We start from the raw sequence: 55,793 nt of genomic DNA on the forward strand, positions 1-55,793 counted from the left end.
TGACGCGGCAGTCGCCAGGTCCCTGAAAAGCGGGTCTGCAGGAAAGGAAAGTGCGATGAGCGGCTAAGTACATCGAACGCGAACTGCTGGCGTTGATAGTGAAGCGGTTGGACCAGCTTGGGGGATGCCTGATTAATTCCAGGGGAATGTGGATTCCCGGCTAACGATGGAGGCCCCCAAGCGCGTCTTATATCAGGGTCCGGGTTGAATCAGCCCAACATGACCGTTTGTAGTAGTGCAGTCCTTCACCTTCTCACGCATCAGGCTGGCGGTGACGCAGCGACACAGTGAATCAACCGTACTTTGCTATTGCAAGGGACGGGGAAGCCCTTGTAGTCGAAATTCAGCGGGCGCCGAAGGCGTCCGCTGCAATGACCAGTTATGGCGGATTTCGCGAAATCCGCAGTGTTCAGTCTTCATGCCAAGAGATCCATTCTGGCCTTGCTCCCTCGTTCTCGAAGAAGTACGCCATGGCTTTGTAGCACTGCTCAACATCGATGCACCACGACAGCGGATATTCATCCCACTGACCATTGCCAAGCCGGAAGTCTGCTGTTCCTGCGCGTTCGACAAGCGATCTCGAAGAGAAGCCGCTGTCGCCTTCGTGCCGCAGGTACATGAGCCAAGCATCGCCACCATGACGCAGCATGCAAAGAGAAGGCCCATTGGACGTTGCCCACAGTTCGAAGATCGGCGACTCATCGACCCGGTCAAGCAATTGGCCCATCTCCTCAGTGGAGGTCGGCTGTAGCTTCTCGCCGTTGAACTCGAACGCGGTCATCTATGCGCCATAACGTTAAGTAGACGTCCTAAAAGACGTGTTTAAACACGTCACGACGACGCCTAATGCCGGCTACCGCGTGACGGATGGCGGTTTGTAGCATGTTCGCTGTTTTTAGGCATCCTAACCGCAGCGGGAAAAGCGTCACATTATTTGCTCGGGACTCAACGCCATTGGGCTGCCTAATATTGGTTTGAACCAACAGCGTAGCGCCCAGCTTGCCCGGATCGCGGTTGGGTTGCGGATCGTCTGGTCTGTTCAACGCTGCCTTAGCGCGCCGGGTCGGCTCAGTCGGTAATGGCTTTCCGGCAGGCCGTCCTCGTCCAGATGGTCGCCGCCATGGCGAAAGCCACATTTCTCCACCACCCGCTGCGAGGCGAGGTTGGCCGGGTCGAGCGTGGCGAGGATCTGTTCGAGCGCGCTATGCGCCCAGGCCCAGCTGACGATGGCCTGGCAGAGTTCGCTGGCATAGCCCTGGCCCCAGGCCGTGGGGGCCAGCGCGTAGATGATCTCGGCTTCGCTATCGCCCTGCGTGTGGCTGCTGCGAATCAGGCCGGCCCAGCCGATGATGCGCTGGCTGGCGCACTCGTGCACGGCATGGGTGCCAAAGCCCCATCGCGCGATATTGGCATTCGCCTTGTCTATCCATAGCGCGGTCTGCGCGCGGCTTAGCGTGCTGCCGTCGCCCACCCAGCGCATCACGGCCGGGTTGGCCGTCAGTGCGCAGAAGGCATCCAGATCACCCGCCCGCCAGCGGCGCAGGCTCAGGCGCGCGCTGTCCAGCCAGGGCGGAGTGTCGGCTTCGCTTGGCATCACGATTTAACCTTGGGCGCGGCGACCAGAGTCATGGGCAGGGTATCGCCATTGGCGCGCCGGATCTTCAGGTTCAGGCTCTGCCCGACCTCTTTTTCCAGCAGGTCCTGCAGCTCGCGCGCCTTGCTGCCCGCGATCGGGCGGCCTTCCAGTTCGATGATCTGGTCGCCAACCTGTAGGCCGGCCTTGGCGGCGGGGGAGGCCGGGGTGATCTTGGCGACCTTGACCGCGCGCAAGGTGGGGTTGAGGAAAAAGCCCTCGGCTTCGATGCTGGTGGACAGGCCGAAATAGCCGCGCTCGCCAGCCAGTGCGCTGCTGGCTAGCAGGCCGGCAGCCAGGGCGAGGGGCAGCATGCGTCGCTTCATGGGTAAGGCCTCTTGGAAGGTAAGAGGGCCGGCATGGCCGGCCCTGTCTAAGTCGGGCGTTTAGCTGCCCAGATGCTTGGCGAAGAAGCGTTCCATCGCCTCATAGGCTTCGAAACGGTTTTCCTGGTTGGCGAAACCGTGCCCTTCGTTATCCTTCACGATGTACTCGACATCCACGCCGCGCTGTTTCAGCGCCGCGACGATCTGGTCCGACTCGGCGATGTTCACACGCGGGTCCTTGGCGCCTTGCAGTACCAAGAGCGGGGCCTTGATCTTGTCGACATGGAAGACCGGCGAGGCGGCTTCCATCAGCGCCTTGTCCTTCTCCGGGTTGCCGACCATCTCGTACATCATGTCGAGGAAAGGCTTCCAGTACGGCGGGATGGTGTTCATGAAGGTGAACAGATTGCTGACACCCACATAATCAACGCCGCAGGCATACAGCTCGGGGCTGAAGGTCAGCCCGGCCAGGGTGGCATAGCCGCCATAGCTGCCGCCGTAGATGCACACGCGCTTGGGGTCGGCCACGCCGTCGTTGACCATCTTCAGCACGCCATCGCTGATATCGTCCTGCATGGTCTTGCCCCATTGCTTGAACGACGCCTGCCAGAAGGCCTTGCCATAGCCGGTTGAGCCGCGGAAGTTCATCTGCAGTACCGCATAGCCGCGGTTGGCCAGGAACTGCACCTCGGGGTTGAAGCCCCAGCTATCGCGCGCCCACGGCCCGCCATGCGGGTTGACGATCATGGGCAGATTCTTGGCTTCCTGGCCCACTGGCAGGGTCAGATAGCCGTTGATGGTCAGTCCGTCGCGGCTCTGGTAACGGATAGGCTGCATGCTGGCCAGCTGGTCTTCCTTCAGCCAGGGGGCCGAGTCGGCCAGCTTGACCAGCTTGTCCTGCTTCGGGTGGTAGTAGTAGTGGCTGCCGCGCGTGCGGTCGCCGCGGGTGGTGACGATCCAGGCATCTTCATTGGTATTGCTGGCCACGCGCAGCTCATAGCCGGGCAGCTTGGCTTCCAGCTTCTTGATCAGCGCCTCGGTCTGCGGGTCGAAGTAATGGCGCTCGAGCTTGGCGGTTTCGAAGGCGGCGGCGGTCAGCACCTTGCGCTTCTTTGAATAGCGCAGGGTTTCCACATCCACATCGTCGCGCTCGTACACCACCTTCACTTCCTTGCCGGTGTTGAGGTCGAGTTCCACGATGGCCTGCTTGTCGCGGCCCAGATTGGACGAGGCATACAGGCGCTGGTTATCGAAGGTGAACAGCAGCGGCTGCACGGCTTCCTTGAAGCTGGTGCTCAGCACGGTCTTGAACGGGCTCGCCTCGTCGGCGCGATACAAGAGGCTGGTATTCACCCCATCGGTGCTGGTGGCCACGCGGATGCGCCCGGCGTGGTCGGTCAGCCAGCCGGTGATATTGCCCGGGTTCTCGGCCACCATGGTCAGCTTGCCGGTCTTCACATTCAGGCGGTAGGCGTCAAACACCTCGGCCTTGCGCTTGTTCAGGCCCACCAGCACATCGGTCGGGTGGTCTTCGAGGTCGTCGATCAGCTCCACGCGCACCTTGTCGAAGGGGGTCAGATCGCGCGTGGTCTTGCCGCTGCGGTCCACCGCATACAGGTGGTAGTTCTCGTCGCCGCCATTGTCCTTCAGGAACAGGAGGTGGTCCTCGCCCTTCCAGAAATAATTGCGGATGTCTCTATCCTTGACCGCCGTGATCGCGCGCGCCGCGCCGCCCACCGGCATCACATGGATATTCATGCGGTTCTCGACCGGCTGGGTGAAGGCGATGTACTTGGCCTTGGGCGAGAGCTGGAAATTGGTCTTGTCCGGGTTCTTGAAGAAGTCGCGCAGCGGAATCTTCGGCGCGGTGACCGCTTGGGCCAGGGCAAGCGAGGGAGCAAGCAAGAGCAGGCCGGCACAGCCGGCGGCAAGTAGGCGTTTCATCGTCTCTCCAGAGTGGGCACCTTGTGGGTGTGCGGCTGAATATAGACGTACTGATGGGTATGTTCAATTCTGGCGCCGCATCAGGGCGCGCGCTGTGGCGCATTGGCTGCAAGCGAGCGGGCAATCTCGCTATGCAGCCAGCTCAGCAAGGCTTGCAGTGCCGGTTCCTGCTGGCGGCCGCGTGGGCAGCTGAACCAGTACTGGTAGTCGGTGGGCGTGCGCAGGGCGGGGAAGGGGGCGATCAGTCGCCCGCTGCTCAGATCGGTGGCCAGCAGCAGCGGGTCGGCCAGCGCCACGCCGAGGCCCTGGCTGGCCACATTGACTGCCATATCGATCACCTCGAAGCTCGGCCCGGCCTCCAGGGCCGGATGGCTGACGCCGGCCGCTTCCAGCCAGCGCCGCCAGTCCGCATGGTCATGGCTGAGGTGAATCAGCGCCTCGCGCGCCAGGTCGGCCGGTCGGCGCAGGCGTTGTGCCATGGCCGGTGCGCAGACCGGTGTCAGCTGTTCGCTGAACAGGCGCTCGCCAAAGCCTTCGCCTGGCCCCTGGTTGCCAGCCACGATGGCGGCATCGAAATCCTCGCGCTCGAAATGGATGCGGCTGAAGCTGGCCGTGCTCATGCGCACCTCGATGCCCGGGTGCTGGGCCTGGAAGTCGGCCAGGCGCGGCAGGAACCAGCGCATGGCAAAGGTCGGCGGCAGCTTGATCTTGATGTCCTGCGGCCTGGCGCTCAGGCCCTCCACCGCCTGCCGTATGCCGGCAAACGCCGCCTCGGCCGCTGGCAGCAGCTGGCGCCCAGCCGTAGTCAGGCCCACGCCGCGCGCCTGGCGCAGCAGCAGCGGCTGGCCGATAAACGCTTCCAGCTGCTGGATCTGCCGGCTGACCGCACTCTGGGTCACGCACAGCGCTTCGGCCGCACGGCTCATGCTGCCTTCGCGCGCCACCACGCTGAACACGTGTAAGGCATCGAGCGGCGGAAGGCGTTTCATCGGGCAGGTCCTGGTTGGTGTGAGCTATGCATTATATGCATGGCTGGCATGCGCAAAAGCCGTTGGTGCAGATAGCTGCATCGCCCTACATTCGGCCTGTTCTGTTTCGCCGACTTTCTGGAGCCATGCCATGTTCGCAATCTTCAACACCCTGCCTGGCAATGTGCGTGGCGTGCTGTGGATTGTGCTCGGCATGAGCTTGTTCACCTGGATCAATGCTTTGTTTAAGCAGCTGGGCGGTGAGATGCCGCTGGCCAGCGTGATGAGCTTGCGTGCCCTGCTGGTTCTGCTGCTCTTGGCGCCGTTCGCGCTGCGCAGCCGCGCGGCTGCCATTCGTACACGGCGGCCGGCCCTGCATCTGGCGCGCATGGGTTTCACCAGCCTCTCGGCCGGCTGTGCGATCTATGCGCTCGCCCACCTGAGCCTGGCCGAAGTCACCGTGTATGCGCTGACCGCCTCGATCTGGATGATCCCGCTCGCGCTGATCTTCCTGAACGAGCAGGTCAGGCCGATGCGCTGGCTGGGCGTGGCCATCGGCTTTGCCGGCGTCATCGTGGTGGCCCAGCCTGAAATCACCACCGTGAACCTGGCGCTGGCGGCCGCCTTGCTCGGCGCGCTGGCCGACGCCGCACTCGGCGTCTTGCTGAAAAGCGGTTCGAGCAGCGAGAGCACGCTGGCCATCATGTGGTGGACCTATCTCGGGCAGCTGATCGCCTTCACCCTGCTGGCCGGCTTTGCCCTGCCGATGCTCAGCCCGCTGCAGTGGGCGGCCATCGCCCTGCTGGCAGTCAGCAGCATCGCCTGCATGCACTGCTTTATCTACGGCTATCGCGCCGCCGAGGCCTCGCTGGCCGAAACCGGCTGCTTCAGCGGCCTGATCGTCGGCCCCTTGCTCGGCTGGGCCATGTTCGGCGAGCTGCTGGGCAGCCATTACTGGCTCGGCGCGGCCCTGCTGTGCGCCGGCATCCTGGTTGCGCTGTTCGAGCCGGACTGGCGCCGCTTACTGCGCCGCCGTCAGCCAGCCTGCAGCTAGCCCCCGTCTTACTCCTCGTCGCCTTGCGCGACGCCTTCATGCCGGCCCTCGTGGCCGGCTTTTTCTTGTGTCCAGCCGCGGCTTTCCCCGCCTGTGCGCGGCGCCAGCGCCGCCTACAATGACAGCCTGACCTGTTTGTGAAGGAGGCCAAGATGGCCGACCCGGTACTGGATTTCGCGCTGCGCTGCCCGAAGGCGGAGCTGCACTTGCATATCGAGGGTTCGCTTGAACCCGAGCTGGCCTTTGCAATGGCCGAGCGCAATGGCATTCGGCTGCCCTATGCCGATGTGGACGCCCTGCGCGCCGCCTACGACTTCGCTGATCTGCAGTCCTTTCTCGATCTGTACTACGCCTGTGCCGATGTGCTGCGCACCGCTGCCGATTTCCGAGACCTGATGCTCGCCTATCTGGCCCGCGCGCACGCCGATGGCATCGTGCATGCGGAAATCTTCTTCGACCCGCAGACCCATACCGCGCGCGGCATTCGCTTCCAGACCGTGCTGGAAGGCCTGGAGGCCGGTGCGGCCGAAGGCCTGGCGCGCTGGGGCATCAGCAGCCGGCTGATCGTCTGTTTCCTGCGTCATTTAAGCGAAGAGGATGGCTTCGCCACCCTGGCCGAGGTTGAGCCCTTTATCGCGCGCATCCATGGTTTTGGTCTTGATTCGAGCGAGCGCGGCCACCCGCCCAGCAAGTTCGAACGCCTGTTCGCGCGCTGTCGCGCGCTGGGCAAGCCGGTGGTCGCCCATGCGGGCGAGGAGGGGCCGCCTGCCTATATCTACGAGGCGCTCGACCTCTTGAAGGTGGCGCGTATCGACCACGGCGTGCGCGCCAGCGAAGATCCGGCCCTATTGCAGCGCCTGGCGCGCGAGCGCATGCCGCTCACGGTCTGCCCGCTGTCGAATGTGCGCCTGTGCGTGTTCGCGCGCATGGAGCAGCACACGCTGCCGCAGCTCTTGGCGGCCGGCCTCAATATCACCCTCAATAGCGACGACCCGGCCTATTTCGGCGGCTATCTGGGCGACAATATCCGCGCCGTGCAGGCGGCGTTTCATTGGGATGCCGCCACCTGGTACCAGCTGGCGCGCAATAGCCTGGAAGCCAGCTTCGCCAGCCCGGCCGAGCAGGCGGGCTGGATTGCCCGTCTGGATGCCGACTACGCGGCGCTGAACGCAGCCTGAGCCGAGCCTGGTGTCCGCTGCGTCAATCTGCCGCAGCGGGCACCGCAGCACCCCACCTAGAATCGGGCCGCTCCTTTTCCGTAAGGCCCGTCCATGTCTTCTTCCCTGCGTAGCCCGCAGCTGCCCCCGTTCTATACCCAGGTCTGGCGCTGGCATTTCTATGCCGGTCTCCTGGTTGCGCCCATCATGGTCGTGCTGGCCATTACCGGCCTCATCTACCTGTACAAGCCGCAGCTCGATGCGCTCATGTATCGCGAGCTGCTGTTCGTCGCCAGCCCTGCGCCGACCCAGCCTTTGACCACCCAACTGGCCAGCGTGCAGCGCAGCTGGCCGACGGCACGCGTGCTGCAGTACCAGTCGCCGGCCGAGGCCGGCCAGAGCAGCAGCTTTCTGCTGGCCGATGGCGAGGCGCGCTGGCGTGCTTTTGTCGACCCGGCTTCGGCAAGTGTGCTGGGCAGTCGTGATGAGATCTGGAATCTGCAGGCGGTGGCCAAGGACATCCATGGCACGCTGCTGATCGGTCAGACCGGCGATCTGCTGATCGAACTGGCCTGTTGCTGGGGGCTGATCCTGCTATTGAGCGGTCTGTATTTATGGTGGCCGCGTGGGCGTGCCTGGGCGGGCGTGCTCTATCCGCGCCTGTTTGCCGCCAAGCGCCTGTTCTGGCGTGATCTGCATGCGGTGACGGCGGTGTGGACCAGCCTGCTGCTGCTGTTCATGCTCTTGAGCGGCCTGCCCTGGACTGGCTTTTGGGGCGAGCGCTTTGCCGATATCTGGAGCCGATACCCGACCGGGCTATGGTCGAACACGCCCAGCTCCAGCCCACCGGTGCGCAGCCTGAATGGGGCGGGCCAGCAGCTGCCCTGGGCGGTGCAGCCCACGCCTTTGCCGCACTCGAGCCACCATGGCCATGCTGCTGCCGATAGCGCGCCGGCCGCGGATCAGTTGGACCTCGATGCGATTGCCGCCATTGCCCGCGCGCAGGACATGCCGGCCGGCTATAGCATCAGCCTGCCGCGCTCGGCCAGCGGCGTGTACACGCTATCGGTCAGCCCGAATGATCCGCGCGGCGAGCGCACCTTGCATATCGACCAATACAGCGGCCAGGTGCTGGCGGCCATCGGCTTTGCCGACTATGCGCTGGTGCCCAAGCTGGTCACCACCGGCATCGCGCTGCACGAGGGGCGTCTGTTCGGCTGGGCCAATCAGCTGCTGATGACGCTGGCTTGCCTGGCGGTGCTCTTGGTCTCGCTGAGCGGCGTGATCATGTGGTGGCAGCGCCGCCCGCGCGGTCGCGTGGGGGCGCCGCGCAGCAAGGGCGCGCCAGCCATATGGAAGGCGGGACTGCTGATCGTCCTGAGCATGGGTCTGCTTTTCCCGTTGGTGCTGGCCTCGCTGCTGCTCATCGTATTGCTCGACCAGCTCCTGCAGCGTCTGCCCGCGCTGCGCCGACGGCTCAGCTAGGCCGGGACGACGAGACTGGCTAGGGAGGCAGGGCTATATTGCCGCTTCATAATATTTAAGTGATAATCTAAAGCATTCTCATTTGTGATTTGACGTGTGCTAGCTACCAAGTCGCCACCGATGCCACAAGCCGTTCGCGCTGCAGCCCAGGCTAAGACCCATTCCCGCGCTATCTCTGCTGGGTCGGGCCAGATGCTGTGCAATCGATGCTCACTTAACCGTTTTGTGAAACCGCTAGGAATGCCCGCCATGCCCCGCTCCACGTCCGATGCCCGCCACCCGAAAACCGCGCTGCGCCCTGTTGCGGCGGCCATGCAGCTTGCTGCCACGGGTGCCTTGCTGGCGGCCACCGTCTGGGCGCCGACTGCGTACGCAGACAGCGTGAGCACAGCGGTGCCGACCAGCGCGTCCGATAGCCAGGCCGCACCCGAGCAGGCCCTGGAAAAGCTGGTCGTCACCGGCAAGCGCGAGCGACGCGTGTCGAAGGGGGCGACCAATCTGCCCTTGGAGATCAAGGACACGCCGCAGACCATCAGCACCATCGACAAGGACACGCTGCGCAATTTCGGCGCGAGCGGTAGCAACGATGCGCTGCGCTTCGGCACCGGCCTGGTGGTGGATGAATGGGAAACCAACCGCACCAGCTACCAGGCGCGTGGCTTCGATGTGATGCTCACCCAGGTGGATGGCCTGGGCATGACCAATGACTGGGGCCTGGTCGAGAGCCAGAAGGACACCTATCTGTACGAACGCATCGAGCTGATTCGCGGCGCGAATGGCCTGCTGACCGGGGTCGGTAATGCCTCGGGCACGATCAACTTCGTGCGCAAGCGCCCGACCAACCAGGATGGTGGGGAAGTCATCGCCAGCTACGGCTCCTATGCCGCTAAGCGCCTGGCGCTCGATTACAACAAGGTGCTGAGCAGCGATGGCGCCTGGGCTGGCCGCCTGGTGGTGGCGCATGAGGACAAGGATTCGCATCTGCGCGCGCTGCACAATCGACGCAGCACCGTATATGGCGTGGTCGATGGCCAGATCGGCGACGATGGCATGCTGACACTGGGTTTCACTGTTCAGGATGCCAAGCAACGCTCGCCAATGTGGGGTTCGCTGACCCTGCCTTATGCCAACGGCTCGCTGGCCGACTTCGATGTATCGGCTTCTACCGCGCAGGACTGGGCGCGCTGGAACAACCGCTCGGTTGATATGTTCGCCGAGTACACGCATACCCTGTCGCATGACTGGGAAGGCAAGCTGACTTTCAATCATCACGAGGGGGATAGCAGCACGAAGCTGTTCTATGCCTACACCGCGTCCGGCTATCTGAACGACGACAACACCGGCCTGATTGGCTGGCCCTATCGCAGCCAGGGAGACAGCCAGGCCGATGTGCTAGACGCCAACCTCAGCGGTACCATCCGAGCGTTTGGCCGCAAGCACGAAGTCATTGTTGGCTTGAGCCATGCCAAGCAGAAAAACCTGACCGAGGCCTACAGCATCACCAGCCCAGCTGGTCCCGCTTTGCCGGCTTTCCCTTACCCGGGCAATGTCTATCCGGAGCCCGTGTGGGGCAGCAGCTCGGTGAGCGCGGACGGCGACCAGCAGATCACCCGCTTGTATGGCGCAGCGCGCCTCGCGCTGACCGACCGCCTGAAAGGCATCGTCGGTGTGAATGCCATCAGCCTCAAGCGCGACGGCACCTCAATCTATGGCGGCGGTGTGGCGCTGGACAATGAGACCACCGAGGAAGTCAGCCCCTATATCGGCGCGACCTTCGACATCACGCCGGATCTGCTCGGTTATGCGTCCTACTCGGATATCCATCAGGCTCAGGACCAGCGCAATATCAACGGTGCCTTCCTTGACCCGATGAAGGGTGTGAATGCCGAAATCGGGCTGAAGGCCGAGTGGCTTCAGCGCAAGCTGCTGACCACATTTGCGATCTTCAGCGCCACCCAGAAGGGCCTGGCAACCGAGGCGGGTTTCGATCCTGTCGCGCAGCAGTCCTTCTATGAGCCGAAGGACGTGAAGTCGCGCGGCTTCGAGCTGGAAGCGACCGGGCGTGTGGGCAAGGACACCAACATCGCCGTGGGCTACACCCAGCTCAAACTGACCGGTCCGGATGGCAAGGACATCTATGAATGGGTGCCGCGTCGCACGCTGAGCGCGCGCATCGATACGCGCCTGGCGGCCCTGCCGGCGCTGCGCCTGGGGGCCGCTAGCCGCTGGCAGTCGGATGTGAGCAAGATCAAGGGCGCGCAGCAGGACGCCTATGTATTGGTCAATGTGTTCGCCGCCTATGAGCTGAACAAGGCCGCCACGCTCCGGCTGAATATCGACAATCTGTTCGATAAGAAGTATCTGCGCACCGTGCAGTTCGGCGCCATCTATGGCACGCCGCGTACTGCAGCGCTGGCGCTGGAATACAAGCTGTAAGCCGCGTGGCGTCTGGCAACAGATAGCGGGGCAGACCACGGTCTGCCCCGTTCACGCAGGAAAAAGCGGCTGCCACCCCGGTGCGCCGCTTTTCGACTTTCTCACGCTAGCGCCGAGCCGGCGTGTTCCCGAGGAGCGCATCATGTCCATCAGCGCAACACACCCGCTTGCCGTGCTGTCCCGTATCGCTGCCGCGCTGCTGGGTGGCTATGCGTTCACCTTCGGCTTTGCCGCCCTGGCCATTGCGGGCCTGAGCACGGCCGGCGTGGATTTCCATGAGGCCGAGCACGGCACATTGCTGCTGGCCTTCCTGGTCTTTCTGCTCGCGTTCTTGTGGTCATTCGCGGCACGCAGTCTCGCGCGCATCTGGCTGGTGCTGGCAGGCGGCGGCGCCACCATGACCTCGGCAGCCTGGCTGCTGCAAAGCCATCTGCTGAGCTGAAGCCGGTAATAGGAGTTCCACCATGTTCCAAACCTTCCGCCAGTCGATGAGCTGGCTGCACACCTGGTTCGGCCTGACGCTCGGCTATGTCCTGATGGTGTGCTTTTTCTTTGGCGCGCTGTCGGTGTTCGACCGCGAGATCGACCGCTGGGCGCTACCCGACACGCGCTTCCCGGCCCAGCCCGCGCCGTCCTTCGATAGCGTGCTCAAGCCGATTTACGCGCAACTCAAGCCGCATCCGGTCGATCTGGCCGCCACCCAGGCGCGCGTGGTCGGTGCCATCCCCGACCCGAACACCCTGCCGATGTCCTCGCTCTACTACTACACCACCCACCGCGACCCGGTGTTGGCCATCGGTGCGGAGTTCGACATCCCCAATAAGCCGCAGGATGCCTCGGACGAACACCAGCATGTACACGGCTGGGCCACGCTCGACCCGCGCACTGGCAGCTTCCTGCGCGAAGGCCAGCTCAAGCTCGGCAGCGAGTTCTTCTACCCGATGCACTACAGCCTGCACCTGAACTGGATGAATCTCGGTTACTGGGTGGTGGGGCTGGCCGCCCTGGTCATGCTGGCCGCGCTGGTCAGCGGCGTGGTCATCCACAAGAAGATCTTCCGCGAGTTCTTCACCTTCCGCCCCTGGAAGCGCACCCAGCGCAGCAGCCTCGATCTGCACAATCTGAGCGGTGTAGCCGGTTTGCCGTTTCACTTCTTCTTTGCCTTCACTGGCCTCGTCATCTTTGCCAGCATCTACCTGCCACTGGCGGAAACCCTGCTCAAGCCCTTGCACAAGCAGCACGAGGTAATGGAAGCCGCCCACACGGGCCTGGCGCACGAGCCGGCCGGCGTGGCCGCACCCTTGGCCTCGGTCGACGCCATGGTGGCGGAAGCCAAGCGCCGCTGGGCCGCGCGCGATATGCCCGGCGAGGTTGGCTATCTGTACATCAACCACCTGGGCGACAAGAACGGCTATGTGAGCATCTTCCGTGCTGGTAACGACCAGGTGGCCCTGGTCGGCCAGGGTGTGCATTTCGAAGCCAGCAGCGGCCGGGTGATCCGTGAAGACCCGCCGCCCTCTGCCGTGATGCGCGTCAATGAATTCCTTACCGGCCTGCATCTGCAGCACTTCCGCCATTGGCTGCTGCGCTGGCTGTATGTGGTCGGCGGCCTCCTGGGCTGTGTATGCATCGCCACCGGCTTTATCTTCTTCGTTGAAAAGCGCAAGGCGCAGCACGCCAAGCGCGGCAGCATGGGCAGCCGCGTGGTGGATGCGCTGGCCGTGGCCGCCGTGCCCGGCATGGTGATCGCCGCCGTGAGCATGCTGGTTGCCAACCGCCTGCTGCCTGGCGATATGGCCGGCAAGGGCGAGTGGGAGCAGAACGCATTCTGGGTTGCCTGGGCGCTCAGCTTCGTACACGCCGCGCTGCGTAATCGCGCCGTGGCGCAGGCCCATATCAGCCCGGCCTGGCGCGAGCAGTGTCTGGCGCTGGCGGCCTTGGCTATCGCGGCTGTGGGCTTGAATTGGTTCAGCACGGGCGACCACCTGTTCAAGACCGTGTTCACCCATACTTACTGGCCCGTGGCGGGCCTGGACCTCGCGCTGCTGGCAGCGGCTGCCATCGCTGGCTTTGCCGCACGCCAGCTGGCTGGCTACGCGCGCCGCGCCGCGCCCGCTACAGCCCATGCCCCCACGCTGAGCGATGCCGAGGTGCAACATGGCTGAGCCAAGCTGGGTCTGGACGCTTGCTGCCGTGTTGTCGACGGTGGCCGGTTTTGGCTGGCTGGCGCTGGCCATGGCGGTGCACTGGCAGCAGGTACACGGCAGCGGCGTGCCGCCGCGTCGGGCTTTGCGCGCACTGGGCGGCGTGGCGTTGCTGGCCTCAGCCCTCTGTTGTGCGATGGCCGATCGCGCCTCAATGGCGGTGCTGGTCTGGTTGATGCTACTCGCCGGCACGGCGCCGCTGATTGCCTTCACGCTGGCCTGGCGGCCGCAACTGCTGCGCCTGCTGTGGCCTTGGGGTGGCCGCCGTTCAAGCCCGGCTTGATGGCGCGCGCCATATTCAAGCGCGGCACACCGCACACAGCACAAGCCGCCATGGGCATCACACTGCCCACGGCGGCGGTCCAATCAGGGCTGCTGCCCGCTTACCACTTCATTTCGCCCTTCACCACCTTGGCGCTCAGGCTTAGCGACGATTCCTCGGCCAGCTTCGGGTAGCGCTGCTGCATGGCCGCGATCAGCGCGGCGCTGTCCTTGGCCTGGGCGGCCTCGGTTTCAAAGGCGCGCAGATAGTCGGCAGTGAAACGCGCAGCTTGCAGATTGCTGTACTGGCCGGGCAGGAAGTGGCCAGGCACCACGGTCTTGGGCTGCAGGCGCTCGATCTCGGCCAGGGTCGTCAGCCAGTCGGTACGCGCTTGGCGGCTCTGGGTATCGGCCATCCACACATGTTGGTTGTTGTAGAGCACCACGCCGCCAACCACGGCCTTGATGGACGGAATCCACACATAGCTGCGCTCGGGCTGGGCGCCTTGCAGGCCCATGATCTTCAGCGTCTGGCCATCCACCTTCAGCGTATCGCCTTGCAGACGCTCGGGCAGGAAGGTGCGGCTCGGCGCATCCTTGCCCAGCTTGGGGCCCCAGAAGCTGAGCTTGTGCGCGGCGGTTTGCTCGATATGGGCAATCGTGTGCGCAGTGGCGACCACCTTGGCATCCGGATAAGCCTGCTTGATGGTTTCCAGGCCGAAGTAGAAATCCGGGTCGCCGTGGCTGATATAGATGGTGGTCAGCTTCTTGCCGCTAGCGCGGATCTTCTGCACCACCTGTTCGGCCTGGCTGTTGCCGAACTGGGCATCGATCAGTACGGCCTCGTGCTGGCCGCTGACCAGCACCGAGCTGGCCGGGAACAGGGCATCGGTGCCCGGATTGTAGACATCTAGCTTGAGCGCATCGGCCGCCCAGGCGGCGCTGCTCAGGCCCAGGGCCAAGAGGGTGGATGATAAAAGGCGGGTCGCGAGGGTGGTGCGCATGGCGGGTTTCCTTGGCTGGCTAAGATGCGTGGCTGCATCGACCCGCACAGAATAGTTGCAATAAACCGTGCAAAAAATCCTAGAATCGGCATTGGTTTATTTCAGAAATCGGTCAGATCATGGACAGACTGGCGGCCATGCAGGTCTTCGTCAGCGTGGTAGATAGCGGCAGCCAGTCGGCTGCGGCTGAGCAGCTCGATCTATCGCGCCCGGCGGTATCGCGCTATCTGGCCGAGCTCGAGGCCTGGGCTGGTGCGCGCCTGCTGCATCGCACCACCCGCAAGCTGAGCCTGACCGATGCCGGCCAGGAAATGCTGCCGCGCTGCCGCCAATTGCTGGCGCTGAGCAGTGAGATGCAGGCTGCGGTGGCGGCGCCAGCCAGTGTGCCGCGCGGCCTCTTGCGCATTACCGCCAGCTCGTCCTTCGGCCATGCCCAGCTGGCGCTGGCTGTGGCCGACTATGTGGCGCGCTACCCGGAGGTGGCCATCGATCTGCTGCTGCTCGATCGCGCGGTCAATCTGGTCGATGAGCGCATTGATCTGGCCATCCGCATCACCAATGAGCTCGACCCGAATCTGATTGCGAGGCCGCTCAGCGTATGCCGCTCGGTGGTGTGCGCGGCGCCGGCTTACCTCGCGCGTCAGCCGGCACCGCGCCAGGTGGCCGAGCTCGCCCATCACAACTGCCTGACCCATTCCTATGTGGGCAAGAGCTTGTGGCAGTTCGAGCAGCATGGCGAGGCCACCGCGGTGGCGGTGCGCGGCAATCTGAGCGCCAATGACGCGACCGCCCTGATGCAGGCTACGCTGGCCGGGCTGGGTGTGGCCTTGCTGCCCAGCTATCTGGTGGCGCCGCGGCTGCAAAGCGGCGAGCTGGTCGCGCTGCTGCCCGACGCGCGGCCGCGCGATCTGCGCATCTATGCGATCTATACCTCGCGCAAACATATGCCGGCCGCCCTGCGCACGCTGCTGGACTTTCTGGCCGAGCGCTTTGGCGCGGAACCGGCTTGGGACCGCATCTAGCAAGCTGAAAACCAACGCGGCAGCCTGAGCTGCCGCGTGATGCGTTTATTTCTGCCAGGGCGCCGGCAGCCCCTGGGCGGCCCAGTGTGCTTCCAGGCGCTGCCAGACGGCTTCCTTTTCCGTCTCGTTCAGGCACACCCAGTTGGCCACTTCGAAGAAGGTCCGGCCGCAACCCATGCACACCTCGTCGCCAAGGGCGGTGGAGCACAGCGCAACGCAGGGGGAATCGGGACGGATCATGATGGCAGGGCCGGAAAACGGAGCGGCATTGTAAGCGCGCCTGCGCGCTATGCGCAGGCCGACTGTCTGTTCAGCCGGGAAAATCCAGCAGGGTCTGTAACAGCTGGCGCAGCAGCGGCTGCACCTCGGCCGCCAGCTGGGCCACATAGGGGTAGGGGCGGTCTTCCTGCATATAGGTGCGCTGCGATAGTTCAAGCTGGATCGCATCAATGCCCTGCGCCGGCTGGCCATACTGGCGCGTGATCTGCCCGCCCTTGAAGCGCCCGTTCAACACGCCGCTATAGCCGCCATGGCGCTGTACGACGTCCAACAGCGCTTCACCGAGGCCAGGGCGGCAGCTCGCGCCATTGGCGCTGCCCAGGTTGAAATCGGGCAGACGGCCGTCGAAAAAGCGCGGCACTTCGGAACGTATCGAATGCGCTTCCCATAACAGCGCACGGCCATGCTCAGCCTGGATGCGCGCCAGCTCCTGGCTTAGCGCATCGTGATAGGGCTGCCAATAGACCGGCACGCGCGCGGCGATCTCTTCGTCGCTCGGCGCATCGCCCGGCGCATACAGCGGCGCCTTGGCAAAGGTATCGACCGGGCACAGGCCGGTGGTGTCCTGGCCCGGGTAGAGATTGGCATTGTCGCGCGGCCGGTTCAGGTCGATCACATAGCGTGAGTAGACCGGCACGATCAGGGACGCGCCCAACTCGCGCGCGAAGCCGTACAGGGTCGCCAGATGCCAGTCGGTATCGTCGAGCTCGCGCGCCACCGGCAGCATGCGCGCGGCCAGATCGGGCGGCAGCGCGGTGCCCACATGGGGCATGGAAATCAGCAGCGGGCGGCTGCCCTGGTGCAGCGTATAGGTATGCATCTTGGTTCTCCCTAGGCCGCCAGCAGTTGCGCCAATGCGGCACGATAGTCGCGTGCGAACTCGGCGCTGCGCGCATGGCGGCCGTGCGTCATGCGGGTCTGACCAGCCACCACCACCTCGGCAATCGGCGTGCTGCCATGCTGGCAGAACACGAGGCCGGCCAGCAGCTGATGGACTGGCCGGCAGGCCAGATTCGGGTGTTCGGTATCGAGTACCAGCCAGTCGGCCTGCTGGCCGACCGCGAGGCCGGCAATCGCACGGCCACTGGCGCGCGCGCCGCCCGCCAGGGCTTCCTGCCACAAGCGTTCGGCCAGATCGGGTTGCTCGGCACTGGCCAGCGCATTGCGGCGTCGGTCGCGCAGGCGCTGGCTGTATTCAAAGCCGCGCAATTCATCGACCGCGCTGACGCTGATATGGCTGTCCGAGCCCACGCCCCAGGCGCCGCCCTGGGCCAGGTAGTCGACGCCGGCGAAGATGCCGTCGCCCAGATTGGCCTCGGTCGTGGCACAGATACCGGCCACCGCACCACTGCGCGCGAGGCCAGCCACTTCCGCCGCATCCATATGGGTGGCATGTACAAGGCACCAGCGCGCATCGACCGGTTGCTGATCGAGCAACCATTGCACCGGGCGCTGGCCGCTGTGCGCGAGGCTGTCGGCCACTTCCTTTTCCTGCTCGGCGATATGGATATGGATGGGCGCGCTGGCGTCGATCACTTCCAGCCCAAGCCGGGCGCGTTCGAGCTCGGCCGGCGTGACCGCACGCAGCGAGTGCGGCGCCAGGCCGTAGCGCAGGCCTGCGTGTTGCGGATGGCTATGGCGCAGGTGGACTTGCAGGTCCAGCATCCAGTCGGTGCTGCTGATAAAACGCGCCTGCTCGGCATTCGGTGCTTGGCCACCAAAACCACCCTGCTGATAGAGCACCGGCAGGAGCGTGAGGCCGATGCCGACATCCTGGGCGGCGGCGATCAGGCATTCGCTCAGTTCTGCCGGGTTCGCATAGGCTTGGCCGCCGGGCGCGTGGTGGATGTAATGGAACTCGCACACCGAGCCATAGCCGGCCGCCAGCATCTCGCTATACAGCTGGCGCGCTACCGCGTGCAGATGCTCGGGGCGCAGCTTTTGCGCAAAGCGGTACATCAGCTCGCGCCAGCTCCAGAAGCTGTCCTGCGGTCGCGCCAGGTACTCGGTCAGCCCGGCCATCGCGCGCTGAAAGGCATGCGAGTGCAGATTGGGCATGGCGGGAATCAGCGGCCCATTGGCCTTTGCGATGCCGGCGGGGCACGCTGCATCGGCTTGCACCGCGGTCAGCGTGCCGGCCGCATCCCACTCCAGTAAGACGTTCTTGGCCCAGCCGCTGGGCAAGAGCGCATCGTGGGCGAACAGGGCTTGGCTCATGCTGGCTTGCTTTCGGGCTGGATAAGGCCGCCACGCACAATCTGGTAGGCCGGGTTGCGCCCCAGCCAGTAGGCGAGTTCGGCGAGGGTAGTCACATCCCAGGCGACGAAGTCGGCGCGCCGGCCCACGGCCAATTGGCCATGCGTGGCTTGCAGACCCAAGGCGCGCGCGGCGTGCTGGGTTACGCCGAGCAGCGCTTCGCGCACGGTCAGGCGGAATAGCGTGCAGGCCATATTCAGCATCAAGAGCAGCGAGGTGGCCGGCGAGGTGCCGGGATTGCTGTCGGTGGCGATGGCCATCGGCACGCCATGCTGGCGCAGCAGCGCCATCGGCGGCAGCTGGGTCTCGCGGATGAAGTAATAGGCGCCGGGCAAGAGCACTGCCACCGTACCCGCTTCGCGCATCGCGATGACGCCCGCTTCATCGAGGAATTCCAGATGGTCGGCCGACAGCGCCTGGTAGCGCGCGGCCAGCGCCGTACCGCCCAGATTGGACAGCTGCTCGCTGTGCACTTTCACCGGCAGACCGAGCGCCTGGGCGGCGGCAAACACGCGTTCGGTCTGAGCCAGGCTAAAGCCGATCTTCTCGCAGAACACATCGACCGCATCCACGAGGCCCTCGGCGGCCAAGGCGGGCAGCATGTCGCTGCACACTAGCTCGATATAGTCATCGGCACGGCCTGCGTATTCGGGCGGCAGGGCATGGGCGCCGAGGAAGGTAGTGCGCACGGTGAGGTCGTACGCCTGCCCGAGCCGACGCGCCACGCGCAGCATCTTGGCTTCGCTGGCGAGGTCGAGCCCATAGCCTGATTTGATCTCGATGGCGCACACGCCCTCGGCCAGCAAGGGCTTGAGGCGACCGGCGGCCTGGGCGAACAGTTCGTCCTCGCTGGCGGCGCGTGTGGCACGCACGCTGGAGACAATGCCGCCGCCAGCGCGCGCGATGTCCTCATAGCTCGCACCTGCCAGGCGCAGCGCGAATTCATCGGCACGCTGGCCGCCATAAACCAGATGGGTATGGCAGTCGATCAGGCCGGGCGTGACCCAGCGCCCAGCCAGGTCGTGCCGGGGCAGGGCGGCGAAGCGCGCGGGCAGTTCGGCACGCGCACCCAGCCAGGCAATCTGGCCAGCTTCGACCGCGATGGCCGCATCGTCCAGGGTATCGTCCACATCGCCACCCGCGCACAGGCGCAGGTTCAGCCAGACGGCGTCGTGCTTCATCGTGTTGTCAGTCCAGTAATTGCAGGCGGGCCAGCAGCAGCACGCTATCGGGCGCCAAGCCCACCAGCTCGCCGCACAGGGTGTCGCCAGGGCCGATTTCCAGCGTGTCGAAGGTGTTCAAGGTATAGGTGTCGCAGGTATCACCACGCAGCTCGATGCTGCCGGCCGCGCAGAAGGCGAGCAGGAAGTCATCATTGGCGGCCAGGGTTTCGCGGCGGCTTTCACCCTGGGCCAGGTCCTGGCGCACCAGCCGGCCCTGCACGCGACCACGGCGCAGCATCAGGTTGAAGTCGCGCGTCGGGCCATCGAACAGTGCGCAGTACAGCGCGTCCTCGCCGGCAAAGCCAAACGGCTGGTAGCGCTGCAGATCATGGCGAGCGCCATCGTCCCAGCGCAGGCGCATGCCTTCGCCGTCCAGCAGCACGATGCTGCGCTGCACGCCGGCAAACACCGAGAACGCCCCGTCCTGCTCCACATCCGCCAGGCTGATGCGCCAGATGAAGTCATTGAGCCCGCTGCCAGCCGGGTAGCTGGCGATTTCGCGCGTGACCCCGCCGCCGTTTTTCCACGGCATGGGGCTCAGGCTTGGGTGCGGGATCAGGCGGACAGGACGGTGCATGGTCGGTTTACAGGTCAAGGGAAGGCAGGTTCAGACCTGCCTTGTATGCCGTTTGTTTCGCCAGCTCGTAACCGGCATCCGCATGGCGCATCACCCCGGTGGCCGGATCATTGAACAGCACGCGCTCTAGGCGCTTGGCGGCCGCATCGCTGCCATCGGCCACGATCACCACCCCCGCATGCTGGGAGAAGCCCATGCCCACGCCACCGCCATGGTGCAGCGACACCCAGGTCGCGCCGCCCGCGGTATTGAGCAGGGCATTCAGCAGCGGCCAGTCGCTGACCGCATCGCTGCCATCCTTCATCGCCTCGGTTTCGCGGTTGGGGCTGGCCACCGAGCCGGTATCGAGGTGATCGCGACCAATCACCACTGGCGCCTTCAGCTCACCGTTCTTTACCATCTCGTTGAAGGCCAGACCCAGACGGTAGCGGTCTTGCACCCCTACCCAGCAGATGCGCGCCGGCAGGCCCTGGAAGGCAATCCGCTCGCGCGCCATATCGAGCCAGTTGTGCAGGTGCGCGTCGTCGGGGATCAGTTCCTTGACCTTGGCATCGGTCTTGTAGATGTCTTCCGGGTCGCCGCTGAGCGCCACCCAGCGGAACGGCCCCTTGCCCTCGCAGAATAGCGGGCGGATATAGGCGGGCACGAAGCCTGGGAAATCGAAGGCGTTCGCCACGCCCATATCCTTGGCCATCTGGCGGATATTGTTGCCGTAGTCGAGCGTGGCCGCGCCGCGGCTTTGCAGGGTCAGCATCGCCTGCACCTGCACGGCCATGCTTTGCTTGGCCGGCTGGGTGATGCTGTCCGGTGCCTCACGGCGCGCGGCCTGCCACTGCGCCATGCTCCAGCCCTGCGGCAGATAACCATTGATCGGGTCGTGCGCGCTGGTCTGGTCGGTCACCACATCGGGGGTGATACCGCGTGTGACCAGCTCGGTGAACACGTCGGCTGCATTGCCCAGCAGGCCGACCGATACCGGCTTACCGGCCAGCTTGGCCGCCTCGATCATTGCCAGCGCCTCATCCAGGCTGTGCGCCTTCTGGTCGAGGTAGCGGGTCTTCAGCCGGAAGTCGATGCGCGTCTCGTCGCATTCGACGGCAATCATCGAGAAACCAGCCATGGTGGCGGCCAGCGGCTGGGCGCCACCCATGCCACCCAGGCCCCCGGTCAGCACCCAGCGGCCCTGTGCCACGCCGCCAAAATGCTGATTGGCCACGGCATAAAAGGTCTCGTAAGTGCCCTGCACAATGCCCTGGGTGCCGATATAGATCCACGAGCCGGCCGTCATCTGGCCGTACATCATCAGGCCCTTACGGTCGAGTTCATGGAAGTGTTCCCAGTTGGCCCAGTGCGGCACCAGGTTGGAATTGGCGATCAGCACACGTGGCGCATCGGCATGGGTGCGGAATACGCCAACCGGCTTGCCGCTTTGCACCAGTAGGGTTTCGTCGTCATTGAGCTTGCGCAGGCTGTCCAGAATCCGGTCGAAGCTGGCCCAGTCGCGCGCGGCGCGGCCTATGCCGCCGTACACCACCAGCGCCTGCGGATGCTCGGCCACCTCGGGGTCGAGATTGTTCTGGATCATGCGGTAGGCCGCTTCGCTCAGCCAGTTCTTGCAGCTGAGCGTGTTGCCGCGCGGTGCGCGTACGGTGCGACTGGTATCGAGACGGGGGTCCTGGCGATCGGCAGACATGCGGCTTCCTCGAAGAGATAAAGACAATGCTGCGATCATGCGCGCGGCCAAGTTGTATAGTCAAGTGGTGTGCGCAGACTGAGCCAAACCCAGGCCCGATCTGCTTGGCGGACGCGATGACGTGGCCGGGTAAACCCGTCGCGCAATCAACCATTTAGCGCCGACGCTTAAGCAAAAACGCTTAAGCCTGTATAGTGCCGGGGTGCAAACCGGATGGTTTTGCCCAATCGTGCTCGGTTGGCTTCCTCACGGCCTCTGCCGTTCCGCCTGTTTAGCCAGCCGTTTCGCACCCGTTTCCGGGGTCGACGCCAAGCATGCGGCGACCAGCACAATGGCACGGCGCCTTGCCGGGCCTGGCGCAGAAGGCATCAGCCCCTGCCCGAACCCAACCTCAACCTAAGTTAGCCCAGTCGCCGCCCCAGCCCGGCGCGACACAGGAGAAATTGGCAGCATGGCAAAAGAAGAACTGATTGAACTGGATGGTGTCGTTGTAGAAGTACTGCCGGATACCCGCTTCCGCGTGAAGCTGGATAACGGCGTGGAAGTGATGGCCTATGTATCGGGCAAGATGCGTATGCACCGCATCCGCATCCTGGAAGGCGATAAGGTCACGGTGGAACTGTCGCCTTACGATCTGACCAAGGCCCGCGTGAGCTTCCGTCACAAGGACGAACGCGCCGCCGGCGCCGGTGCGCCGCGCCCCGGCCAGTTCCGCCGCCGCTAAGCTGTGCGACGCAAGTCATGAAAAAGGCACCCTCTAGGGTGCCTTTTTTGTTTGCGGACCGCGGCCGGCTTAGGAGCGCAGTAGCGATAGCACCTGGCGCGGGCTGGCATTGGCCTGGGTCTGCACCGCGAGGCCGGCTTCGTTGCGTATGCGTTCCTGGGCGAGGCGTGAAGCAGTGGCTGCATAGTCGGTATCGGCAATCCGGCTGCGTGCGGCCGACAGGTTTTCCGCGCCGCTTTGCAGATTGGCGATGCTAGCCTCGAAGCGGCTATTCAGCGCGCCTAGCGAGGCACGCTGCTCATTCAGACGGCTGAGGTCTGCATCGATTTGTTCGAGCGCTGAACTCGCGCTGCTTTCCGAGGACAGGTCGATACGGCCATTGCTGCTATTGAGCCCGCCCTCGGCGGCGCTGGCGGATAGATTACCCAGCGATAGGCTGATCCGGTCACTTGGGTTGGCGCTTGGGCCGGCTTGGATGCTTAGTTGATTGCCCTGGAACAGCGGCTGGCCATTGAAATTCGCATTGCGCAAAGTGCTATTGCTGGCCTGACTGAGCGCATCGACTTCACCCTGGATGGCTGCGCGGTCGCTGCTGCTGAGCGTGCTATTACCGGCCTGTACGGCCAGCTCGCGTATGCGCTGGGTATTGTCGGTGACGGTGCTTAGCGCGCCTTCAGCCGTTTGCGCGAGCGAGATGCCATCGTTCAGATTGCGTGCGGCCTGATTGCTGCCGACGATCTGCGCGGCGAACTGCTCGATGATGGCGCTGGCGGCCGGGTCGTCCGCGGCGCGGTTTACGCGCTTGCCGCTGGCCAGTTGCTCGATCTGGCGCTCTTGAGCCTGCTGGGTACTGTTCAGTGTGCGCTGCCCGCTCAGGGCGGTCGGGTTGCTGTTTACGCTATTGATCATGATGCGGGTCCATTCGCTTGATGCGTATTCGAGCAACCTTACGCCGAGGCGTTTCAGCCCGGGCGGCTTTCCCGACCGGCGGTTAGGTGCACGCCACCGGCTGGGCCGGGTGGCGCGCGGCTCGAGCGCTGCGCTAGACGAAGCCCAGATTACGCACCGTGAAATTGCCCAGATTGGGCAAGAGGCTCAGCACCTGGGCGTCGCTCAGACCCATCCAGCGCGCCAGGGTGGCGATGTACTGGTCGACCGATTGGGTGGGAATCCAGCGCCCCTGGTATTCCCAGCTGTTTACGCCGAAGTCGTCCGGTCCGCCCAGCGCGAGTTCTGGGAAGCTACCGTGCAGTTTCCCGCCCTGCACCGCGCCACCTATCACCAGCTGGTGGTTGCCCCAACCGTGGTCGGCGCCACCGCTGGAGTTGGGTTTGAAGGTGCGACCGAAGTCGGACAGTGTGGCCGTGGTGACACTGTCCTCCATGCCCAGTAGCACCATGGCTGCCTGGAAGGCCGCCAGTGCGGGGCCCAGCTCGGCGAACAGATCGCCCTGGCGGGTCAGCTGGTTCTCGTGCGTATCGTAACCATCCTGCGCGACCACGAAGACCTGACGGTTGCCGCCCACGCTCTGGCGATTGGCGATCATCTTCGCGACCTGGTAGAGCTGGCGCGCGATATCGCTGTCCAGCGCGCCGCTGAGGTTCTGGAAAGGGCCGTTCAGAATTTCGCTCGGGTTATTGCTGGGAGAAACCTTGAGCAGCGGCGCCAGGCTGGCGCTGCGGCTGAGCGCGGTGTTCTGGATGCCGGCGAAGGCGTTCATCAGCTTGTTGCTGCGTGGCGTGCTGGCCAGGGTCTGCAACATGGCTTTGCGCGCCGGATGCCCACCCCAGTTGCTGGCGAGGCCGGCGGGCGCAAAATCGCTGCCTGGGCCGGGCAGGGCCAGGGTGGAGCGTGCGCTGCCTATGCCCAGGCGGCCGCTATTGCCGAAGGCGAACACCGGATCGGGGCCAAGTGCTTCGGCCAGCCTACCGCCCCAGCCCGTGCGGCCGAGTACCGAGCTGCCGCCCGATTGCCACAGGTTCTGCTGGTCGGAATGCGAGAACAGATTGTCGGGCAGGCGCGCGGTCTTGCTGACCAGATCGGCGCGGGTGGTCGGGCGCACCAGCGGGCCGACATTGCTGACCACGCCGAGGTCGCCGCGACTCCACAGCGGCTCGAGTGCGGCCAGGGCCGGGTGCAGGCCGTACTGCGCACCAATCGGCACCAGGCTGGCCTTGGGCAGCGCCAGTACGCCGCGCACGCTTTGATAGGCGCTGTAACGGCTATCGGTGGGCACGATCATATTCGCGCTGTCATTGCCGCCAAACAGCTGCACGCACACCAGCGCCTTGTAGCTCGGGTCGCCGGCCGCATGGGCCGGGATGCTCATCAGCGCCTGCAAGCCACCAAAGGTGCCCAGGGCCGAACCGCCCATCAGGGCCTTGAGAAGATCGCGTCTATTCATCGTTGCACCTGATATTCGGGACTGGCCAGCACAAGGTAGACGGCCGAGCGGGCGCGCTCTTCACGCCAGGTCGCGCCATGGTTTTTTTCATTCCATACCCCGACCGCGTCCACAATGCCGGTCTTGATATTGGCCGGCAAGCCGCCGGTAACCAGCACCTTGTCGAGCGAATCGACCAGTAGGGTCGGGTTGTCGGCCAGGGCCAGCCAGTTGCTGCCATTGATCTGGGTGCCGGTGGCGCCGGGGCGGTCGTCTTCCGCCTGCAGACCGCCCCAGTACAGCATGGCGGTAGCCAGGTTCAGGCGCGCCAGCGTGCTATTGGCGTTCTCGATGGCGAAGGCTGGGCCCACGACATCGGTGCCGGGCAGCGGGTAGTCAGGCGGATAGAAGTTGAATACCGAGTTGGCATTGAACACGATCTGGCCCAGCTCATTCCCCCACCACCAGTAGAAGTTCGCACCATCGCTGCTGGCATTCAGCGCGCGCAGCATGCCGGCGATGTACTGGGCTGGTTCGCGCAGGCGGCCATAGTTCGGGTCGCTGTTCTTGTTGTCACCGCGCGCCTCCGGGTCGAGCAGGATGGCGGCGAACAGCGCCTGCATATCGCCACGCACGCCGCTGCCGAAGTCATAGGCCTTGCCGCTGACAAAGGCTTGCGACACACGCGCCACATAGGCGGGGCTCGGATTGCTGGTGACCAGGTGCTGGATCAGCTGCTTGCCAATGAAGGGCGGCAGATTCGGGTGCTGGTAGAGCGCGTCGATCACCGCATCCAGCGCCTGTTCGGGTGTGCGGCTGGCGGCCAGCGTGCCGCCGCCGGGCAGCTTGCGCTCAGTCTGATCGTGCTCGGCCGCAACGGCCAGCATCTGGCCGCGCAGATAGGTAGGATTCTTCCAACCGCTGCTGCCCCAGGGGCTGACGCCGCCGGCCGGATAGGTCCAGCCGGTCAGCGCGAAGGCCACATCGCGCACGCCGTTATTGTCATAGGTCGCCACGCACTGGCCGCCGGGCAGCGTGCCGTCGGCATTCAGCTGGCAGGGGCCGATGCTGAACAGCTGCAGCAGCTCGCGCGCGAAGTTCTCGTTCGGGTCAGCCTTGCTGTTATTGACCAGGTTCAGATACGTGCCCATGACCGGGCTGAGCGTGACCGATTTGAGTAGATCACGGAAATTGCCGAAGGCTTTGTCGGCCAGCATCTGCTGGTATTCGCGCAGGCCGTAGGTGCCTTCCACCTCGGCATTCGAGACCACGAAGAGCTGGCTGAGCGCCAGTGCCGCGCGTTGGCGCAGCTGGTCGGGGCCGTAGAGGGCATTGCGGTAGAACTCGCGCGACAGCGGCTCTGCCGAGTAGTACTCGCGCCAGCAGTTATTGCGCGCATAGTCATTCGGGAAGCCGCTGAACTGCTTACAGAAGTCCTTCAGGCCGGCCTTGTGGATCGCATCGGAATAGCCGGTACTGTACAGATTGCCCTTGGCCTGGAACTGCGAGGCCAGCCAGGGCTTGAAGCCGACCGTACGCAGGCTGTCGATATTGGCTTGAGTCGGGCCGAAGGTGGCCTGGCTGAGAAAGCGCTGCGCATCAGCTTCGCTCGGCGGCGTCAGGCCGCTTGGCGGGGTGGGCGTGGGCACCGTGGTGCCGGGGTCGGCTGGGCTGCTGCTATCCCCACCACCGCCGCCACCGCAGGCGGCCAGGGAAAGCAGCAGGGCAAGCAGGAGCCCCTTCTGTAAGGGGGCGGCATGGCGGGCTGGCAGCATAAGGCGTCTATCCATGAAAGCGGCCCGCGCTGGTCGCGCTAGCCTGGGCATCGTGCATTAGCGGCGCATGATGCACGGCTTGGTGGATTATGACTACGGCATTTTGCACGCCAACCCGATCCAGGCGACCAGCGGCTGCTGGCTGCCGCCCAGCGTGGCCCGGCGCTATCGGGCGGCGTCTGCCAGCAGACTGCGCATATCGGCCAGCACGGCACTAATCGCTGTCGCATCCCAGCGTGCTGCGTCGTAGTTGACGTTGATGCCCAGCTGCCCGTGCAGGGTGGCCACGGCGCTGAACAGCGGCTGGCCGGGCATGGGGAAGAGTGCGAAGCCGGCTTCATCCAGCGCCAGCGGCAGATTGCTCGGTGGTGTCAGGCGGCCGACATTGCTGAGCAGGCTGTGCTGCGGGCTGGCGGCCAGTATGTGCGCAAACTGGGCAATGCCTGCGTCGGAGGCCGGCAGGCGTGGTGGGCCCGGCATCAGCTGGAAGAACAGATGACCGTCTCCACGGTGCAGACAGTGCTGGATATCGGTGCTGAGCAGGCGCCCGAGCGACCACAGGTCCTCATGCGGCGGCAGCTGCAGACGGCTGCTGAGCAGGCTGACGGCAAAGGCCGGCGTATGGTCGGGCAGGGGCGGCGTGCAATGTGCGCGCAGATCGACCGGGCTGGTCAGCGCCAGCGTGGGCGCCGCCTGTGGCCCAAAGCGGCCTGCCAGTGCGCGCAGCTGGGCCGCGCCGACCACGCCATGCACCGAGGTAGCGGCAGCACGGGCACGCGCCGCCAGCCGCGTGGTATGCGCCGCGTCCAGCTCGATGCGTTGGCTGCGCGGCAGCATGGCCAGGCCTGGCCGTGCATCGTAGCCGGGCTGGTCCTGCGGTTTGCCGAGCGGCGCAAACTCGGCCTTGCGTGCGGCTTTGAGCGCTGTGAGAGCAGCTTCGCCAGCCGCGCCGCGCCATTGCGGCGGAAAACCGGCATGTAGGGGTGGTAAGGCGCTGCGCGTCTCGATAGACAGGGCGGGCTGCCCTGCCAGCTGCAGCACTTCCCACAGCAGGGCGAAGGCCGAGCGCCCATCGGCAATGCTGTGCTGAAAGATCAGCGCCAGTCGCCAGCGCCCATCATCCCAGCGCTGCCAGCGTGCACGTAGCAGGGGTGCCGCAGCCAGTGCAAAGGGTTGCACGATCGCATCAGCCAGATCCTGACGGCCGTCGTCCTCGGGCAGCACGCAGTCCAGCTCAAGGTCGCCGGCCTGGGGCAGAAAGTGCAGCGCCTGCGCGGCATCGCGCGCAATGGCAACCCGCAGCAGCGGGTGGGCGGCCTGCACGCGCTGCAGGGCCGCGCGCAAGGCGTCTTCCTGCAGCGGTGTGCGGCTGTCGGCATACACGGCGAAATTCATCGACGACACCTGATCGAGCATCCAGAACAGGCTTTCGGCGGGGTCGAGCGGGCGGGGCAGGGTCATGGCGGGCTCCGATCAAGACCGAAATCATGTTCGAGAGAACACGCTGCCGACAAGCGTTATATATCGCGCCGCGCTGTTACACTCGCGCGCTTCTCCCGGCCCGAGATGGCGCCCTATGCTGCTTTCCTATGATCTGCTCGCCCTGGCGGCGGCAGCCTGCTGGGCCCTCGGTTCGGTACTGGCGGTTGGCCCGGCCCGCCACCTGGGTTCGCTGGCCTTTAATCGCTGGCGCCTGGCCATCGTGGCCAGCGCGCTGTGGCTGTTCACCGTGCTGGCGGGTGGCTGGCAGAGCCTGACGCCCGGCCTGATCGGCGCGATGGCGCTCAGCGGCCTGATCGGCATCTTTATCGGCGATACGGCGCTGTTCGCCGCCATGAACCGACTCGGCCCGCGCCGTACCGGCGTGCTGTTTGCCAGCCATGCGGTGCTCACCCCTTTACTCGGCTTTGTCTTGTTTGCCGAAACCCTGGGAGGGCAGGCCCTACTGGGAGCTGTGTTGACGGTGGCCGGGGTGATGACGGCGGTCTTCCTGGGGCGCCGCGCCGAGGAAACCCATGAGTGGGAAGCCGATCGTGGCGATGTACGCTTGGGCGTGGCGCTCGCGCTCCTGGCCGCGCTATGCCAGGCCGGCGGCACCCTGGTGGCCAAGCCGGCCATGGCCAGCGGCGTCGATCCGGTCGCGGCCGCGGCCGTGCGCATCAGCACCGGCTTTCTCTTGCATGCCTTGCTCCTGCTGGCGGGGGTGCGCGCGGCTCAGGCTCACCACCCGCTGACCGCCACCGTGCTGCGCCAGACGGCCACCAATGGCCTGATCGCGGTTGGCCTGGGCATGACCCTGGTGCTGGTGGCGCTGGAACATGGCAATGCCGGCATGGTGGCCATCCTGTCTTCGGTGTCGCCGGTGCTGGTGCTGCCGCTGCTGTGGTGGCGCTTGGGTCGCCCGCCAGCCGCTGGTGCCTGGTTGGGCGCCTTGCTGACGGTGCTGGGTACGGCGCTGATCCTGGCGCGTTAAGCTTCCCAATCTGCAAAGCGGAGACTCGCATGCTCTATATCCATGTGCCCGAGCAGGGCGACCACTGGCAGGCCTTGCTGCAGGCAGCCTTGCCTGAGATGCCGGTGCTGGCGGCACCGAGCGAGGTTGATACGGACCAGGTGCGCTTTCTCGCCACCTGGCGCCCGCCCGAGGGCCTGTTCGCGCGCTTTCCCCGTCTGGAGGCAGTGTTTGCGCTGGGTGCCGGCGTCGATCGTTTCCTGGCGCGGCCTGATCTAGATCCGGCGGTCGCCCTGATCCGCCTCAGCGATGCCGGTATGGCGCGCCAGATGCTCGAGTATGTGCAGTTCGGCCTGCTGCGTTTCCAGCGCCGCATGGATGAATACCGTGCGCTGCAAACCCAGGGCAGCTGGCAGGTGCTGGCACAGCGCGATGCGAGCGAGCTGCGCGTCAGCGTGCTGGGCTTGGGAGCGATCGGTGGTCAGGTCGCGCTGGGCCTCGCGGCGGCTGGCTACCGCGTCAGTGGTTGGAGTCGCAGCGCTAAGGCACTGCCCGGTGTGCGCTGTCTGCACGGCGAGGCGGCACTGGATACGCTGCTAGGCGAAACCGATGCGCTGGTGATGATCTTGCCGAACACCCCGGCCACGCGCGGCCTGCTGGATGCGCGCCGCCTGCAGCTGCTGCCATCGGGCGCCATCGTGATCAATGCCGGGCGCGGCGAGCAGCTGGACCTGGACGCGCTGCTGGCCGGCCTGCGCAGCGGTGCACTGGGCGGTGCCCAGCTGGATGTGTTTCCCGAGGAGCCGCTGCCGGCCGAGCACCCTGCCTGGCAGACGCCGCGCCTGCATATCACGCCGCATGTGGCCGCGATGACCTTGCCGGCACCGTCGGCCCTACAGGTGGCGGCTAATCTGCGCGCGCTGCTGGCGGGCCAGCGCCCCCAGGGTCTGGTCGATCGAGCGCGCGCTTACTAACGCAAATGCCCGATGTAGCGGCTGCTGGCATCCGCCGCGGCGGGGCGGGCCAGGTTTTCCTTGATCTGCTCGAGCAGTGGCTTGTGCGCCATCGTCTTGGGCTGGCTGAACAGGGCCTGCTCGAAGCGGTTGACCGCCTCGGCCAGCTCGGCCGAGCTGTCGCCGCGCGCGAGGCGGATGATCTCGCGCGCATAGTCTGGATTACTGACCATCCATTCGGGGTCGGTGATGCGGCCTATCTTGCGCCGTATCATCACGTGCAGATGGGCCGCCAGGGCCAGCAGTTCATTGTGCGTCATCGTGTGCACCTCGCTTGACTGGCACCGGTCGCGATCGGTTTGCCCCACCGGGTGGGGCAGGATGAGCGTGTGCCGGCGCTAAGATCCGGCGCCGCGGGCTGCCGCGGCGCATTGCCCACCTCTGTTCAATCCAGCCGCTCGCCATGCTGGGACAGGTCGAGGCCGAGTAGCTCCTCGTCCTCCGGTACGCGCAGGCCGACGATCAGGTCGACCAGCTTGAGGATGATGGCGCTGGCCAGCAGGCTGTAGGCAAACACCGCGCCCGCGGCGATGGCCTGGGTGGCAAGGTCCGCCGTTACGCCACCGATTTCCTTGCGCGCGAACACGCCGGTCAGCAGCGCGCCGACCAGACCGCCTATGCCATGCACGCCCCATACATCCAGCGAATCATCGGCGCCCAGCAGGCGCTTGAGGCCGGTGGCACCCCAGTAGCAGGCTACGCCTGCGGCAAGGCCGATCAGCAGCGCGCCATTGACTGCCACGAAGCCGGAGGCCGGCGTGATGGCGACCAGGCCTGCCACAGCGCCCGAGCACAGGCCCAGCATGGACGGTCGGCCGCGCACCAGCCACTCGGCCAGCATCCAGCCCAGCGCGCCGGTGGCGGCGGCCAGGTGGGTGACCAGCAGGGCCATGCCGGCCCGACCATCGGCCGCACCGGCCGAACCGGCATTGAAGCCGAACCAGCCCACCCAGAGCAGTGCCGCGCCGACCATGGTCAGGCCCAGATTGTGGGGAATGAAGGCTTCCTGGCCCCAGCCCTGGCGCCGCCCGAGCATATAGGCCGCCATCAGGCCGGCTGCCCCAGCATTGATATGCACGACGGTGCCGCCGGCGAAGTCGAGTGCGCCCATGCCGGCCAACCAGCCACCCGGCTCCCATACCCAGTGGGCGACCGGCGCATAGACGAGCAGCGACCACAGGGTCATGAAACAGAGCAGGGCGGAGAAGCGCATGCGCTCGGCAAAGGCGCCGCAGATCAGCGCTGGGGTGATGATGGCGAAGGTGAGCTGGAACAGCGCGAACACCGACTCGGGCACGGTAGGCATCAGCGGATGCACCGACAGCTGGCCGGCTTCCTTGAAGTAGATGAGACCTTCGAGCATCCATCTATCCAAGCTGCCCAGCCAGGGTGAACCGGGCGTAAACGCCAGGCTGTAGCCCACCACCACCCAGAGCACCGACACCAGCGCGCAAATGGCGACCGCCTGGCTCAGCGTGGCCAGCACGTTCTTCTTGCGCACCATGCCGGCATAGAACAGGGCCAACCCAGGCAGGGTCATCAGCAGTACCAGGGCGGTAGCCATCATCAACCAGGCGGTATCGCCTGCGCTGATCTGGCTGGCCGGCACCACGACGGGGCCGCTGGCCTGGGCGGTAGAGAAGACAAGCACCGGCGCAAGGCCGGTACGCAGTAACACAGCAGCAAACGCTGGCAGGCGAGGCAACATCGGCAATACCCCCTGTTATTGGAATCGACCCTCGTGGGCCCAGGGGTTTAGCAGGAGCTATGCCATCTGCGGGCATGGTTGCAAATGATTGAAATGGCAGGGTTTTTCGTGTTGGTTCGAGCACTGCGTCGGGCTGCCGAACCGGCTTGGTGCGTGCTGGCGTGCGCCGACTGCTGCCATGGTGCGCGCGGGCCCGCCTAGTCGGTCATCTCATAACTCATCTTCAGGATACCGGCCAGCAGGCTGGCCCCCAGCGAGATACCGATGCCCCAGGCCAGGTATTCCCAGTGGTCAATGGCCAGCGCCAGCCCTGGCACCTTGAACAGCCCGCTCTGTTCGAGCAGGAAGGCGAGGAATAGGCCGATGGCGCCAAATAGGAGCAGCAGGGTCAGCTTGAGAAAGCGGCCGGCCCAGCGGTCGGCGCGCTCGGCCGGCGTGGTCTGGCGGGCGATCAGATCGGCCAGTGGGTCCAGGTGCGGGGTAGTCATGGCTTGCCTTGATGGGAGTCGTGCTGCCCGCAGTCTAGACGCTGGCGCCGCGTGCGACAGGTCGGTTTGCATCGGCGCACCACTCGCTCCAGGAACCTGGATAGAGCCGGCTGCCAGGCAGGCCCGCCAGGTCGAGGGCGAGCAGATTGTGGCAGGCGGTCACGCCCGAGCCGCACTGTTGCACGGTGTCGTGTACATCGCGGCCATCCAGCAAGGCCAGCCATTCGCGGCGCAGCTGCTCGGCCGGTTTGAAGCAGCCGTCGACATCCAGATTGAGCTGGAAGAAGCGGTTCAGGGCGCCGGGGATGTGGCCGGCCACTGGGTCCAGCGTTTCGCCCTCGCCGGCAAAGCGGCCCGGCGCACGCGCGTCGATCAGCACGAAGTCCTGCCGGTCCAGATTATCCAGCACGGTATCGGCATCCACGCTCCAGGCTGCTTGCGGCTGCGGCTGCCAGCTACTGGCCTGCGCGCTGGGTACTTGGGTGCTGAGTGGACCGCCCGCACGCAGCCAGGCCGGTAGCCCGCCATCCAGTACCTGCACTGTGCTGAAGCCTAGCCAGCGCAATAACCACCAGGCCCGTGCCGCATACATGCCGCCTTGCGCGTCGTAGACCACCACGCGTCGGCCGGTGTCCAGCCCCAGGCCGGCCAGACGGCTGGCCAGCTGCTGTGCATCGGGCAAGGGGTGGCGGCCGTTGCGACCAGTCTTCGGGCCGGACAGGTCCTCGTCCAGGTGCAGGAAATGCGCGCCGGGCAGATGGCCTTGCGCATAAGCCTGGCGGCCGGCTTCGGGCTGGCTCAGGTCATGGCGGCAGTCAAACAGCAGCAGCTCAGGCTGATCGAGCAGGGGCAGCAGGGCTTGGGCCGAAATCAGGGCGGACATGGTGTGGCGTTCTCGCTGGCAAGAGGGATGGGGCGGTGTGGCAGGGCTTGTGGCGTAAATCACGCGGCTTTGAGTGTAATCGGCCCGCTCGCTGCGTGGATGAGGCAAATTCATCGGCCTGTCGTTTAGGGATCAATATAATGCGGCGCTGATATGACGGTGCACCCGCCTACCCCTGGGTGCGCTCTGCACCCGGGCGACGCGCCCGGCGTGACTGCACACACTGATCGGGTGCCCCCACCACGCCATGACCGCCAGCCTGCTGACGCCTTTCCCGCCCCTGTTGCAGGCCCTAAGTTTTGGCCTGTTCGCCATGGCCGTCGTACATGTCTGCCAGCGCCTGGTGGAGCGCTCGGCCATGGTGATCGGGTCGGCAGCCCGCCATGTGGCCTTTTCACGTGCGGCCATGGGCATCGGCTCGATGGTCTGGGCGCTGGATGCGGGCGGCATGTTTATGTATCCGGGTCGGTTGCCCCAGCCGGCGCAATTGGCGCCGTCGATTGCCGCGCTGATCATCCTGGTCGCTACCTGCCGGTTGACCGTGCCGGCCCTGGCAGGTACCCGGCGCAGCATCTGGGTGGCGCTGGCCGCCATCGGCCTGGCACTGGGCATGCTGCTTGGCCATCTGGTGCTGGTCAGCAGCTTTGGTGCCCAGCTGGGTCAGTTCAATTGGCAGGCCGCGCTGGCCGGGTTGTTGCTGGCCGGCGTGCTGGCCACCTCGCTGGCTCTGCGCCACCGTTCGGCCCGTTTGCGCGCGATCCAAGCGCAGTTCCAGCCGCTGGGCTGGCCGGACAAGGCCCTGGCCGCGCTGGCCATCGTGCCGCTGCATTGGCTGCTGATGAATATGCTGCCCCTGCCCAGCCAGCTTCCAGCCGCGGCGACCGAGGGCATGCCACTGCTGATCACCCTGGTGCTGTTCGGCATGCTGATGGCGCTCGATTACCTGCGCCACCTGCCCAGCGATCTGCAGGCCGATGCCGCCGGCAAGCTGCCCATGCCTTATGGTGGGGTGGAAAGCATGGTGCCGGCCAGCCAGCAGCTGGCCATCCTGATCGAACATCTGCCGCGCCTCTTGTCCAGCGCGGCGCTGCGCCTACATTTCCAACCGATTGTGGATACCCAGGGTGAACTGCGCCGCCTTGAGGTATTGAGCCGCATTGACGACACGCTGCTGGGCCGCGTGCATCCCGAGCGCTTCTTCCGCGCCTGTGACCTGGCTGGGCTGACCGTGCTGGCCGACCGCACCGTGCTGCTCGGCGCGCTGGCCCACGTGCATGCCTGGCAGCGCGGGCAGGGGCCGCGCCTGTGCATCACGGTGAATGTCGCGCCGCAGACCCTGCTGGACGCTGGCTTCGAAGCCTGGCTGTTGCACCAGTTGCATATGTATGCGATCGAGGCCTGGCGCTTGAAACTGGAGCTGACCGAGCATGCGCTGATCGCCAATGCCGGCGCCATGGGCGATGCGCTGCGCAGCCTGAAGCGGGCTGGCATCGGCGTGTTGATGGATGATTTCGGCGCCGGCTACTCCTCGCTTGGCCTCTTGGCCGACCTGCCCATCGAGGGCATCAAGTGTGACCGTCAGCTGATCCATGCCCTGCCCACCGACCGCAAGCGCCAAGTACTGCTGCGCCATGCCTGCCAGCTGGCGCGTGAGCTCGGTCTGAGCGTAACGGTGGAGGGGGTGGAAAGCGCCGAAGAGGCGCTCTGGGTCAGGCGGCTGGGGGCGGAATTGCTGCAGGGCTTTCATCTGGCCAAGCCGATGGCGGCCGAGTCCCTGCTGGCTTGGCATGCACAACAGCAGCCGTCGCCAGTAGCGCAGGCGCAGGTAATACCTACGGTCTAGCTGCAGCCAGCTCGGCGCGCGGGCGCGCCGGCAGGGTGGCCAGCAACACCCCGAGCAGGGCGATGGCAAACGCCAGCAGCTGTAGGCCGCTCAGGGTCTCGCCCAATACCAGCACCCCGACCAGCGCGGCGGAAATCGGCAGCATCACCGTGAACACCCCGCCCTGGCTGGCCGGCACGCCCTTCAGGCCGGTCATCCACAGCCACACCGTCCATACGCTGGCTGCCAGCGAATAGAACAGCAGCAGCACCCAATGGCCAGCCTGCACGCTGGCAAAGTCGAAAGACCACGCGAAATACAGGCCAAGCGGGGTCATCAGCACAAAGCCCCAAAGATTGATCAGGGCGGTGATGCGCTTGGGGCCGATGCTGCCGGTCAGCTTCTTGCCGATCACCGCATAGGCGGCCTCGCAGATCACCGCACCGAAGACCAGCAGATTACCGAGCCAGGCCCGATCGGCAGCTGCGCTGCCGGCCGCATGGCTGGGCTTGGCCAGTGCCAGCAAGCCTATGCCCAGCCCGGCGCAGGCTACCGCCGCCCAGACTCGACCGGAGATGCGTTCCTTCAGGAAGAACCAGCTGAGCAGCGCCACCACCGCCGGAATCGCCGCCATGATCACGCCGGCCGATACCGCCGAGGTCAGGCTGACGCCGAACAGCATGCAGATGCTGAACAGGAAATTGCCGAGGAAGGATTCGAGAAACAGCAGCTTGCGCGTCTGCGCGCTCATCGGCGCCTCGCTGGCCGGCTTCCTCAGCCAGTGCAGCATGGCCAGCCCGCCGATGCCAAAGCGCAGCCAGGCGAGCAGGAACACCGGCAGCGCCGCCACCAGCGGCTTGGACAGCGCAACATAGCTGCCAACCAGCGCCATGCTGGCAGCGAGACAGAGATAGGCGAGGGGGCGGTTCAGCATGGTTTGGCGAGTAATCCGGGAAAGAGAATGGCGTGAAGCAGTAAGGGGTGATACAGATAATTCAATAAATTGGAATGCGAAATAATACCCGTGTCTATCTGGCCTAACCCGTCTTTTCAAGTGCCTTGGCTTGTGCTTGCTATTTAAGGCTGAAGGCTGCGTGGTTAATCCGCGCTTGTCGGAGAATTTGACATCAGGATATTTGAAGTTTTACTGGGTCAATATAAATCAAGCACTTGTCTGGTATTTATTCGCTGGCAAGCTATTTGCTGTAAGGCGCCGGTCGCTAATTTTCTGCCACACGGAGCCATTGATAATATGAATAAGCGTTTTGCAGTTGCTGGGGCCTTATTGGCCCTATCCATCAGCGGTGCAGCCCAGGCGCTGACCATCGATACCAATATCGGTGCGAATGCCAGCGAAGCTGCCACCAATCTGACCAATGCCTATCTGGCCCCATCGTCCGGCATCAATGTGCTGTCGTCCAGCTATGTCGGCCAGCTGACGTCGCCGCAATCGGCCACCTATAGCGGTTTCAACCTGACTTCCAGCCAAGGCGGTCCGAATCTGCAGATCGGCAATGGCATCTTCCTGACCTCGGGTCGTGCCGATATCGCCCAGACCAATAACGATGCTTCCTTCGATGGCAACCTGGGCACGGCGGGCGATGCACAAGCCACCGCCGAACTGATTGCCAAGGGCGCACCGGCCAGCGACACCCGCGATGCCAACTCCTTGACCATCGAATTCACCGTCGATCCCGGCGTCAACCAGATCAGCTCGAGCTTTTTGTTCGGCAGCGATGAGTTTCCCGATCAGGGCGTGACCGACTTCTTCATGTTCTTCATCGACGACGTCAACTACGCCTTCTTCAATGACGGCAGTCTGGTGTCCTTCGTGAACGGCGTGAACTCGGCCAACTTCGTGAACAATCAGGTGGGCAGCGGCAACTACGGTATCGAATACGATGGCCTGTCGCTGAGCCTCGGCATCACCGGCAATCTGGATCTGAGCCGCTCCGTGCACACCCTGAAGGTAGTGATCGGCGACACCTCGGACAGCATCTACGATAGCGGCGTCTTCCTGTCTGGCCTGAAGGCCGGCACCGGCACCAATGTCGGCGTCTGCGGCGGCCCGAACCAGCCGCCTTGCGATGTGCCCGAGCCGGGTAGCATGCTGCTGGTCGGCATCGGTCTGGTCGGCCTGCTTGCTCGTCGTCGTGCCAAGCAAGCCTGAGCGTATAGCTAGGGCAGTAAAAAAGGCCGCATTGCGGCCTTTTTTTATGGTCTCAGCACGCGCGGCGTATGCGCGCTTCAGCCCTTGAGCAGCAAGCAAATCGCCTGCGCTTCAATGCTCTCGCCCTGTCCAACCGGGCCGAGCTTCTCATAGGTCTTGGCCTTCACATTGATCTGGCTCGCGTCCACGTCCAGGTCCAGGGCCAGGTTGGCGACCATGGCCGGGATATGCGGCGCCATCTTGGGCGCCTGTACCAGGATGGAGGCGTCCACATTGCCCAGTGTCCAGCCACTGGCCTGCACACGCCGGTAGGCCTCGCGCAGCAGGGCGCGGCTGTCGGCGCCCTTGAAGTCGGGGTCGGTATCGGGGAAGTGGCGGCCGATATCGCCAAGGCCGGCGGCGCCGAGCAGCGCGTCGGTAATCGCGTGCAGCAGCGCATCGGCGTCGGAGTGGCCGAGCAGGCCTTTCTCGAACGGTATCGTTACCCCGCCCAGTATCAGCGGTCGGCCTGCAACCAGGCGGTGTACATCCCAACCCTGACCAATACGGAAGTTCATGCGCTTGTCTCCAGAGAGCATCAGGCCGAGGTGGCGGCCTGCAAATATAGGGTGGCGAGGGCGAGGTCGGCCGGGTAGGTGACCTTGATATTGCGCTCACTGCCCATGATCAGGCGTGGCGCCAAGCCTTGGGCTTCGAGCGCGCTTGCTTCGTCAGTGATGTTGCTGTCGGCGCAGCTGGATAGCGCCGCCAGCAGCGCGCCATGGCGAAACATCTGCGGGGTCTGTGCGCGCCAGAGTTGCTCGCGGCTGACGGTGGTGGCTACCCGCTCGGCCGCATCGGCGCGCTTGAGCGTATCGGCCACCGGCACGGCCAGCAGGCCGCCGACCGGGTCGCTCTGCAGGCTGTCGATCAGGCGTATGACATCGCCCGCTTGCAGGCAGGGACGGGCGGCATCGTGTACGAGCACCCAATCCGCCGCATCCAGTGTGCTGGCCAGCTCGCGCAAGCCATTGCGCACGGTTTCCGCCCGACTGGCACCACCACAGCGCAGTACGCGCAATTTCTGCGCGAGTGCGGCATGGCCAGGATGGGCATGGTCGCCAGGGGCGGCCAGCGCGGTTTCCACCAAGTCGAACCATTCGTCCTCGGGCGACAGCACCACCACCACCTGCTCAATCTGCGCCACCGTGGCCAGCGCGCGTAGCGTGTGCAGCATCAGCGGTTCGCCCAACAGGGGCAGGTACTGCTTGGGCGTGCTGGACGCCATGCGGCTGCCCGAGCCGGCGGCCGGCAGCAGGGCGATGAAGCGACTCATGCCGCGGCGTCCTGCTTGGGCTCCAGCGTGCGCCACAGGCAGCTACCCTTGACGGTCTTGTCCAGCGTGTCGAGGTAGCTGTCGTGCTCGCTCAGCTCCTCGGCGCTCGCACGCTGCACACGCAGCGGGCCGCGCTGGGTGGTCTGGCTCAGATTCAGCTGCTGCTCGTTGGCCTCGTTCTCGGCCGGCGCGAGGTCGATCAGCAGGCTGTCCTGACCACGGGTCATGCAGAGATAGACTTCGGCCAGCAGCTCGCAGTCGATCAAGGCGCCGTGCAGGGTCCGCGCGCTGCGGTCCACATCGAAGCGGTCGCACAGCGCATCCAGGCTGTTGCGCTTGCCCGGGAACATCTCCTTGGCATCCTTGAGCGTATCGATGATGCCGCTCACATAGTCGGTGATCTTGCCGCGACCCAGCCGCTCGAGTTCCATATTCAGGAAGCCGACGTCGAAGGGCGCGTTATGGATGATCAGCTCGGCATCGCGTACGAAGTCGAGAAAGTCGTCCACGATCTCGGCGAACTTGGGCTTGTCGGCCAGGAACTCGGTCGACAGGCCGTGTACATTCAGCGCGCCTTCTTCCGAGTCGCGCTCCGGGTTGATGAAGCGATGCAGATGGCGGTCGGGCTTGGACAGCTTGCGGTTGACCATTTCCACCGCAGCGATTTCCAGGATGCGGTTGCCATCTTCGACGCGCAGGCCGGTGGTTTCGGTATCGAGAATGATTTGACGCATAGGGCTTTCGAACGCAGCAAGGCGCGCTTAATCGGCGAGGCTGTCCAGCTGCAGATTGTCGTCGTAGTGATAGAGCAGCAGGAAGTCATCCCAGCCTTCTTCGCCAGTGCACATGGCCATCGAGGTGGCGCGCAACATATCGCCGAAGGGGCTGGCTGGGTAGAAGGCTGTCTGGAGGATCGGCCAGAGCGCCTGCGCGTCCTCGGTCTCGAACATCAGGTTCAGATAGGGGCCATCATCTTCGCCTGCCTCAAGCTGAAAGGCGCTGATCAAGGGCTTGTGGATACGCAAGGCATCGCACACGGCTTCCACTGCCGTTTGGTCGAACTGGGCGACGCGGTCGGGTTGGATCTGGATGCACAAGGTGGTCATGTAAGCTCCGTTTCAGTGGGGTGGCCACGGGCGATGAAGGACTGCACGACACCGCTATCGTCGTCTTCCTGCCAGCGGCGTTCCTGGTAATCGCCGGCGCTGTATTCGGCTACCACCTTGCGCCAGAAAGCCTGGGCTGCAGGGTTGGCATCGATCTGGCGGACTTCCCAGGGACCGGGAAAGCGGTCGAACAGCGAAATGGCGGCGGCGCGGCCCACCCCAAGGCGACGCAGACCGCGCAGCACGAAAAACTGCAGCACATCGTGCACGCCAGGCCGGCCATCCAGCTGGCTGTGATCGGCCACGATGGCAAAGCCGGCCGGCTTGCCGGCGTGGCGGATGATCAGCGTAGCGTGCACATCCAGGAAGTACTGCTCGAACTGTGCGTCGTTCAGGAAGTAACCGCCCTCCTTTAGGCTCAGGCTGGTCAGCTCGCTGAAGTCGTGCGAGTAGAGCAGTTCCAGGCTGCGCAGCAGCGGCCGATCGGCTTCGCAATAGGGGTGCAGGCTGGTGCTCATCATCCGCGCAGACTGGCCACGCCCTTATTGGCCAGCGCATCGGCCCGTTCATTCCCGGCGTGGCCGGCATGGCCCTTGACCCAGGCCCAGTCCACCTGATGCTGGCCGCGCGCGGCATCCAGGCGTTGCCACAGCTCGGCATTCTTCACCGGCTTCTTGTCGGCCGTTTTCCAGCCATTGCGCTTCCAGCCGTGTATCCAGCTTTCGATGCCGTTCTTCACGTATTGCGAATCGAGCCAGACCTTGACCTTGCAGGGGCGCTTGAGGGTTTCCAGCGCCATGATCACCGCCATCAGTTCCATGCGGTTATTGGTGGTATCGCGCTCGCCACCGAACAGCTCTTTTTCCTGGCCCTTGTAGACCAGCAGCGCACCCCAGCCGCCTGGGCCAGGGTTGCCCTTGCAGGCGCCGTCGGTATACGCCACTACGACGTCATCGCTCACTTCTTCTTGCCCTTGGCCTTGGCGGCAGCGGCGGCCACGCTGGGCGGCACATAGGTGTAGCGGTACTCGTCGCTCTTGCTGCCCTTGAAGTTGTCCGCATTCGGCACCAGCGCTTCCTGCTTGAAACCCAGCGATTCGAGCAGGGCTATCGAGGCAGCATTACGGGTGTCGACGAAGATCTTGAAGGACTCGGCCATGAAGGGGCCTTCCAGATGCTCGCGCAGCTTGGTCACGGCTTCCTTGGCATAGCCCTTACGCTGATGTGCGGCGAAGATGAACCAGGCCATGGTGGCGGTATTGTCTTCGTCCACCGTGGCTTCCACTACACCTACATATTCCCCGCCACTGAGGCGTACGGCCCAGTTCAGCCACCACTCGTCGCCATCGGGCGAGCTGCGGCTTTCCAGACGCTTGTAGCGCGTCTGCAGTGCTTCCAGCGACGCGGGCGGGTTTTGCGGGATGAACTGGTACAGCGCTTCATTGCTCAGGCCGGCCAGCAGCTCGGCGGCATGCGCGGCGGTAATCGGTTCGAGCGTCAGGCGCTGGGTGGTAAGAACAGTATTGGCTGCGCTCATGGTATTTCTCTTCAATCAGGACAATCGGCAAGGCGCCCGCAGGCGCCGAAAAAAATAGCTGGGTCGCGCCCGCAGGCGCCACAAAAAGCAATCACTGAGGCGGGTGGATCAGGGCGTCGGCTCGCTCGTCGCATCTGGGTTCAAGGTGCGGTACAGCGTCATCAGCATGCCGGCCGTCGCCCCCCAGATGATCTTGCCCTGCCAGTTCACAGCGTAGGTCACCGCACGCCGCTCTGGAAAGTTCAGCACCTTCTCGACGAAGTTGCTGCGTTCCAGCAGGAAGGCCAGCGGCACCTCGAACACCTCGGCCACCTCATCAGCCTGCAGCACCAGATCGAAACCTGGCTTGAGCAGCCCAACTACCGGGGTGACCCGGTAACGCGACACGGTGGTGTACTGGGCGAGCCGCCCGACGGGCACGATGAAGTCAGCGCGAATGCCCACTTCTTCATCGGTTTCGCGCAGGGCGGCCGATTCGGGCGTCTCATCTGGCTCGATACGCCCACCGGGAAAACTGATCTGCCCGGCATGCTTGGCCAGCTTCTCGGTGCGCTTGGTGAACAGCACGGTCGGCCCGCTGGCGTGCATGACTATCGGCACCAGCACCGCTGCCGGCGTCGCATCCCCACCCGCCTCCACATCCCCGCCAGGCGCAAGCTTGACGGTGTCTAGCCTATGGGCCAGCCAGTCGCGCGAGGCGTTGAAGTCGGTGGGGAGGATCAGCATCGCATGATTTTACCAGTACATGAGCACGATGTTTTTGTGCTGTGCTGTTTGCAAAAAAAAGCGCGGTGTGAGCCGCGCTTTTTAAAGTCAAGTTGATGATGAATCAGAACTTGTAATTGCCCGTGGCGCGTACATAACGGCCGCGTAGGTCGTACAGGGTGAAGTTCGTACCGATACCGTAACGGCTGGCATAGGCGGCATCAAACGGAGGCGTGCGATCGAACACGTTTTGTACTGACAGGGATGCGCTGAATTGTTTATTAACAACGTAGCTGCCATACCAGTCCAGGGTGGTGTTGCTCGTCACTTCAGTTTGCCCTGCGGCTTGCTCTTGACGATAGCCATCAGTGTGATTGACCTTAAACTTGCTGGTCAAATCGCCCTTTTCCCAGCCAAACCCGACAGTGGCTTTGAAGCGCGGGTAGGTGCCATCGGAAAGGCTGCGGCCCACATACTCATCAGCCGGCTGGCCATCTGCTGGCGGCTTGCGATAAGACAGTAGATAGTTGCCGTCGAAGTCTGCCGTGAAGCGGCCGAACTTAGTGCTGTTCGAGCGCCAGGTCGCCGTGAGGTCAACACCCTTTGTCTCAACAAACAGCAGGTTTCGATAAGACGTCACGACATAGAGAATATTGCCTGTGCCGGCGTCACGAACGACCGCGTCTTTGTATTGAGGAAGATTGGAGTTATCGACAACGAACTGAGTGTCATCGGAGGAAACCAGCTTGTTCTGCCGAATCTTGTAGTAATCAACAGTCGCATTGAAGTTGTTGCTGGGCTCAAAAACCATACCCAGCGTGTAGCTCTTTGACTTTTCAGCTTCCAGGTTTGGATTGCTGGCAATTACCCCTGCGACAGAGAAGGTCTTGCCTTTTTCGCCTGCGACAGGGTGGTTGCTATCAATCACGCTCACGAAGAAGGTCGAATTGGATTGGGCGTTCTCTGCCAGAGTCGGGGCGCGGAAGCCCTCAGAGTACGAGCCGCGGAGCATTACCTGTTTAGCAGGCGTCCACTTCAATCCAAGCTTGGGAGCAAAGGCAGAGCCGAAGTCGCTATAGCTATCTTGGCGACCTGCCACGGTCATTTCTAGCTGCTTGGTCAGTGGTGCAACAAACTCCACGAAACCAGCGGTGACATCACGTTTGCCCTGTGTACGCGTCGCCCCCTGACCTAGTACTAGCCCGCCAGCCAATGCGGCATCTGGGCGGTCATCCATCTCTTCACTGCGCCAATCCAGGCCAGCTGCCATGCCTACGGTGCCAGCAGGTAGGTCGAACAACTCACCCGAAACCTTGAAGTCAGCAAACTTCACCGTCGAAGTCGACTCCCGGACGATATTGAGGCGTAGCTTGTCAACAACGGCCTTGGAGTTGCTTGGGTTGTAGAAGTCGTAAGTGGCGTTGGTAATAGCCTTGACCAGCTCTTCCCCGTTGATACGGTTGTACTGGGTGTTTTTGGCTTTGCTTTCCGATGTCCCGGCTGCGAAATCCCAATCCCATCCGCTGAACTCGCCTTTCAGACCGCCAAGGACGCGATAGCTATCACTGATAATCTTCGAGCTACGTGGACCGACGTCCAAAAAAGCGTAGGCAAAGCGGGCCGTGGTGGCAAATGGGTTGTTAGGATGTCCTACTGGCAGTTTATGGTTATCGAGGGTCAGGCCACCTGTTTCCGGGTTATAGCGAGTGCCTGTACCCGAATTGGAAATAGCGGCAGGTGTAAAGGTTTGATCGGTATCGGTGTGGGAGAGCAGCACCTCACCATAGCCCTGTACTACACCGAAGTCTGCGGTGCCGCGGGCAAAGGCGTTTACGCGCTCGGTCCCTGGCATGAGTTCTAGCATGTCTGCCGTATTGAATGCACAGACATCACCAGTTAATACCGACCCGGTATACGGGTTGTTGAAGTTGGACGCATCCATCTTCACCGTACCATTCGGACAGTTGGCGAAAGCTTGACGTGCGGTTGCCGAGACGCGGAAAGTGCCGCCGCCTGCGGACCATCCAAACAGGCCGCCAGGGTACTTGCGGAAGTCCTGATCTTTGGTGAAATCCCGTTCCGAGGCTCGCAAGCTGTCGCGCTTCAAGTAGTCAACAGACAGCAAGACATTAAATTTGTCTTCGTCGATATTGCCGATACCGCCTGTGGCCGACATGCGGTATTCATTGAGCCCGCCTTCGGTCGACGTCCCCGCACTGGCTGTCGTTTCCAGGCCAGCAAAGTCTTTGCGCAGGATAACGTTCACCACGCCGGCAATCGCATCAGAGCCGTAAACTGCGGATGCGCCATCGCGCAGTACTTCAATACGCTGAATCGCTGATGCGGGAATGCTGTTCAAGTCGAAGAATGCATCGGACAGATTTTGTGCAAATCCATAGTTCGCTACGCGACGGCCGTTCAGCAGAACCAGGGTTGCCTTCTGGCCGAGGCCACGCAGCGAAATGCCCGATGCGCCGGGCGCAAAAGAATTCGTGAAAGTCTCGTTGTAGCTATTAGCGTTATTGGCGCTAATCGAGCGCAGAACTTCTGCTACGCTGGCCTTGCCGCTTTGCTCGATTTCCTTGCGAGAAATAATGGTGAGCGGTGACGGGGTTTCGCTGCTGATACGTTTGATGCGCGAACCCGTGACTTCAATTTTCTCTGCCTTTTGAGCCCCTTCCTCCGCTGCAAAAGTATGGTTAGCGATGCCGGCAACACCTAGCACCAATAAAGCTTGGCTGATTTTCTTGAGCTGCATGAGATCTCCCCTGATTCGAGTCAGGCTATTCCGATGAGTTGGAACACAGATAAATAGCGGCCGATCTGGCCACCTCTGTCAGTTCTGTCGTTTGGTTGAGACAGTCTGAAGGGTGAGGATGCTACCTGAAGCCCGCGCGAATAGCGGCCTTAGCCTACAAACTCGTTACTGCTGTGTTGCCAATCCGCAAATTTATATTTCTTAGGCCCCCAGTGGTTCCTTTAGCTTGATTTCAGCTACTTGAAGCTAGGGTCTTGCTCTTGTTGGCTGATGGTCAGACTTGGCTGTCTGCAGATGCTTGATCCATTTGAAAAAAAGTTAGGGTCTACACCGTCGGCAAACGGAAATCCCGCCAATGCGCGAGCAGGCGGATGCCCAGGCCTAGTGCGAATAGCGTCCATAGGGTGCTGTTGCCTGCATAGCCTAGGGCGTGGGCGGCGTAGAGCAGGCCGGCCATCAGGATGGCGACCGTGCCGTAGAAGTCGCGGTCGAGGATGAAGGGGACGTCGTTGACCAGCATATCGCGCAGCACGCCGCCGCCCACGGCGGTGATGAAGCCCACGCACAGCACGCCGAACAGATTGAGCCCGTAGCTGATGCCGACCTGGGCGCCGGCCAGGCTGAAGGCGATCAGGCCGGTGGAGTCGGCTAGCACGAAGATCTTGTGCATGCGGGCGTTCCAGCTCTTGTGCAGGCTAAGCAGCCAGGCAGCGCCCAGGGTAGCGATGATGGTGCTGACGGGAGAGGCATCCTGAAACACCACCGGCACCCGGTTCAGCAGTACATCGCGCACCACGCCGCCGCCGATGGCGGTCAGGATGGCCACGATCAGCACGCCGAGCAGATCAAAGCGTTTCTTCACGCCGATCAGGTAGCCGGACACGCTGAAGGCCGCAGTGCCGACCAGGAACAGCCAGTCCATATCGAATAACACGCTGCCCAATGTGGACCAGTTCATCACGGTCTATCTCCTTGTCCTGCCTGTGTGCCGCGGTAGAGCAGCTGATTCGGGTGGCGCACGCCATCGAGTTCGAAGTCGATCTCACCCAGTTGTATAAAGCCTTGCCGCGCATAGAAGGCCTGTGCCGCCAGATTGGTGGCATTCACGCTCAACCACAGGCCGGCTCGGCTGCTGCCGTGCGCGTGCTGGCTGGCCGCATCCAGCAGGCGGCGGCCCAGGCCTTGCCCTTGGGCATGGCGCAGTACATACAGCGTGCTGATTTCCACCGTGCCGCCACCCGCGACCGGGCAGGGCGCGGCGAGGTCGAGCTGCAGATAGCCGAGCAGATGCCCGTGCGCTTCCGCCACCCAAAGCCGCTGCTGGGCCGAGCTGACCTGCAGGTCAAAGCGCGCCGGGCTGAAGTGTTGGTGCACATAGGTCGCCAGGGCTGGGCGTATGCCGTCTTGCGCATAGGTATCCAGCCAGACCTGTTGGCCGAGTGCGGCCAGGCACGGGCTATCCTGCCGGGTGGCGGGGCGGATCTGGGCGGTACTGAAGGGCATGGGCGGGCGCGAAACAAAACCGCGCCTTCCGGCGCGGTCGTGGGTAAAGACCCGATTACAGCACAGTCGGCCCGCGCTTGTCCGCGTTCAGGCCTGCTGGCGCAGCCAGTTGGGCACCGCAAAGCGCGCACCATGCTGGGCGGCCAGCTGTTCGGCGCGGGCTATCGCTTTCGCCACCCCGTACTGCTTGAGGAATTGCGCTGTGCCGCCCGTCCAGGCCGGGAAGCCGATGCCGAGCAGTGCGCCGACATTCGCATCCCGTTCGCTTTCCAGCACGCCTTCGTCGAAGCAGCGCGCGGTGTCGAGTGCCTGCACAAACAGCAGACGATCGATCAGCTCCTGCATCGCGGGCAGTGCCTTGCCCGCTTGGGCGAAGGCGGCCAGACCTGGCCAGAGCTGCTTCTTGGCGCCTTCCGGGTAGTCGTAGAATCCGCCACCCGCCGCGCGGCCCTGGCGGCCGAATTCGTCTAGCATGCGTGCCAGCACTGCGTCAGCCGGGTGGGCCAGATAGGCGCTACCGAGCGCGGCGCGCGCTTCGGCGGCAATATGCGCACACAGGCTCAGGCTCACCTCGTCGGTCACCGCCAAGGGGCCGACCGGCATGCCGGCCTGCAGGCCGGCCGCCTCGATCATGGCCGGCGGTATGCCTTCGCCCAGCATGGCCATGCCCTCGTTCACATAGCTGCCAAACACGCGGCTGGTGAAGAAGCCGCGTCCGTCGTTGACCACGATGGGTGTTTTACCGATCTGCTGCACGAAGTCGTAGGCGCGCGCCAGGCTGGCCGGGCTGGTCCGCTGGCCACGGATGATCTCGACCAGCTGCATCTTGTCGACCGGGCTGAAGAAATGCAGGCCGATGAAGTTGGCCGGGCGCTGGCTGGCCGCAGCCAGTTCGCTGATCGGCAGGGTGGAGGTATTGCTGGCAAACAGCGCCTCGGCGCCCAGCACGGCCTCCACCTCGCGCGTCACCTGCGCCTTCAATTCGCGGTTTTCGAATACCGCCTCGATGACGATCTCGCAGCCGGCCAGCTCGGGCAGGCTGGCCGTGGTCTGAATGCGTGCGAGCACGGCATCGGCTTCCGCCTGGGTCTTGCGGCCCTTTTCCACCTGCTTGGCCAGCAGCTTGGCCGAGTAGGCCTTGCCCCGCTCGGCCGCGGACAGGTCGACATCCTTGAGCACCACCCGCACGCCACGGCTGGCCGCGGCCCAAGCAATGCCCGCGCCCATCATGCCGGCGCCGAGTACGCCGATCTTTTGCACTGTGCACTTATCGAAACCGGCCGGGCGGCTGGCGCCGGCCTTGATCTCGTTCATGGAGAAGAACAGCGTGCCGATCATATTCTTGGCCACCTGGCCCACGCACAGCTCGGTGAAGTAGCGGCTTTCGATGCGCAGCGCGGTGCTGAAATCGACCTGAGCGCCTTCCACCATGGCGGCCAGCGCGCGTTCGGGGGCCGGGTAGTTGCCGCGCGTCTTCTCGTACAGTGCGGCGGGCGCCACCGACAGCATCTGCGCCACCTTGGGGTGGTTGGGCGCGCCGCCGGGCAGCTTGTAGCCATCTTCATCCCAGGGCTGGCGCGAAGCCGGGTGGGCGGCGATATAGGCCTGCGCCTGCGCCAGCATATCGGCCTCGTCCTGCGCCAGGGCGTGGATCAGGCCGGCCGCCATGCCCTCGCGCGCCGAGAACTGTTGGCTTTCCAAGATATAGGGAAAGGCCGCCTGCAGGCCCAGAAGGCGCACCATCTTGCTGATGCCGCCCGCGCCGGGTAACAGGCCCCAGCTCACTTCGGGCAGGCCGAACTGGCGTTTGTCCTTGTCGAGCGCGATGCGGTGATGGGCAATCAGCGCCACTTCCCAGCCACCGCCGAGCGCCGCGCCGTTCAGGCAGGCCACCACCGGTACGCCCAGGGTTTCGATGCGGCGCATATGACGCTTCATGGTTTCCACCATCTGGAAAAAAGCCTCGGCGCCATCGGCGGGAATACTGCGCAGCTCGTCCAGATCGCCACCGGCGAAGAAGGTCTTTTTCCTCGACACGATGATCACGCCGCGCAGCTGCGCGCGTTCGGCCTCCAGTCGGTCGGCTACTGCGGCGATGCTGGCGCGGAAGGCCGCATCCATGGTGTTGATAGTCTGGCCTGGCGCATCCAGGCTCAGGGTCACGACGCCCTGGGCGTCCATCTGGAAGTCAATGCTCATGTGCTTGTCCGTTTCAGTCCGTGCTGTTTTGCAGCGTAGAGGACGCCAAGGGCGCAGCGGCGCGCAGCCTTGGCGCGAGGGCGATCACTCAGACCCGCTCGATGATGGTGGCGATGCCCATGCCGCCGCCGATGCACAGCGTGGCGAGGCCATAGCGCTTGTGCTGGCGTTCCAGCTCGTCGATCAGCGTGCCCAGGATCATTGCGCCGGTGGCGCCCAGCGGATGGCCCAGCGCAATGGCGCCGCCATTCACATTGATCCGCTCCATACCCACGCCCATCTCGCGCGCAAAGCGCAGCACCACGGCGGCAAAGGCTTCGTTCACTTCAAACAGGTCGATGTCATCTACGCTCAGCCCCGCCTTGGCCAGCGCCTTGCGCGCTGCCGGCGCCGGGCCAGTCAGCATGATGCTCGGGTCAGTGCCAGTGAGGGCGGTGGCCACGATGCGCGCGCGCGGCCGCCAGCCATAGCGCTGGCCAGCCTGTTCATTGGCAATCAGCACCAGCGCCGCGCCATCGACGATGCCCGAGGCATTGCCCGCATGGTGCACATGTTCGATGCGTTCCAGCCATGGGTAGCGGCGCAGGGCCAGCGAGTCAAAGCCCATGCTGCCTAGCTGGGCGAAGCTCGGTTTGAGCTTGGCCAGGCCTTCCAGCGTGGTGCTGGGCTTGATGAACTCATCGCGCGCCAAAATCAGCACGCCGTTCTGGTCGCGTACCGGCACCACCGACTGGTCGAAATAGCCGGCCGCCTGTGCGGTAGCGGCGCGACGCTGGCTCTCCACTGCATACGTATCTACCTCGGCACGGCCCAGGCCTTCCAGCGTGGCGATCAGGTCGGCACCGATGCCCTGCGGCACGAAGCCGATCGCGCGGGCGGTTTCCGGGTCGGTGGCCATGGCCCAGCCATCCGAGCCCATCGCCACGCGTGACATCGACTCCACGCCGCCGGCCACCACGATGTCTTCCCAGCCCGAGCGCACTTTCTGCGCGGCCAGATTGATGGCCTCGAGGCCCGAGCCGCAGAAGCGGTTCACCTGCACACCGGCCGCCTGCCAGTCCCAACCGGCCGCCAGCGCGGCGGTCTTGGCAATGTCGCCGCCCTGGTCGCCCACCGGCGTTACGCAGCCGAGCACCACATCATCCACTTCGGCGCTGTTCAGGCCGCTGCGCTGGGTGAGTTCGTGCATCAGGCCGGTCAGCAGGGTGACGGGCTTCACCTCGTGCAGGCTGCCGTCGGGCTTACCCTTGCCGCGCGGCGTGCGCAGGGCTTGGTAGAGATAGGCTTCGGACATGGTGGGCTTTCCGTGATCAATCAATGTTTCAAGCAAGCGCTAGATTAAAGTAAAAACTCGGCGCATGATAGCGGCGCCATATCGGCTAGGCGCCTGCTGTGGCCGAGCTGCATCGACCTCAGGCTGGTGGCGTACTCGGCACGCGCAGGCGATCAAGCAAATGCCGGCGTGCCTGACGGTTGAACAGCAGCATGCACAGCAGCGCCACGGCCGAGCCGAGCAGGGTGTCGAGCAGGCGTTCGTGCAATAGCAGCAGACTGGCCGCGTGGCCAAGGGTCAGATCGAATAGCAGCAGGATCAGCGCAGTCAGCGTGCAGGCCTGCGCCCACAGGTTTTTGGCCAGGGCAATCGGGCGCAGAAAAGCCAGGACGACGACGCAGCCGAGCAGTAGCGCCGGCTGCTGGAGATAGCGGCCGATCAGCCAGGCCAGTGCCACGCCGGCCAGCGTGCCGAACACGGTCTGGAACAGGCGGCGCAGGCTGTCCGGGCCATCGGGGCGGATTACGAACAGAGTGACCGCCGCCACCCAGGCCGGGCGCTGATAGTCGAGCCAGAGCGCCAGGGCCAGCCCGCCGGTAACGGCCAGGCTGAAGCCGCTGGCGTGCAGCCAGCCGGCATTGTGGCCGGCTGCAATCAGCCGCCCGGCATTACGCAGGCCGGGGTGGCGGCGCGGCAGGGCGCGCGGGAAGAGCAGGCTGTCCAGCCACACTGCCAGGAGGCCGACACCGATGCCGAGCGCAAAGAAGGGCAGGCCCTGGGCGGGCAGGACCGGAACGAAGGCGTACACCAGCAGCATCAGCGCGGCAAAGCGCAGAATGGTTTCCACCGCGATACCGCTGCCGTCCAGCCAGCCTATGCCGAAGCTGAGCACGGCCAGCACCAGAAACAGCAGGCCGTGCTGCGGCCCCAGCCAATGGCCGAGTGCGGCGCTGGCGACCACCAGGGCGAGGCCGACGGCCTGGGTCAGCAGGCGGTGGCGCAAGCTGCCGCCGAAATCGAGCAGGCTCGCATACAGGCCGCCGACCGCGCCGAACAGCAGGCCGGCCGGCTCGTGCAGATGCAGCGCCAGCGCGGCCGGCACCGCCACGCCCAGCGCCGCGCACACGGCCTGGCGCCAGGGCAGCGCGCCGTCGCGCCAGCGCAGCAGATGAAAAGGGTAGGGCATGGTGCTTGAGCCGATCCCGACAGACGTCACTCACACAAACTAGGAGACAAAATGATTGCGCGCCGCCATTTCGATGCGGAACACGCCTTGTTCCGCAGCAATTTCCGCCGCTTCCTGGCCGAGGAAGTGACCCCGTACCAGCGCGAATGGGAGGCGGCCGGCCAGGTGCCGCGCGCCATCTGGCGCCGCGCCGGCGAGCTGGGTTTCCTGGCCACCTTTGTCGACGAGGCTTATGGCGGTGCCGGCTGCCGCGACTACCGCTATGAGCAGATCGTGGCCGAGGAGCTGGGTCTGGCCAATGAATGGGGCTTGGCGCTCGGCCTGCATTCCTCGCTGGTGGCGCCCTATCTGGATAGCTTTGGCACACCCGAGCAGAAGCAGCGCTATCTGCCCGGCGTGGTGTCGGGCGACTGCGTGCTGGCGGTGGCGATGACCGAGCCGAATACCGGCAGCGATCTGGCCGGCATCCAGACCCGCGCCGAGGACTGCGGCGACTACTGGCTGCTGAATGGTGCGAAGACCTTTATTTCCAATGGCGTGCATAGCGATCTGGTTATCGTGGCGGCGCGCACCCATCCGAGCGAGAAGCGCGGTCTGTCGCTCTTCCTGGTGGAAAAGGGCTGGGCCGGCTTCGAAGTGGGCCGGCGCCTGGAGAAGATAGGCCAGCACAGTCAGGACACGGCCGAGCTGTTCTTTCGCGATGTGAAGGTGCCCAAGCAGAACCTGCTTGGCGAGCCGCACCAGGGCTTCAAGCTCTTGATGCAGATGCTGGCGCCTGAGCGGCTGATCTGCGCGATCGGCTCGCTGGCCGCGGCCCAATCTGCCCTGGCGATGACGCTGGCCTATGTGAAGGAGCGGCGCGCGTTTGGGCAGACCCTGTTCGAATTCCAGAACACCCGCTTCGAGCTGGCCGCGATCAAGACCGAGCTCGATATCGGCCAGGTCTATCTCGACCGGCTGGTCATGGAGCACCAGGCGGGCAGCCTGGATACCGTGGATGCGGCCGAGGCCAAGCTGTGGACCAGCGAGCTGCTGGGCCGCGCGGCCGACCGCTGCCTGCAGCTGTTTGGTGGCTATGGTTTCATGGCCGAGTACCCGATAGGCCGGCTATGGGCCTCGGCGCGCGTGGCGCGCATCTATGCCGGGTCGAGCGAGATCATGAAGGAGATCATCGCCAAGGCGATGTAGGGCGGGCCGAGCGCAGCCGGCTTCAGACCGGTTGCAGGCTCAGGCTGGTCTTGTATTCCTGGCTTTCGCCCGCACCCGAGGCGCCGCCACGCTCTTCCTTGCGTACCAGGAGCAGGCGGTCGCCCAGCACGCTGTACACGCGGTCTTCCTCGCTGAAGTGCTTGAAACGCACCACGATAAACGCGCGCCCGCTAGCCTTCACACGCACCGTGCTGGCCAGCGGTGTACCGTCGGCGGCGATCCAGACGCTGAGCTTGGCATCAAGCTCGCGCACATATTTGCGTTCGCGCTGCGGAAGCTTCTCCAGCGGCACTTCAAAGTTCAGCCGCCGCACCGGCTTGCCCGCGTACTGATCGCTGATCTCGTTCAGAAACACCGCGTCCTCGACCGCATGCGCAAGGCTGGCCGCGGCCGAACTCATGCCGCGCAGATCGGTGAATTCCAGATCGCGCAGCCCGGTTAGCGCCGGCGTGCTGACTTCCTTATTCTTCAGCTGCGCGCGCTGCTCGGCCTCCACGCGGGCCAGCAGGTCCTTGCCGTACATCAGCTGCAGGCCGCGCCCATTGTCTTCCAGCGTTAGCGCGGCGGCGCCCTGCTTATCCTGCGCATCCTTGCCCTCGCCCTGGCGGCGCCAGGTCTTCACCTCAAGCTGCGCCTTGAGCGGGGTCTGGCCCTGCAGGCGGCTCAATGCGGCTTTCAGGTCGGCCAGGCCATCGGCGCGGCTGGGTAGCGTGCACAGCAAGAGTACGGACAAGGTCAGCAGGCGAGTCAGCGAGTTCGGTGTCACGGCGCAGCTTTCTGAGTTGAGGGTTGGCTGGGGTGGTGGGCGCTTGCGGCTGCTTGGAGCTGCTTGCCGCAGCAGGGTTCAGTGTCTACACGCACAAAAAAGGCAGCGATCAACGCTGCCTGGTTTGGAAGGCCTTGGATCAGGCCGCGCGGCCCAGCACGCTGAGCGCCACGGCCTCGGCCACCTTGATGCCGTCCACGCCGGCTGACAGGATGCCGCCCGCGTAACCGGCGCCTTCGCCGGCCGGGAACAGGCCGCGCACATTCAGGCTCTGGCAGTCCTCGCCGCGCGTGATGCGCAAGGGCGAGGAGGTGCGGGTTTCCACGCCGGTTAGCACCGCATCGTGCATATCGAAGCCTTGAATCTGCTTGCCGAAAGCCGGTAGTGCTTCGCGCATGGCTTCAATGGCATAGGCGGGCAGCGCGCTATGCAGGCTGCCGAGTTTGACGCCCGGCTTGTAGGACGGCTCCACGCTGCCCAGCGCAGTCGAATCGCGTCCGGCGATAAAGTCACCCACCAACTGGCCCGGCGCTTCGTAATTGCCACCACCGAGCACAAAGGCGCGCGATTCGAGTTCGCGCTGGAAGGCGATGCCGGCCAGCGGGCCGCCCGGGTAATCGTCCGGGGTGATGCCGACCACGATGCCGGCATTCGCATTGCGTTCGTTACGTGAGTATTGGCTCATGCCATTGGTGACTACGCGGTTCGGTTCCGAAGTGGCCGCCACCACGGTGCCGCCCGGGCACATGCAGAAGCTGTAGACCGAACGGCCGTTCTGGGCGTGATGCACGAGTTTGTAATCGGCCGCGCCCAAGAGCGGATGGCCGGCATGTTTGCCAAAGCGCGCGCGGTCGATCAGTGATTGCGGGTGCTCGATACGGAAGCCGACCGAGAACGGTTTGGCCTCCATGAACACGCCGCGCGCATGCAGCATCTCGAAGGTATCGCGCGCGCTGTGGCCCAGCGCCATCACGACATGGTCGGTGCGGATCTGCTCGCCGCTTTCGAGGGTTAGGCCGCGCACCGCGCCGTCTTCGATCTGGATATCGGTGACTTTCTGCTCGAAGCGGATCTCGCCACCGAGTTCGGTAATCGTCTCGCGCATCTTTTCCACCATGCCGACCAGGCGGAAGGTGCCGATATGCGGCTTGCTCACATAGACGATTTCCTCGGGCGCGCCTGCTTTCACGAACTCGGCGATCACCTTGCGCCCCAGATAGCGCGGGTCCTTGATCTGGCTATACAGCTTGCCGTCCGAAAAGGTGCCGGCGCCGCCTTCACCGAACTGCACATTCGATTCGGGATTCAGCACATTCTTGCGCCACAGCCCCCAGGTGTCCTTGGTGCGCTGGCGCACTTCCTTGCCGCGCTCGAGCACAATGGGCTTGAAGCCCATCTGCGCCAAAAGCAGGGCGGCGAAGATGCCGCAGGGACCGAAGCCGACCACCACCGGGCGGTGCGCGAGATCCGAGGGCGCATGGCCAACCAGCTTGTAGTCCATGTCCGGCGTGGGGACGATCTTATGGTCGGTGGCAAAGCGCTTCTGCACACCGGCTTCGTCGGCGAGTTCGCAGTCCACGCTGTAAATCAGCATCAGCGGATGGCCGCGCCGCGCGTCGTAGCTGCGCTTGAACACGGTGAAGGATTTGAGCGCCTCGGGCTTGATCTTCAGCCTTTGCACAATCGCCTCGGGCAGGGCCTCGGGGGCGTGGTCTAGCGGCAGGCGAAGTTCATTGAGGCGCAGCATGGGTGTTCCAGTGTTCAATCTAAAAGGGAAGCGGCCGGCCCGAGCGAAGGCTCGGGTCGGCCAAGCGCGTATTGTAATTTCTAGTTGGCAGATCGCGAAATTGCGGCGCGGGATGCACGCAGTGCAGCAAAAGTCTTACAGAGCAGTCTGATTTGTAAATAAGGGTTAGCGTCGCGCATGGGCGTCACGGCGGCTGTGCAATACTCGCGCCGACTTAATTGAAAGCCCTTCTCATTCCCATGCCCGCTTCCCGTTTTTCCCGCCTGCCACTGAGCCTCTTGTGCGCGAGCGCCCTGCATAGCTGGGCGGCCGATGCGCCTGCCGCGCCGGCAAGTGATGCCCAGGCCAAACCGGCCGAGACCACTACCCAGCAGACCGAACAGATCAGCGTGACTGGCCGCCAGCTCAGCGATAACAAGCTGCGCCAGCAAAGTACGGCCAGCCGCATCATCGTGGGCAAAGAGGAAATCGCCCGTTTTGGCGATAGCTCGGTGGCCGATGTGCTCAAGCGCCTGCCCGGCGTGACGGTGGGCGGGCCACCCGGCCGGCGCGGTGGTCAGATCAGCATGCGCGGCATGGCTTCGTATACCCAGATTCTGATCAACGGCGAGCCGATGGCGCGCGGCTTTTCGCTCGATTCGCTATCGCCCGAGCTGATCGAACGCATCGAGATCATGCGCTCGCCACTGGCCGAGCACAGCGCACAGGCGGTGGCTGGCACCATCAATATCGTGCTGCGCGAAGATGCGCGCAAACGCACCACCGATGTCAGCTTGTCGGCCAGCCAGACCGATGGCCACAAGCTGCAGCCACGTATTGGCTTGCAGCATAGCGACAAGGCCGGCCAGCTCAGCTACACGCTGTCCGGCAATCTGCAGCGCTATGACCAGCAGGAGAGCGAAACGCGCAGCGTGCAGCGCCAGTACGACAGCACCGGTGCGCTGACCTCCGAGCAGTGGCGCGCGAGCGAGCGGCAGTCGCGTGGCTATTCGCTGCATCTGGCCCCGCGCCTGGGCTGGCGCTATGGCGAGGGCGATACGCTGAATCTGCAAATGTTTGCCATGCATAGCCAGGATGTGGATACCGGCGAGACCACGCTGACCCAGCCCCTGGGTGTGGCGCCCTACGACACCGCGCAGGCGCGCTCGGACAACCGCTTTGATATGGTGCGCCTGAACCTGAACCGGCAAATGCCCCTGGGCGAGCTGGGCAAGCTGACCTTGCGCCTGGGCGGTGATTACAACCGCAATAGCAGCGAGGAGACACGCATTGAAAGCCAGCTCGGCCAGCCCGATGCGCGCAATCTCGACCACACGCTGAACCGCGAAGCGGGCCTGAGCAGCAGCGGCAAATGGTCGCTGCCCTTGGGCAATGGCCATAGCCTGGACCTCGGCTATGACATCGACCAGAAGCGCCGTCGCGAGGAGCGTGTACAGATCGGCTTCAGCGACAGCAGCACGCTGGACCCGGCCAGTAATACCCACGCACGCACACTGCGCACCGCCTTCTATGCCCAGGATGAATGGGACATCGCCCCGCAGTGGGCGCTG

The 55,793-nt window shown here is 64.4% G+C and carries 52 protein-coding genes (1 of these 52 running past the window's edge); 15 read left to right on the forward strand and 37 right to left on the reverse strand.

The window, feature by feature from the left end; genetic code table 11:
• Positions 1-409: 409 nt before the first annotated feature.
• From BT173_RS09575 to BT173_RS09595, 5 genes are all read right to left on the reverse strand, one after another.
• Entirely contained in the window at positions 410-781 is a 372-nt protein-coding gene (locus BT173_RS09575; RefSeq protein ID WP_072428434.1) for an Imm1 family immunity protein, read from the reverse strand.
• Positions 782-1,039: 258 nt separating this feature from the next.
• Positions 1,040-1,594, reverse strand: a complete 555-nt coding sequence (locus tag BT173_RS09580) for a GNAT family N-acetyltransferase (protein ID WP_072428435.1) — start codon at positions 1,592-1,594, stop codon at positions 1,040-1,042.
• Positions 1,594-1,947: a PDZ domain-containing protein gene (locus BT173_RS09585; RefSeq protein ID WP_175545584.1), complete on the reverse strand. Its 354-nt coding sequence runs from the start codon at positions 1,945-1,947 to the stop codon at positions 1,594-1,596. Before BT173_RS09585 ends, BT173_RS09580 begins: the two co-directional genes overlap by 1 nt.
• Positions 1,948-2,019: 72 nt before the next feature.
• Positions 2,020-3,903 (reverse strand): S9 family peptidase, encoded by a 1,884-nt coding sequence (locus BT173_RS09590; protein WP_072428436.1) that lies wholly within the window; start codon positions 3,901-3,903, stop codon positions 2,020-2,022.
• Positions 3,904-3,983: 80 nt separating this feature from the next.
• Positions 3,984-4,892, reverse strand: coding sequence for a LysR substrate-binding domain-containing protein (locus BT173_RS09595; protein WP_072428437.1), 909 nt, complete (start codon positions 4,890-4,892; stop codon positions 3,984-3,986).
• Between the two features lie 130 nt (positions 4,893-5,022).
• Here BT173_RS09595 and BT173_RS09600 point away from each other — a divergent pair, with 130 nt between their 5' ends.
• The 7 genes from BT173_RS09600 (at position 5,023) to BT173_RS09630 (ending at position 13,490) form a co-directional block, all read left to right on the forward strand.
• Positions 5,023-5,925 carry a DMT family transporter gene (locus BT173_RS09600; protein ID WP_072428438.1) on the forward strand — a complete coding sequence of 301 codons (903 nt, stop codon included), beginning with the start codon at positions 5,023-5,025 and terminating at the stop codon, positions 5,923-5,925.
• 152 nt (positions 5,926-6,077) lie between these two features.
• The gene (locus BT173_RS09605) at positions 6,078-7,103 is read left to right on the forward strand and encodes an adenosine deaminase (protein WP_072428439.1); all 1,026 of its coding nucleotides are present in this window, start codon (positions 6,078-6,080) and stop codon (positions 7,101-7,103) included.
• A gap of 93 nt (positions 7,104-7,196) precedes the next feature.
• The gene (locus BT173_RS09610; protein WP_072428440.1) at positions 7,197-8,567 is read left to right on the forward strand and encodes a PepSY-associated TM helix domain-containing protein; all 1,371 of its coding nucleotides are present in this window, start codon (positions 7,197-7,199) and stop codon (positions 8,565-8,567) included.
• A gap of 249 nt (positions 8,568-8,816) precedes the next feature.
• Complete coding sequence (locus tag BT173_RS09615) at positions 8,817-11,003, forward strand: TonB-dependent siderophore receptor (protein ID WP_245794158.1); 2,187 nt, start codon at positions 8,817-8,819, stop codon at positions 11,001-11,003.
• Between the two features lie 142 nt (positions 11,004-11,145).
• A complete protein-coding gene (locus tag BT173_RS09620; protein WP_072428441.1) occupies positions 11,146-11,445 on the forward strand; it encodes an iron uptake protein in 300 nt (99 codons plus the stop codon).
• A 22-nt stretch (positions 11,446-11,467) separates the two neighbouring features.
• On the forward strand, positions 11,468-13,168 hold the full coding sequence (locus BT173_RS09625; RefSeq protein ID WP_072428442.1) for a PepSY-associated TM helix domain-containing protein: 1,701 nt from the start codon (positions 11,468-11,470) through the stop codon (positions 13,166-13,168).
• Positions 13,161-13,490, forward strand: a complete 330-nt coding sequence (locus tag BT173_RS09630) for a DUF3325 domain-containing protein (protein ID WP_072428443.1) — start codon at positions 13,161-13,163, stop codon at positions 13,488-13,490. Before BT173_RS09625 ends, BT173_RS09630 begins: the two co-directional genes overlap by 8 nt.
• A 100-nt stretch (positions 13,491-13,590) precedes the next feature.
• Here BT173_RS09630 and BT173_RS09635 read toward each other — a convergent pair whose 3' ends face one another.
• Positions 13,591-14,472 carry an MBL fold metallo-hydrolase gene (locus tag BT173_RS09635; protein WP_072428444.1) on the reverse strand — a complete coding sequence of 294 codons (882 nt, stop codon included), beginning with the start codon at positions 14,470-14,472 and terminating at the stop codon, positions 13,591-13,593.
• Positions 14,473-14,591: 119 nt separating this feature from the next.
• On the opposite strand from BT173_RS09635, the gene BT173_RS09640 reads away from it, so the two are divergent.
• Entirely contained in the window at positions 14,592-15,494 is a 903-nt protein-coding gene (locus BT173_RS09640; protein WP_072428445.1) for a LysR family transcriptional regulator, read from the forward strand.
• 45 nt (positions 15,495-15,539) lie between these two features.
• Here the strand turns inward: BT173_RS09640 and BT173_RS09645 are convergent, their stop codons facing one another.
• The 6 genes from BT173_RS09645 to hutU all read right to left on the reverse strand — a co-directional run bounded on the left by BT173_RS09645 (position 15,540) and on the right by hutU (position 21,522).
• Entirely contained in the window at positions 15,540-15,734 is a 195-nt protein-coding gene (locus tag BT173_RS09645) for a DUF1289 domain-containing protein (RefSeq protein WP_072428446.1), read from the reverse strand.
• 70 nt (positions 15,735-15,804) lie between these two features.
• The gene (gene hutG / locus BT173_RS09650) at positions 15,805-16,593 is read right to left on the reverse strand and encodes an N-formylglutamate deformylase (protein ID WP_072428447.1); all 789 of its coding nucleotides are present in this window, start codon (positions 16,591-16,593) and stop codon (positions 15,805-15,807) included.
• Positions 16,594-16,604: 11 nt separating this feature from the next.
• Entirely contained in the window at positions 16,605-17,990 is a 1,386-nt protein-coding gene (locus BT173_RS09655) for a formimidoylglutamate deiminase (protein WP_072428448.1), read from the reverse strand.
• A complete protein-coding gene (gene hutI, locus BT173_RS09660) occupies positions 17,987-19,210 on the reverse strand; it encodes an imidazolonepropionase (protein WP_072428449.1) in 1,224 nt (407 codons plus the stop codon). The genes BT173_RS09655 and hutI overlap by 4 nt, the downstream gene beginning before the upstream one ends.
• A 7-nt stretch (positions 19,211-19,217) precedes the next feature.
• On the reverse strand, positions 19,218-19,829 hold the full coding sequence (locus BT173_RS09665; protein WP_084658392.1) for a HutD/Ves family protein: 612 nt from the start codon (positions 19,827-19,829) through the stop codon (positions 19,218-19,220).
• A gap of 7 nt (positions 19,830-19,836) precedes the next feature.
• Positions 19,837-21,522, reverse strand: coding sequence for a urocanate hydratase (gene hutU, locus BT173_RS09670; RefSeq protein ID WP_072428451.1), 1,686 nt, complete (start codon positions 21,520-21,522; stop codon positions 19,837-19,839).
• A gap of 451 nt (positions 21,523-21,973) precedes the next feature.
• On the opposite strand from hutU, the gene infA reads away from it, so the two are divergent.
• A complete protein-coding gene (gene infA / locus BT173_RS09675; RefSeq protein ID WP_072428452.1) occupies positions 21,974-22,246 on the forward strand; it encodes a translation initiation factor IF-1 in 273 nt (90 codons plus the stop codon).
• A gap of 69 nt (positions 22,247-22,315) precedes the next feature.
• Here the strand turns inward: infA and BT173_RS09680 are convergent, their stop codons facing one another.
• From BT173_RS09680 to BT173_RS09695, 4 genes are all read right to left on the reverse strand, one after another.
• The gene (locus BT173_RS09680; protein WP_072428453.1) at positions 22,316-23,155 is read right to left on the reverse strand and encodes a flagellin N-terminal helical domain-containing protein; all 840 of its coding nucleotides are present in this window, start codon (positions 23,153-23,155) and stop codon (positions 22,316-22,318) included.
• 133 nt (positions 23,156-23,288) lie between these two features.
• Positions 23,289-24,650: a DUF1501 domain-containing protein gene (locus BT173_RS09685; RefSeq protein ID WP_072428454.1), complete on the reverse strand. Its 1,362-nt coding sequence runs from the start codon at positions 24,648-24,650 to the stop codon at positions 23,289-23,291.
• A complete protein-coding gene (locus BT173_RS09690; RefSeq protein WP_175545585.1) occupies positions 24,647-26,404 on the reverse strand; it encodes a DUF1800 domain-containing protein in 1,758 nt (585 codons plus the stop codon). The genes BT173_RS09685 and BT173_RS09690 overlap by 4 nt, the downstream gene beginning before the upstream one ends.
• 165 nt (positions 26,405-26,569) lie before the next feature.
• On the reverse strand, positions 26,570-27,865 hold the full coding sequence (locus BT173_RS09695; RefSeq protein ID WP_072428456.1) for a phthiocerol/phthiodiolone dimycocerosyl transferase family protein: 1,296 nt from the start codon (positions 27,863-27,865) through the stop codon (positions 26,570-26,572).
• Positions 27,866-27,980: 115 nt separating this feature from the next.
• On the opposite strand from BT173_RS09695, the gene BT173_RS09700 reads away from it, so the two are divergent.
• Both BT173_RS09700 and BT173_RS09705 read left to right on the forward strand, forming a co-directional pair.
• The gene (locus BT173_RS09700; RefSeq protein ID WP_072428457.1) at positions 27,981-28,877 is read left to right on the forward strand and encodes a DMT family transporter; all 897 of its coding nucleotides are present in this window, start codon (positions 27,981-27,983) and stop codon (positions 28,875-28,877) included.
• 29 nt (positions 28,878-28,906) lie between these two features.
• Entirely contained in the window at positions 28,907-29,830 is a 924-nt protein-coding gene (locus BT173_RS09705) for a 2-hydroxyacid dehydrogenase (protein ID WP_072428458.1), read from the forward strand.
• Here BT173_RS09705 and BT173_RS09710 read toward each other — a convergent pair.
• From BT173_RS09710 to BT173_RS09725, 4 genes are all read right to left on the reverse strand, one after another.
• Complete coding sequence (locus BT173_RS09710; RefSeq protein WP_072428459.1) at positions 29,827-30,129, reverse strand: hypothetical protein; 303 nt, start codon at positions 30,127-30,129, stop codon at positions 29,827-29,829. The two genes, BT173_RS09705 and BT173_RS09710, sit on opposite strands and share 4 nt — an antisense overlap.
• A gap of 125 nt (positions 30,130-30,254) precedes the next feature.
• Entirely contained in the window at positions 30,255-31,577 is a 1,323-nt protein-coding gene (locus BT173_RS09715) for an ammonium transporter (RefSeq protein WP_072428460.1), read from the reverse strand.
• A 197-nt stretch (positions 31,578-31,774) separates the two neighbouring features.
• A complete protein-coding gene (locus BT173_RS09720) occupies positions 31,775-32,065 on the reverse strand; it encodes a hypothetical protein (protein WP_072428461.1) in 291 nt (96 codons plus the stop codon).
• A 34-nt stretch (positions 32,066-32,099) separates the two neighbouring features.
• Positions 32,100-32,948, reverse strand: a complete 849-nt coding sequence (locus BT173_RS09725) for a sulfurtransferase (protein WP_072428462.1) — start codon at positions 32,946-32,948, stop codon at positions 32,100-32,102.
• A gap of 247 nt (positions 32,949-33,195) precedes the next feature.
• Between BT173_RS09725 and BT173_RS09730 the strand changes: the two genes are divergently transcribed.
• Positions 33,196-34,791 carry an EAL domain-containing protein gene (locus tag BT173_RS09730; protein WP_072428463.1) on the forward strand — a complete coding sequence of 532 codons (1,596 nt, stop codon included), beginning with the start codon at positions 33,196-33,198 and terminating at the stop codon, positions 34,789-34,791.
• On the opposite strand, the gene BT173_RS09735 is transcribed toward BT173_RS09730, so the two are convergent.
• Positions 34,781-35,704 carry a DMT family transporter gene (locus BT173_RS09735; RefSeq protein ID WP_072428464.1) on the reverse strand — a complete coding sequence of 308 codons (924 nt, stop codon included), beginning with the start codon at positions 35,702-35,704 and terminating at the stop codon, positions 34,781-34,783. The two genes, BT173_RS09730 and BT173_RS09735, sit on opposite strands and share 11 nt — an antisense overlap.
• Before the next feature lie 318 nt (positions 35,705-36,022).
• Here BT173_RS09735 and BT173_RS09740 point away from each other — a divergent pair, with 318 nt between their 5' ends.
• Positions 36,023-36,940 carry a choice-of-anchor L family PEP-CTERM protein gene (locus tag BT173_RS09740; RefSeq protein WP_072428465.1) on the forward strand — a complete coding sequence of 306 codons (918 nt, stop codon included), beginning with the start codon at positions 36,023-36,025 and terminating at the stop codon, positions 36,938-36,940.
• Positions 36,941-37,017: 77 nt separating this feature from the next.
• On the opposite strand, the gene ispF is transcribed toward BT173_RS09740, so the two are convergent.
• The 14 genes from ispF to BT173_RS09810 all read right to left on the reverse strand — a co-directional run bounded on the left by ispF (position 37,018) and on the right by BT173_RS09810 (position 50,521).
• Positions 37,018-37,497, reverse strand: a complete 480-nt coding sequence (gene ispF / locus BT173_RS09745) for a 2-C-methyl-D-erythritol 2,4-cyclodiphosphate synthase (RefSeq protein ID WP_072428466.1) — start codon at positions 37,495-37,497, stop codon at positions 37,018-37,020.
• Between the two features lie 20 nt (positions 37,498-37,517).
• Positions 37,518-38,255 (reverse strand): 2-C-methyl-D-erythritol 4-phosphate cytidylyltransferase, encoded by a 738-nt coding sequence (gene ispD, locus BT173_RS09750; RefSeq protein WP_072428467.1) that lies wholly within the window; start codon positions 38,253-38,255, stop codon positions 37,518-37,520.
• Positions 38,252-38,989 (reverse strand): DNA polymerase III subunit epsilon, encoded by a 738-nt coding sequence (gene dnaQ, locus BT173_RS09755; protein WP_072428468.1) that lies wholly within the window; start codon positions 38,987-38,989, stop codon positions 38,252-38,254. Before dnaQ ends, ispD begins: the two co-directional genes overlap by 4 nt.
• 27 nt (positions 38,990-39,016) lie before the next feature.
• Complete coding sequence (locus BT173_RS09760) at positions 39,017-39,361, reverse strand: hypothetical protein (protein ID WP_072428469.1); 345 nt, start codon at positions 39,359-39,361, stop codon at positions 39,017-39,019.
• A complete protein-coding gene (locus BT173_RS09765; protein WP_072428470.1) occupies positions 39,358-39,879 on the reverse strand; it encodes a GNAT family N-acetyltransferase in 522 nt (173 codons plus the stop codon). Before BT173_RS09765 ends, BT173_RS09760 begins: the two co-directional genes overlap by 4 nt.
• Positions 39,879-40,322 (reverse strand): ribonuclease HI, encoded by a 444-nt coding sequence (gene rnhA / locus BT173_RS09770; protein WP_072428471.1) that lies wholly within the window; start codon positions 40,320-40,322, stop codon positions 39,879-39,881. Before rnhA ends, BT173_RS09765 begins: the two co-directional genes overlap by 1 nt.
• The gene (locus BT173_RS09775; protein ID WP_084658394.1) at positions 40,319-40,897 is read right to left on the reverse strand and encodes a GNAT family N-acetyltransferase; all 579 of its coding nucleotides are present in this window, start codon (positions 40,895-40,897) and stop codon (positions 40,319-40,321) included. Before BT173_RS09775 ends, rnhA begins: the two co-directional genes overlap by 4 nt.
• 108 nt (positions 40,898-41,005) lie before the next feature.
• The gene (locus tag BT173_RS09780; RefSeq protein ID WP_072428472.1) at positions 41,006-41,623 is read right to left on the reverse strand and encodes an NUDIX hydrolase; all 618 of its coding nucleotides are present in this window, start codon (positions 41,621-41,623) and stop codon (positions 41,006-41,008) included.
• A 103-nt stretch (positions 41,624-41,726) separates the two neighbouring features.
• Entirely contained in the window at positions 41,727-44,360 is a 2,634-nt protein-coding gene (locus BT173_RS09785; RefSeq protein WP_072428473.1) for a TonB-dependent receptor plug domain-containing protein, read from the reverse strand.
• Positions 44,361-44,685: 325 nt separating this feature from the next.
• Positions 44,686-45,318, reverse strand: a complete 633-nt coding sequence (locus tag BT173_RS09790) for a trimeric intracellular cation channel family protein (RefSeq protein ID WP_217651443.1) — start codon at positions 45,316-45,318, stop codon at positions 44,686-44,688.
• Positions 45,318-45,863 (reverse strand): GNAT family N-acetyltransferase, encoded by a 546-nt coding sequence (locus BT173_RS09795; RefSeq protein ID WP_072428474.1) that lies wholly within the window; start codon positions 45,861-45,863, stop codon positions 45,318-45,320. Before BT173_RS09795 ends, BT173_RS09790 begins: the two co-directional genes overlap by 1 nt.
• A gap of 87 nt (positions 45,864-45,950) precedes the next feature.
• A complete protein-coding gene (locus BT173_RS09800; protein ID WP_072428475.1) occupies positions 45,951-48,062 on the reverse strand; it encodes a 3-hydroxyacyl-CoA dehydrogenase NAD-binding domain-containing protein in 2,112 nt (703 codons plus the stop codon).
• 88 nt (positions 48,063-48,150) lie between these two features.
• On the reverse strand, positions 48,151-49,356 hold the full coding sequence (locus BT173_RS09805; protein ID WP_072428476.1) for an acetyl-CoA C-acetyltransferase: 1,206 nt from the start codon (positions 49,354-49,356) through the stop codon (positions 48,151-48,153).
• A gap of 118 nt (positions 49,357-49,474) precedes the next feature.
• The gene (locus tag BT173_RS09810) at positions 49,475-50,521 is read right to left on the reverse strand and encodes an FUSC family protein (RefSeq protein ID WP_072428477.1); all 1,047 of its coding nucleotides are present in this window, start codon (positions 50,519-50,521) and stop codon (positions 49,475-49,477) included.
• Between the two features lie 51 nt (positions 50,522-50,572).
• Between BT173_RS09810 and BT173_RS09815 the strand changes: the two genes are divergently transcribed.
• Positions 50,573-51,709 (forward strand): acyl-CoA dehydrogenase family protein, encoded by a 1,137-nt coding sequence (locus BT173_RS09815; RefSeq protein ID WP_217651444.1) that lies wholly within the window; start codon positions 50,573-50,575, stop codon positions 51,707-51,709.
• 22 nt (positions 51,710-51,731) lie between these two features.
• Here the strand turns inward: BT173_RS09815 and BT173_RS09820 are convergent, their stop codons facing one another.
• Together BT173_RS09820 and BT173_RS09825 are read right to left on the reverse strand one after the other, a co-directional pair.
• The gene (locus tag BT173_RS09820) at positions 51,732-52,496 is read right to left on the reverse strand and encodes a hypothetical protein (protein WP_245794159.1); all 765 of its coding nucleotides are present in this window, start codon (positions 52,494-52,496) and stop codon (positions 51,732-51,734) included.
• 139 nt (positions 52,497-52,635) lie between these two features.
• A complete protein-coding gene (locus BT173_RS09825; protein WP_072428478.1) occupies positions 52,636-54,243 on the reverse strand; it encodes an NAD(P)/FAD-dependent oxidoreductase in 1,608 nt (535 codons plus the stop codon).
• A gap of 218 nt (positions 54,244-54,461) precedes the next feature.
• Between BT173_RS09825 and BT173_RS09830 the strand changes: the two genes are divergently transcribed.
• On the forward strand, positions 54,462-55,793 hold the 5' portion of the coding sequence (locus BT173_RS09830) for a TonB-dependent receptor plug domain-containing protein (protein ID WP_139256112.1). The gene runs 894 nt beyond the window's last position; the window shows 1,332 of its 2,226 coding nt (coding positions 1-1,332); it begins with the start codon at positions 54,462-54,464; the stop codon falls past the right edge of the window.

Source organism: Chitinimonas taiwanensis DSM 18899 (genome assembly GCF_900119825.1).
GTDB lineage: Bacteria > Pseudomonadota > Gammaproteobacteria > Burkholderiales > Chitinimonadaceae > Chitinimonas > Chitinimonas taiwanensis.

Excerpts from the sequence above, each read along its gene's own strand:
- BT173_RS09720 (WP_072428461.1), bottom strand. The coding sequence starts at position 32,065 with ATGACTACCCCGCACCTGGACCCACTGGCCGATCTGATCGCCCGCCAG.
- BT173_RS09790 (WP_217651443.1), bottom strand. The coding sequence starts at position 45,318 with ATGAACTGGTCCACATTGGGCAGCGTGTTATTCGATATGGACTGGCTG.
- BT173_RS09680 (WP_072428453.1), bottom strand. The coding sequence starts at position 23,155 with ATGATCAATAGCGTAAACAGCAACCCGACCGCCCTGAGCGGGCAGCGC.
- BT173_RS09725 (WP_072428462.1), bottom strand. The coding sequence starts at position 32,948 with ATGTCCGCCCTGATTTCGGCCCAAGCCCTGCTGCCCCTGCTCGATCAG.
- BT173_RS09795 (WP_072428474.1), bottom strand. The coding sequence starts at position 45,863 with ATGCCCTTCAGTACCGCCCAGATCCGCCCCGCCACCCGGCAGGATAGC.
- BT173_RS09595 (WP_072428437.1), bottom strand. The coding sequence starts at position 4,892 with ATGAAACGCCTTCCGCCGCTCGATGCCTTACACGTGTTCAGCGTGGTG.
- ispD (WP_072428467.1), bottom strand. The coding sequence starts at position 38,255 with ATGAGTCGCTTCATCGCCCTGCTGCCGGCCGCCGGCTCGGGCAGCCGC.
- BT173_RS09810 (WP_072428477.1), bottom strand. The coding sequence starts at position 50,521 with ATGCCCTACCCTTTTCATCTGCTGCGCTGGCGCGACGGCGCGCTGCCC.
- BT173_RS09805 (WP_072428476.1), bottom strand. The coding sequence starts at position 49,356 with ATGTCCGAAGCCTATCTCTACCAAGCCCTGCGCACGCCGCGCGGCAAG.
- BT173_RS09625 (WP_072428442.1), top strand. The coding sequence starts at position 11,468 with ATGTTCCAAACCTTCCGCCAGTCGATGAGCTGGCTGCACACCTGGTTC.
- BT173_RS09605 (WP_072428439.1), top strand. The coding sequence starts at position 6,078 with ATGGCCGACCCGGTACTGGATTTCGCGCTGCGCTGCCCGAAGGCGGAG.
- BT173_RS09585 (WP_175545584.1), bottom strand. The coding sequence starts at position 1,947 with ATGCTGCCCCTCGCCCTGGCTGCCGGCCTGCTAGCCAGCAGCGCACTG.
- infA (WP_072428452.1), top strand. The coding sequence starts at position 21,974 with ATGGCAAAAGAAGAACTGATTGAACTGGATGGTGTCGTTGTAGAAGTA.
- BT173_RS09705 (WP_072428458.1), top strand. The coding sequence starts at position 28,907 with ATGCTCTATATCCATGTGCCCGAGCAGGGCGACCACTGGCAGGCCTTG.
- BT173_RS09700 (WP_072428457.1), top strand. The coding sequence starts at position 27,981 with ATGCTGCTTTCCTATGATCTGCTCGCCCTGGCGGCGGCAGCCTGCTGG.
- BT173_RS09765 (WP_072428470.1), bottom strand. The coding sequence starts at position 39,879 with ATGAGCACCAGCCTGCACCCCTATTGCGAAGCCGATCGGCCGCTGCTG.
- BT173_RS09735 (WP_072428464.1), bottom strand. The coding sequence starts at position 35,704 with ATGCTGAACCGCCCCCTCGCCTATCTCTGTCTCGCTGCCAGCATGGCG.
- BT173_RS09785 (WP_072428473.1), bottom strand. The coding sequence starts at position 44,360 with ATGCAGCTCAAGAAAATCAGCCAAGCTTTATTGGTGCTAGGTGTTGCC.
- BT173_RS09690 (WP_175545585.1), bottom strand. The coding sequence starts at position 26,404 with ATGCTGCCAGCCCGCCATGCCGCCCCCTTACAGAAGGGGCTCCTGCTT.
- BT173_RS09710 (WP_072428459.1), bottom strand. The coding sequence starts at position 30,129 with ATGACGCACAATGAACTGCTGGCCCTGGCGGCCCATCTGCACGTGATG.
- BT173_RS09825 (WP_072428478.1), bottom strand. The coding sequence starts at position 54,243 with ATGCTGCGCCTCAATGAACTTCGCCTGCCGCTAGACCACGCCCCCGAG.
- BT173_RS09780 (WP_072428472.1), bottom strand. The coding sequence starts at position 41,623 with ATGCTGATCCTCCCCACCGACTTCAACGCCTCGCGCGACTGGCTGGCC.
- ispF (WP_072428466.1), bottom strand. The coding sequence starts at position 37,497 with ATGAACTTCCGTATTGGTCAGGGTTGGGATGTACACCGCCTGGTTGCA.
- BT173_RS09775 (WP_084658394.1), bottom strand. The coding sequence starts at position 40,897 with ATGAGCGCAGCCAATACTGTTCTTACCACCCAGCGCCTGACGCTCGAA.
- BT173_RS09655 (WP_072428448.1), bottom strand. The coding sequence starts at position 17,990 with ATGAGCCAAGCCCTGTTCGCCCACGATGCGCTCTTGCCCAGCGGCTGG.
- BT173_RS09590 (WP_072428436.1), bottom strand. The coding sequence starts at position 3,903 with ATGAAACGCCTACTTGCCGCCGGCTGTGCCGGCCTGCTCTTGCTTGCT.
- BT173_RS09685 (WP_072428454.1), bottom strand. The coding sequence starts at position 24,650 with ATGAATAGACGCGATCTTCTCAAGGCCCTGATGGGCGGTTCGGCCCTG.
- BT173_RS09575 (WP_072428434.1), bottom strand. The coding sequence starts at position 781 with ATGACCGCGTTCGAGTTCAACGGCGAGAAGCTACAGCCGACCTCCACT.
- BT173_RS09760 (WP_072428469.1), bottom strand. The coding sequence starts at position 39,361 with ATGACCACCTTGTGCATCCAGATCCAACCCGACCGCGTCGCCCAGTTC.
- BT173_RS09640 (WP_072428445.1), top strand. The coding sequence starts at position 14,592 with ATGGACAGACTGGCGGCCATGCAGGTCTTCGTCAGCGTGGTAGATAGC.
- BT173_RS09635 (WP_072428444.1), bottom strand. The coding sequence starts at position 14,472 with ATGCGCACCACCCTCGCGACCCGCCTTTTATCATCCACCCTCTTGGCC.
- BT173_RS09620 (WP_072428441.1), top strand. The coding sequence starts at position 11,146 with ATGTCCATCAGCGCAACACACCCGCTTGCCGTGCTGTCCCGTATCGCT.
- BT173_RS09715 (WP_072428460.1), bottom strand. The coding sequence starts at position 31,577 with ATGTTGCCTCGCCTGCCAGCGTTTGCTGCTGTGTTACTGCGTACCGGC.
- BT173_RS09580 (WP_072428435.1), bottom strand. The coding sequence starts at position 1,594 with ATGCCAAGCGAAGCCGACACTCCGCCCTGGCTGGACAGCGCGCGCCTG.
- BT173_RS09740 (WP_072428465.1), top strand. The coding sequence starts at position 36,023 with ATGAATAAGCGTTTTGCAGTTGCTGGGGCCTTATTGGCCCTATCCATC.
- hutI (WP_072428449.1), bottom strand. The coding sequence starts at position 19,210 with ATGAAGCACGACGCCGTCTGGCTGAACCTGCGCCTGTGCGCGGGTGGC.
- BT173_RS09630 (WP_072428443.1), top strand. The coding sequence starts at position 13,161 with ATGGCTGAGCCAAGCTGGGTCTGGACGCTTGCTGCCGTGTTGTCGACG.
- BT173_RS09610 (WP_072428440.1), top strand. The coding sequence starts at position 7,197 with ATGTCTTCTTCCCTGCGTAGCCCGCAGCTGCCCCCGTTCTATACCCAG.
- BT173_RS09695 (WP_072428456.1), bottom strand. The coding sequence starts at position 27,865 with ATGACCCTGCCCCGCCCGCTCGACCCCGCCGAAAGCCTGTTCTGGATG.
- BT173_RS09615 (WP_245794158.1), top strand. The coding sequence starts at position 8,817 with ATGCCCCGCTCCACGTCCGATGCCCGCCACCCGAAAACCGCGCTGCGC.
- BT173_RS09800 (WP_072428475.1), bottom strand. The coding sequence starts at position 48,062 with ATGAGCATTGACTTCCAGATGGACGCCCAGGGCGTCGTGACCCTGAGC.
- hutU (WP_072428451.1), bottom strand. The coding sequence starts at position 21,522 with ATGTCTGCCGATCGCCAGGACCCCCGTCTCGATACCAGTCGCACCGTA.
- BT173_RS09645 (WP_072428446.1), bottom strand. The coding sequence starts at position 15,734 with ATGATCCGTCCCGATTCCCCCTGCGTTGCGCTGTGCTCCACCGCCCTT.
- hutG (WP_072428447.1), bottom strand. The coding sequence starts at position 16,593 with ATGCATACCTATACGCTGCACCAGGGCAGCCGCCCGCTGCTGATTTCC.
- dnaQ (WP_072428468.1), bottom strand. The coding sequence starts at position 38,989 with ATGCGTCAAATCATTCTCGATACCGAAACCACCGGCCTGCGCGTCGAA.
- BT173_RS09665 (WP_084658392.1), bottom strand. The coding sequence starts at position 19,829 with ATGCACCGTCCTGTCCGCCTGATCCCGCACCCAAGCCTGAGCCCCATG.
- BT173_RS09600 (WP_072428438.1), top strand. The coding sequence starts at position 5,023 with ATGTTCGCAATCTTCAACACCCTGCCTGGCAATGTGCGTGGCGTGCTG.
- BT173_RS09815 (WP_217651444.1), top strand. The coding sequence starts at position 50,573 with ATGATTGCGCGCCGCCATTTCGATGCGGAACACGCCTTGTTCCGCAGC.
- BT173_RS09730 (WP_072428463.1), top strand. The coding sequence starts at position 33,196 with ATGACCGCCAGCCTGCTGACGCCTTTCCCGCCCCTGTTGCAGGCCCTA.